Origin of the sequence: Massilia sp. Root418, from assembly GCF_001425265.1 — a bacterium.
GTDB lineage: Bacteria > Pseudomonadota > Gammaproteobacteria > Burkholderiales > Burkholderiaceae_D > Rugamonas.
The window spans coordinates 1,077,948-1,128,468 of the sequence record NZ_LMEC01000011.1; the positions used below are offsets into that span (position 1 = coordinate 1,077,948).

37 protein-coding genes, 2 tRNA genes and 2 pseudogenes are annotated in these 50,521 nt (G+C 65.9%); 30 read left to right on the plus strand and 11 right to left on the minus strand.

What is annotated here, in order from left to right; all coding sequences use genetic code 11:
* Nucleotides 1–154: 154 nt before the first annotated feature.
* The 7 genes from ASC94_RS12315 (at nucleotide 155) to rlmD (ending at nucleotide 8,024) form a co-directional block, all read left to right on the plus strand.
* Nucleotides 155–763 carry a toll/interleukin-1 receptor domain-containing protein gene (locus ASC94_RS12315; RefSeq protein ID WP_056395068.1) on the plus strand — a complete coding sequence of 203 codons (609 nt, stop codon included), beginning with the start codon at nucleotides 155–157 and terminating at the stop codon, nucleotides 761–763.
* 8 nt (nucleotides 764–771) lie between these two features.
* Entirely contained in the window at nucleotides 772–2,742 is a 1,971-nt protein-coding gene (locus ASC94_RS12320; RefSeq protein WP_056394852.1) for a KGGVGR-motif variant AAA ATPase, read from the plus strand.
* Nucleotides 2,743–2,840: 98 nt separating this feature from the next.
* A complete protein-coding gene (surE, locus tag ASC94_RS12325; RefSeq protein ID WP_056394854.1) occupies nucleotides 2,841–3,578 on the plus strand; it encodes a 5'/3'-nucleotidase SurE in 738 nt (245 codons plus the stop codon).
* Nucleotides 3,575–4,492 carry a protein-L-isoaspartate(D-aspartate) O-methyltransferase gene (locus ASC94_RS12330; RefSeq protein ID WP_056394856.1) on the plus strand — a complete coding sequence of 306 codons (918 nt, stop codon included), beginning with the start codon at nucleotides 3,575–3,577 and terminating at the stop codon, nucleotides 4,490–4,492. The genes surE and ASC94_RS12330 overlap by 4 nt, the downstream gene beginning before the upstream one ends.
* Before the next feature lie 32 nt (nucleotides 4,493–4,524).
* Complete coding sequence (locus tag ASC94_RS12335; protein WP_056394858.1) at nucleotides 4,525–5,487, plus strand: peptidoglycan DD-metalloendopeptidase family protein; 963 nt, start codon at nucleotides 4,525–4,527, stop codon at nucleotides 5,485–5,487.
* 6 nt (nucleotides 5,488–5,493) lie between these two features.
* Nucleotides 5,494–6,513 carry an RNA polymerase sigma factor RpoS gene (gene rpoS, locus ASC94_RS12340; RefSeq protein WP_056394860.1) on the plus strand — a complete coding sequence of 340 codons (1,020 nt, stop codon included), beginning with the start codon at nucleotides 5,494–5,496 and terminating at the stop codon, nucleotides 6,511–6,513.
* Between the two features lie 77 nt (nucleotides 6,514–6,590).
* Nucleotides 6,591–8,024 (plus strand): 23S rRNA (uracil(1939)-C(5))-methyltransferase RlmD, encoded by a 1,434-nt coding sequence (gene rlmD, locus ASC94_RS12345; protein ID WP_082616436.1) that lies wholly within the window; start codon nucleotides 6,591–6,593, stop codon nucleotides 8,022–8,024.
* Between the two features lie 82 nt (nucleotides 8,025–8,106).
* Here the strand turns inward: rlmD and ASC94_RS12350 are convergent, their stop codons facing one another.
* Nucleotides 8,107–10,797, minus strand: a complete 2,691-nt coding sequence (locus ASC94_RS12350; protein WP_056394862.1) for a TonB-dependent siderophore receptor — start codon at nucleotides 10,795–10,797, stop codon at nucleotides 8,107–8,109.
* 167 nt (nucleotides 10,798–10,964) lie between these two features.
* Between ASC94_RS12350 and ASC94_RS12355 the strand changes: the two genes are divergently transcribed.
* Both ASC94_RS12355 and pbpC read left to right on the plus strand, forming a co-directional pair.
* Nucleotides 10,965–16,736, plus strand: coding sequence for an MG2 domain-containing protein (locus ASC94_RS12355; RefSeq protein WP_056394864.1), 5,772 nt, complete (start codon nucleotides 10,965–10,967; stop codon nucleotides 16,734–16,736).
* Between the two features lie 2 nt (nucleotides 16,737–16,738).
* On the plus strand, nucleotides 16,739–18,904 hold the full coding sequence (pbpC, locus tag ASC94_RS12360; protein ID WP_373888107.1) for a penicillin-binding protein 1C: 2,166 nt from the start codon (nucleotides 16,739–16,741) through the stop codon (nucleotides 18,902–18,904).
* A 16-nt stretch (nucleotides 18,905–18,920) separates the two neighbouring features.
* On the opposite strand, the gene ASC94_RS12365 is transcribed toward pbpC, so the two are convergent.
* Nucleotides 18,921–19,892 carry an Rpn family recombination-promoting nuclease/putative transposase gene (locus tag ASC94_RS12365; protein WP_056394868.1) on the minus strand — a complete coding sequence of 324 codons (972 nt, stop codon included), beginning with the start codon at nucleotides 19,890–19,892 and terminating at the stop codon, nucleotides 18,921–18,923.
* Nucleotides 19,893–20,001: 109 nt separating this feature from the next.
* Entirely contained in the window at nucleotides 20,002–20,685 is a 684-nt protein-coding gene (locus ASC94_RS12370; RefSeq protein ID WP_056394869.1) for a Bax inhibitor-1/YccA family protein, read from the minus strand.
* Between the two features lie 218 nt (nucleotides 20,686–20,903).
* On the opposite strand from ASC94_RS12370, the gene ndk reads away from it, so the two are divergent.
* From ndk to ASC94_RS12450, 16 genes are all read left to right on the plus strand, one after another.
* Nucleotides 20,904–21,329 (plus strand): nucleoside-diphosphate kinase, encoded by a 426-nt coding sequence (gene ndk / locus ASC94_RS12375; RefSeq protein ID WP_056394871.1) that lies wholly within the window; start codon nucleotides 20,904–20,906, stop codon nucleotides 21,327–21,329.
* Nucleotides 21,330–21,443: 114 nt separating this feature from the next.
* Nucleotides 21,444–22,616, plus strand: a complete 1,173-nt coding sequence (rlmN, locus tag ASC94_RS12380) for a 23S rRNA (adenine(2503)-C(2))-methyltransferase RlmN (protein ID WP_056394873.1) — start codon at nucleotides 21,444–21,446, stop codon at nucleotides 22,614–22,616.
* Nucleotides 22,616–23,440 (plus strand): type IV pilus biogenesis/stability protein PilW, encoded by an 825-nt coding sequence (pilW, locus tag ASC94_RS12385; protein ID WP_056394875.1) that lies wholly within the window; start codon nucleotides 22,616–22,618, stop codon nucleotides 23,438–23,440. The genes rlmN and pilW overlap by 1 nt, the downstream gene beginning before the upstream one ends.
* Before the next feature lie 13 nt (nucleotides 23,441–23,453).
* On the plus strand, nucleotides 23,454–24,503 hold the full coding sequence (locus ASC94_RS12390) for a helix-turn-helix domain-containing protein (protein WP_056394878.1): 1,050 nt from the start codon (nucleotides 23,454–23,456) through the stop codon (nucleotides 24,501–24,503).
* A gap of 35 nt (nucleotides 24,504–24,538) precedes the next feature.
* Nucleotides 24,539–25,798 (plus strand): flavodoxin-dependent (E)-4-hydroxy-3-methylbut-2-enyl-diphosphate synthase, encoded by a 1,260-nt coding sequence (ispG, locus tag ASC94_RS12395; protein ID WP_056395072.1) that lies wholly within the window; start codon nucleotides 24,539–24,541, stop codon nucleotides 25,796–25,798.
* Nucleotides 25,791–27,149 (plus strand): histidine--tRNA ligase, encoded by a 1,359-nt coding sequence (hisS, locus tag ASC94_RS12400; protein WP_056394880.1) that lies wholly within the window; start codon nucleotides 25,791–25,793, stop codon nucleotides 27,147–27,149. The genes ispG and hisS overlap by 8 nt, the downstream gene beginning before the upstream one ends.
* A 37-nt stretch (nucleotides 27,150–27,186) precedes the next feature.
* The gene (locus ASC94_RS12405; RefSeq protein ID WP_056394882.1) at nucleotides 27,187–27,843 is read left to right on the plus strand and encodes a tetratricopeptide repeat protein; all 657 of its coding nucleotides are present in this window, start codon (nucleotides 27,187–27,189) and stop codon (nucleotides 27,841–27,843) included.
* A 123-nt stretch (nucleotides 27,844–27,966) separates the two neighbouring features.
* Entirely contained in the window at nucleotides 27,967–29,124 is a 1,158-nt protein-coding gene (gene bamB / locus ASC94_RS12410; RefSeq protein WP_056394883.1) for an outer membrane protein assembly factor BamB, read from the plus strand.
* Nucleotides 29,125–29,128: 4 nt separating this feature from the next.
* Nucleotides 29,129–30,472, plus strand: coding sequence for a ribosome biogenesis GTPase Der (der, locus tag ASC94_RS12415; RefSeq protein ID WP_056394884.1), 1,344 nt, complete (start codon nucleotides 29,129–29,131; stop codon nucleotides 30,470–30,472).
* 184 nt (nucleotides 30,473–30,656) lie between these two features.
* Nucleotides 30,657–30,893: an RNA chaperone Hfq gene (gene hfq, locus ASC94_RS12420; protein ID WP_008450615.1), complete on the plus strand. Its 237-nt coding sequence runs from the start codon at nucleotides 30,657–30,659 to the stop codon at nucleotides 30,891–30,893.
* 44 nt (nucleotides 30,894–30,937) lie between these two features.
* Nucleotides 30,938–32,119 carry a GTPase HflX gene (hflX, locus tag ASC94_RS12425; protein ID WP_056394886.1) on the plus strand — a complete coding sequence of 394 codons (1,182 nt, stop codon included), beginning with the start codon at nucleotides 30,938–30,940 and terminating at the stop codon, nucleotides 32,117–32,119.
* 1 nt (nucleotide 32,120) lies between these two features.
* Nucleotides 32,121–33,416, plus strand: coding sequence for an FtsH protease activity modulator HflK (gene hflK / locus ASC94_RS12430; protein ID WP_056394888.1), 1,296 nt, complete (start codon nucleotides 32,121–32,123; stop codon nucleotides 33,414–33,416).
* Nucleotides 33,416–34,297 (plus strand): protease modulator HflC, encoded by an 882-nt coding sequence (gene hflC, locus ASC94_RS12435; protein ID WP_056394890.1) that lies wholly within the window; start codon nucleotides 33,416–33,418, stop codon nucleotides 34,295–34,297. The genes hflK and hflC overlap by 1 nt, the downstream gene beginning before the upstream one ends.
* A 281-nt stretch (nucleotides 34,298–34,578) precedes the next feature.
* The gene (locus ASC94_RS12440) at nucleotides 34,579–35,739 is read left to right on the plus strand and encodes an ATP phosphoribosyltransferase regulatory subunit (RefSeq protein ID WP_056394892.1); all 1,161 of its coding nucleotides are present in this window, start codon (nucleotides 34,579–34,581) and stop codon (nucleotides 35,737–35,739) included.
* 4 nt (nucleotides 35,740–35,743) lie between these two features.
* Nucleotides 35,744–37,057 carry an adenylosuccinate synthase gene (locus ASC94_RS12445; protein ID WP_056394894.1) on the plus strand — a complete coding sequence of 438 codons (1,314 nt, stop codon included), beginning with the start codon at nucleotides 35,744–35,746 and terminating at the stop codon, nucleotides 37,055–37,057.
* 14 nt (nucleotides 37,058–37,071) lie between these two features.
* On the plus strand, nucleotides 37,072–37,617 hold the full coding sequence (locus tag ASC94_RS12450) for a phosphoribosyltransferase (protein WP_056394896.1): 546 nt from the start codon (nucleotides 37,072–37,074) through the stop codon (nucleotides 37,615–37,617).
* Between the two features lie 244 nt (nucleotides 37,618–37,861).
* On the opposite strand, the gene ASC94_RS12455 is transcribed toward ASC94_RS12450, so the two are convergent.
* From ASC94_RS12455 to ASC94_RS12470, 4 genes are all read right to left on the minus strand, one after another.
* A complete protein-coding gene (locus ASC94_RS12455) occupies nucleotides 37,862–40,981 on the minus strand; it encodes an efflux RND transporter permease subunit (RefSeq protein WP_056394897.1) in 3,120 nt (1,039 codons plus the stop codon).
* An 18-nt stretch (nucleotides 40,982–40,999) separates the two neighbouring features.
* Nucleotides 41,000–42,274, minus strand: coding sequence for an efflux RND transporter periplasmic adaptor subunit (locus ASC94_RS12460; protein WP_056394899.1), 1,275 nt, complete (start codon nucleotides 42,272–42,274; stop codon nucleotides 41,000–41,002).
* 6 nt (nucleotides 42,275–42,280) lie between these two features.
* Entirely contained in the window at nucleotides 42,281–43,747 is a 1,467-nt protein-coding gene (locus ASC94_RS32525) for a TolC family protein (RefSeq protein ID WP_056394901.1), read from the minus strand.
* Between the two features lie 67 nt (nucleotides 43,748–43,814).
* The gene (locus tag ASC94_RS12470; RefSeq protein WP_056394903.1) at nucleotides 43,815–44,195 is read right to left on the minus strand and encodes a DUF2946 family protein; all 381 of its coding nucleotides are present in this window, start codon (nucleotides 44,193–44,195) and stop codon (nucleotides 43,815–43,817) included.
* 76 nt (nucleotides 44,196–44,271) lie between these two features.
* Between ASC94_RS12470 and ASC94_RS12475 the strand changes: the two genes are divergently transcribed.
* Nucleotides 44,272–44,868 carry a MarC family protein gene (locus ASC94_RS12475; protein WP_056394905.1) on the plus strand — a complete coding sequence of 199 codons (597 nt, stop codon included), beginning with the start codon at nucleotides 44,272–44,274 and terminating at the stop codon, nucleotides 44,866–44,868.
* Between the two features lie 134 nt (nucleotides 44,869–45,002).
* Here ASC94_RS12475 and uvrB read toward each other — a convergent pair whose 3' ends face one another.
* Nucleotides 45,003–47,075 (minus strand): excinuclease ABC subunit UvrB, encoded by a 2,073-nt coding sequence (gene uvrB, locus ASC94_RS12480; RefSeq protein ID WP_056394907.1) that lies wholly within the window; start codon nucleotides 47,073–47,075, stop codon nucleotides 45,003–45,005.
* 110 nt (nucleotides 47,076–47,185) lie between these two features.
* Between uvrB and ASC94_RS12485 the strand changes: the two genes are divergently transcribed.
* The 3 genes from ASC94_RS12485 (at nucleotide 47,186) to ASC94_RS12495 (ending at nucleotide 48,706) form a co-directional block, all read left to right on the plus strand.
* Nucleotides 47,186–48,388 (plus strand): amino acid aminotransferase, encoded by a 1,203-nt coding sequence (locus ASC94_RS12485; RefSeq protein ID WP_056394909.1) that lies wholly within the window; start codon nucleotides 47,186–47,188, stop codon nucleotides 48,386–48,388.
* A gap of 42 nt (nucleotides 48,389–48,430) precedes the next feature.
* Nucleotides 48,431–48,506: transfer RNA gene (locus tag ASC94_RS12490), tRNA-Asn, on the plus strand.
* Nucleotides 48,507–48,630: 124 nt separating this feature from the next.
* Nucleotides 48,631–48,706 (plus strand) — tRNA-Asn (locus ASC94_RS12495).
* A 151-nt stretch (nucleotides 48,707–48,857) separates the two neighbouring features.
* On the opposite strand, the gene ASC94_RS31785 is transcribed toward ASC94_RS12495, so the two are convergent.
* From ASC94_RS31785 to ASC94_RS12505, 3 genes and pseudogenes are all read right to left on the minus strand, one after another.
* A complete protein-coding gene (locus tag ASC94_RS31785) occupies nucleotides 48,858–48,953 on the minus strand; it encodes an integrase core domain-containing protein (RefSeq protein WP_229417250.1) in 96 nt (31 codons plus the stop codon).
* A gap of 97 nt (nucleotides 48,954–49,050) precedes the next feature.
* Nucleotides 49,051–49,437 (minus strand): annotated as a pseudogene (locus ASC94_RS33660) (transposase); the annotation flags it as partial.
* A gap of 358 nt (nucleotides 49,438–49,795) precedes the next feature.
* Nucleotides 49,796–50,110, minus strand: coding sequence for a DUF1153 domain-containing protein (locus ASC94_RS12505; RefSeq protein WP_056394911.1), 315 nt, complete (start codon nucleotides 50,108–50,110; stop codon nucleotides 49,796–49,798).
* 74 nt (nucleotides 50,111–50,184) lie between these two features.
* Here ASC94_RS12505 and ASC94_RS12510 point away from each other — a divergent pair.
* A pseudogene (locus ASC94_RS12510) lies at nucleotides 50,185–50,521 on the plus strand (DUF2345 domain-containing protein); the annotation flags it as partial.

The following is a 50,521-nucleotide window of genomic DNA, read 5'->3' on the forward strand; positions in this document are numbered from 1 at the left end:
ATGTGGTTGTGGTTATGAATAGTACGGTCGTTTTATTTTACGGGGATTCCTGATGGCTGTCGCGTTTTCTCTGCGGCCCTCCGGTTTGCGTTTTCGCAAAGCGCGGGACGGCCAGAACGCTACAGTGGATTCAATGAGCAAGCAGGAGGCTGCCATGTCGACTATCCGCTACGGCTGTTTCTTCAGTTATGCGCACGGGCGCCACCCCCACATGATCCGGTTCAAGAATGACCTGGCCGAGGCGCTCAAGTGCTACCTGGAACCGCACTTTGACAATGAAAGCGAACTGTTCATCGACACCGAACAACTCGGCGGCGGTGACGACCTGAACCGGCGCATCGCCACCGCGCTGTGCGAAAGCGTGTGCATGATCGTCATCTATACGCCCAAATACGAGGCGCACGGCTACACGCGGCGCGAGTTCGCCGCCATGCAACAGATCGAAAACGAACGCCGCCTGTGGTATCCGCTGCCCAGCCACCTGATCATCCCGGTCATCATGACGCGCCATCCATTCAGCCTGCCGCCGCAGATCACCGACCCCGGCATGTATGTGGACTTTTCGCGCTACACCCTGGCCAGCGGCGACCTGAAGACCAATCCGGACTTCCTGCCGGACATCGAGAAAATCGTCCAGCGCATCGCGGCCCATTACCATTATTTGAAATCTAGCATCCCGCCTGAGCACGACTGCAGCCGTTTCGTGCTGCCGCCCATCCCCGAGGAGTGGCGCGCCACTCCGCCGCCCCACTTTCCCCGCTAAGGTGAACCATGGAACTCCCGCACCTGCTGCCGCCGCTGGCCACGCCCGGCGAAGTCATTACCTTCCACTCGCACAAGGGCGGCGCCGGCCGCAGCATGGCGGTGGCCAATCTTGCCACCCTGCTGGCCGGACGCTGCCAGGCCACGGTGCCGGTGCTGATGGTGGACTGGGACCTCGAAGCGCCCGGCTTGCACCAGTATTTCGCGCAGGCGCCGGACGGGCCGGGCCTGCTGGACCTGTTTACCGCCTGCCGCGAGCTGCTGCAGCGCCGCAGCCGCCGCAGTGCCGTGCTGGACGCTGCGGCCCAGGCCCGGCAGGTGCTCGATGCGGTCGGCTGGGAGCGCTACGTGGTGCGGGTGGACCAGAGCCGCCCGCTGTACCTGATGCGCGCCGGCCGGCTCGACGCCGGCTATGCCGAGCGGGTGGCCGCGTTTAACTGGGAAGCGCTGTTCCACTTGTGCCCGGCGCTGTTCCGCTGCTTTGGCGAGATGCTGGCGCGCCAGTTCCGCCATGTGCTGGTGGATGCGCGCAGCGGGCGCACCGACAGCAGCGGCATCTGCACCACCTTGCTGCCCACCCGGCTGGTGCTGCTGTTCGAAGCCAACCGCCAGAGTTTGGAAGGCTTGCAGGCGCTGGTGCAGCGCGTGACCACCTACCGCCGCAGCCACGAGGACGAGCAGCGGCCGCTGCTGGTCTATCCCTTGCCCACCCGTACCGACATGGAATGCAGCGCGCAGCGCGCCCTGTGCCGGCGCGGCGACCCGGCCAGCGGCCTGCCGGGCTACCAGCCCGTGTTCGAGCAGGCGCTGCGCGAAGCCTACGGCTTGCAGCAGCTGTCGCTGGAAAGCTATTTCGACGAGGTGCAGCTGCCGCAGTCGCGCAACCTGGCGCGCGGCGAGCGGCTGGCGGTGCGCGGCGAGCCGCTGGCCGACCGCTTTTCCGTCACGCGCTCCTACGAAGCGCTGCTGGGCTGGCTGGCAGGCGGCCATCCGCCCTGGCAGTCGCGGCGCGAAATCCCGCTGCTGGCGGCGGTGGCGCAGTCGCGCGCTGCGGTGGCGGCCGGCAGCGCCTACAGCATGATGCTGGCGCGCGACCTGGTCCGGCTGGGTCTGCTGTACGCGGACGAGGGCCGCTGCGCCGCCGCCGTGCTGGCCTTCCGCGAGAGCCTGGAGCTGCACGTGAAGGTGGTGGGCGAGGAACACCTGGAAACCGCGGCCGTGAAGGCGCAGCTGGCGCGCACGCTGTTGCAGGAGGGCGAGCTGGACCAGGCACGCATGCTGCTGCGCTGCGTGGTCGAGACGCGCACGCGGCTGCAGGGAGCCGAGCATCCGGACGTGCTGGAAGCCTGTTCGGCCCAGGCCGGCGCGCTGGCGCGGCAAGGCTATGTCGAGGCGGCGCTGGACCGTCAGGAAGAGGTGCTGCAGATCCAGATGCGGCTGCTGGGACCGGCGCATCTGCTCACCCTGGCCAGCCTGGAGGCGCGGGCCGGCATGCATTACCTGTCCGGCGAACTGGAGCTGGCCCGGCAGGCGCAGGAGCAGGTGCTGGCAGTGCGCGCGCGGCTGCTGGGCGCCGAGCATGCGGAGACGCTGCGCGTGTCCGCAGCGCTGGGGCAGACCTTGTTGCGGATGGAGGAGGCCGGGCAGCAGGAACGCGGCGGGATGCAGGGCGCGCCCTATGCCGTGCCGGCCATGCCGGCGGTGGCGGCGGTGGCCGCAGGGGCGGCGGGGGCGGGCGGGCTGGCCGCCGGCGCGCGCCATCCCGCGCACGCGGGCGGCCAGCTGGGTCCGCTCGGGCCGCTGGTGCAGCCGGGCGGGGCGGGCCAGCGCAACGCCCAGGAGCAGCCCGGCCACTACGCGGTGCCGGTGCCCGGTGTCGAGCAGGAGGTGCAAGCGTATTACGAGGAACCCTACGCGCTGCAGCGTGCCGACGCGCCGCGCGAGCAGCAGCCCGAAATATCGCCGGAGCCGCGCGCCTAGCGATCGGGCACAGCGGCCGTCGCCGCCGGCCACTAAATTTGGCCGGGGCGGCCGCCGCCATGTGCTAGCGGGCCATTGCTTCGGGTAAAATCCCAGCCATGCGTATCCTAATTAGTAATGACGATGGCTATCTGGCGCCCGGCATCAACGCCCTGGCGGATGCGCTCGCGCCCATAGCCGACATCGTGGTGGTGGCGCCCGAAGGCAACCGCTCCGGCGCGTCCAATTCCTTGTCGCTGGACCGGCCGCTATCGGTGCAGAAGGCGGCCAACGGTTTCTATTTTGTCAATGGTACGCCCACCGATTGCGTCCACATCGCCCTCACCGGCATGCTGGCCGACAAGCCCGACCTGGTGGTGTCCGGAATTAACAACGGCCCCAATATGGGCGACGACACCCTGTATTCCGGCACCGTGGCGGCCGCCACCGAGGGCTATCTGTTCGGTGTGCCCGCCATCGCGTTCTCGCAGGGCGCCTACGGCTGGGAGCACATCGACGACGCTGCCAAGGTGGCGCGCGACATCGTGCAGCGCTACGCGGACCTGCTGGCCACACCTTATTTGCTGAACGTCAACATTCCCAATCTGCCTTACGCGGCCATGGGCAAGCTGACGGCCACCCGGCTGGGCCGGCGCCATCAGGCCGAGCCGGTGATCCGCTCGCAAGACCCGCGCGGCCGTGAAATTTTCTGGATCGGCCCGCCCGGCGCCTGCAAGGACGCCGGCGAGGGCACCGATTTCCACGCGGTGGCGCACGGCCAGGTGTCGCTGACGCCGCTGCAGGTGGATCTGACGCACCGTACCCAACTCGAGACGCTGGCAAAGGGCCTGGCATGACCGACAAACACCGCACCTTCCCGCTGCCGCTGTCGTCCGTGGTGGACAAAGCGCAGAAAAAGCAGACTGTGTTCTCGCCCGTGGCCACGCCGCAGACGGCCACGCAGAATGCCGCCCGCAACGCCGCACTGGGCGGCACGCATCCGGGCGTGCGGGTGGGGGCGGCGCCGGGCACGGCGGTGCGGCCCGGCAGCGCGCCGACGGCCATGCCGTCGCGCTCGCACACCTATGCCATGGAGCGCGCGCAGGCCGCGCCGGCCGCCGCGCCGCGCCAGAATCCGCTGGTGTCGGACGCGGTGCGGCGCGCCATGGTGGCGCGCGTAGCCAGGCAGGGCGTGAAGGACCCGGTGGTGCTGGGCGCGCTGGAAGCGGTGCCGCGCCATCTGTTCATGGACGAGGCGCTGGCCTCGCAAGCCTATATCGACGCCTCGCTGCCGATCGGCCACCACCAGACCATTTCCCAGCCCTACATCGTGGCGCGCATGATCGAGGTGATGCGCAACGGCGGCCAGCTCAAGCGCGTGCTGGAAATCGGCACCGGCTGCGGCTACCAGGCGGCGGTGCTGTCCTGCCTGGCGCAGGAGGTGTTTTCCATCGAGCGCATCAAGCCGCTGCACGAGCTGGCCAAGGCCAATTTGCGGCCCCTGCGGCTAGCGAATCTACGCTTGCATTACGGAGATGGTATGCTAGGGCTGCCTCAGGCGGCCCCGTTCGACGGCATTATCCTGGCCGCCGCCGGCCTGGAAGTGCCGCAAGCGCTGCTTGAACAGCTCGCCATCGGCGGCCGCCTGGTCGCCCCGGTGGGCGCCCGCGCCCAGCACCTGGAGCTGGTGACGCGGCTGGGCAAGGCCGAATGGACCAGCCAGACGCTGGAAGACTGCCATTTCGTGCCCCTGCGCCCCGGAACCGTGTAAGGTCCGGCTGAAGAAGACAAACTAAGATGAGTATGACGAATAAGAGTTCCCTGTTACTGCTGAGCATTACCTTGTGCGTGCTGAGCGCCTGTACCACCGTGCCGAACCAGGCGCCCGTGATCGACCGTACCACCCCGGTGGTCACGCCGCACCCCGCGCGGCCGCCGTCGCCCAGCGAAGACGCGCAAAAAGAGCGCGAAGAGCGCGGCCTGTACACTGTGAAAAAGGGCGACACCCTGATCCGCATCGCGCTGGAGCATGGCCAGAACTACCGCGACCTGGTGACCTGGAACAATCTGGCCAACCCCAACGACATCAAGGTCGACCAGGTGCTGCGCGTGCAGCCGCCCGAATCGGTGGGCGGCGTGCAGACAGTGGCCGTGCCGCAGCCGGGCACCACCGAAGTCAAGCCGGAGCCGGTGCCCAAGAAGACCGGCCCGCGCGGCGAGAAGAAACCGTGGAGCGAGGCCGCGCTGGCCGAACTGCAGCGCGGCGACGAGGGCAGCGCCGTGGCGGCCGCAGGCAAGCTGGCGCCGGCGCGCAGCGAGCGTCCCGCAGCGGCGGCGCCCGCTGCAGCGGCTGCCACGGCGGCTGCCGCGCCCGGCGTGCAACTGAGCGCGGAAGACCGTGAGCTGAGCTGGGCCTGGCCGTCCGAAGGCCGCGTCATCGCCACCTTCGACGAAGGCAAGAACAAGGGCATCGACATCGCGGGGAAGGCCGGGCAACAAGTGCTGGCCGCCGGCGCAGGAAAAGTGATGTATGCCGGTAGCGGCATCCGTGGATATGGTAATCTCGTTATTGTGAAGCACAGTAATAGCCTGCTGTCGGCCTACGCGCACAACCGCACCATCCTGGTGAAGGAGGGGCAGAGCGTGAACAAGGGCCAGATGATTGCAGAAATGGGGGATTCGGACACGGACGCCGTCAAGCTGCACTTTGAAATCAGGCAGCAGGGCAAGCCGGTCGATCCATCGAAGTTCTTGCCTAACCGCTAGCTACCCATGACACACTCGCCGCACGACCGCCTGGATGACGATGCCCTGCCGGACGATTTTCCGGACGAGCAAATCGACGATGCAGCCGTGGAAAGTGATGGCGATGCGGCCGACGGCGACGCCGCCGCGCCGGAAGTGGGCGCGGTGCTGGAGAGCGTCGACGAACTGAAAAAGGTGCTGGCCGCCGAGCTGTCCACCGACACCACCCAGCACTACCTGAACCAGATCGGCACCCGGCCGCTGCTCACCGCGCCGCAGGAGGTGCACTACGCCACCCTGGCCAAGGCAGGCGACTTCTCGGCCCGCCAGACCATGATCGAGCACAACCTGCGGCTGGTGGTGTCCATCGCCAAGCACTACATCAACCGCGGCGTGGTCCTGCTCGACATGATCGAGGAGGGCAACATCGGCCTGATGCGCGCCATCGACAAGTTCGAGCCCGAGCGCGGCTTCCGCTTCTCCACCTACGCCACCTGGTGGATACGCCAGAGCATCGAGCGCGCCATCATGAACCAGGCGCGCACGGTGCGCCTGCCGGTGCACATGGTGCGGGAACTGAACCAGATCCTGCGCGGCAAATACCACCTGGAAGCGCAGCACCACAACGGCAAGGACGCCACCGCCGAGGACATCGCGGAACTGGTGGGGCGGCCGGTGGAGGAGGTGCAGGACATCCTGGCCCTGTCCGAGCACGCCACCTCGCTCGACGCGCCGCTCGACAACGATCCGCAATCCTCGCTGATGGACATGCTGCCCGGCGACAGCGAGGACGCGCCGGACGCGCGCGCCGAACACCACGAAATGACGGTGCTGGTGCGCGACTGGCTCACCAAGCTGCCGGACAAGCAGCGCATCGTCATCATGCGCCGCTTCGGGCTGGACAACGACGATCCGGCCACCCTGGAAACGCTGGCCGAGGAGATGGGCGTCACGCGCGAGCGGGTGCGCCAGATCCAGCAGGAAGCGCTGGTCAAGCTGAAACGCGCCATGGCCGCGCGCGGCGTGGTGCGCGACTCGCTGCTCTGATATCATAACGCCCTTCCGACAGGCTGCCGGCCACGTGCCCGGCGGCCTTGTTTCGCTTCCCCATCATCTTGAACGTTATGCAAGACACTATCATCGACATCAAATCGCTCGACATGGACGCCCGTGGCGTCGGCCACATTGAAAACGAAGACGGTACGCCGGGCAAGGTGGTATTCGTGGAAGGCGCGCTGCCGGGCGAGCGCGTGACCTTCGAGACGTTCAAGAAAAAGAAGAACTGGGAAGCGGCTCACCTGGTCGAGATCCGCAAGGAATCGTCCATGCGCGTCAAGCCCAAGTGCGTGCACTTCGACTATTGCGGCGGCTGCTCCATGCAGCACCTGGAGCCGGGCGCGCAGGTGGCCATCAAGCAGCGCACGCTGGAGGACAACCTGTGGCACCTGTCCAAGGTCAAGGCCGGCAACGTGATGCGCCCGATGTACGGCCCCACCTGGGGCTACCGCTACCGCGCGCGCCTGTCGGTGCGCTTCGTGGCCAAGAAGGGCACCGTGCTGGTGGGCTTCCACGAGAAGAAGTCCTCCTATGTGGCCGACATCCAGAGCTGCCAGATCCTGCCGCCGCACGTGTCGGACATGATGCTGCCGCTGCGCGCGCTGATCGGCTCCCTGAGCATCTTCGACAAGGTGCCGCAGATCGAACTGGCCATCGGCGAAGACCTCACCGTGCTGGTGCTGCGCAATATGGAGCCGCTCACCGCCGGCGACGAAACCAAAGTGAAGGCCTTTGCCGACCAGTACAACATCCAGTGGTGGCTGCAGCCGAAAGGCCCGGACACCGCTTATCCCTTCTACCCGCTGGACAAGCAGCTGCATTACCTGCTGCCCGAGTTCAACGTGCGCATGCCGTTCAAGCCGGTCGACTTCACCCAGGTGAACCACCACATCAACCGCGTGCTGGTGTCCAAGGCGCTGCGCCTGCTGGAAGTGCAGCCGCAGGACCGCGTGGCCGACCTGTTCTGCGGCCTGGGTAACTTCACCTTGCCGCTGGCCACGCAGGCGCGCGAAGTGGTGGGCATCGAAGGCAGCACCGCGCTCACCGAGCGCGCGCTGTCGAACGCGGTGGTGAACGGCGTGTCGCAAAAGACCAGCTTCATGACGCGTAACCTGTTCGAAGTGAGCAAGGAAGACCTGATCGCGCTGGGCAAGTTCGACCGCATGCTGATCGACCCGCCGCGCGACGGCGCGCTGGCCCTGTCGCTGGCGCTGGCTGAACTGAAGAAGACCAATCCGGAGCTGCTGCCCAAGCGCATCGTCTACGTCTCGTGCAGCCCGTCCACCCTGGCGCGCGACGCCGGCGTGCTGGTGCACCTGTGCGGCTACGTGCTGAACAAGGCCGGCGTGGTGAACATGTTCCCCCACACCTCGCACGTGGAATCGATGGCCGTGTTCGACCTGGACATCGACGCCCTGGTGACCCAGCTGGCCGACGGCCGCGACATGCCGGCCGCCGTGGAGCCCGAGGGCGCCGTCAACCCCCTCGGCGCCGCCGCGTAAGCCATTCGCTCGCGTGCGGGGCGAGAACCGTAGGGCGGGTTAGCGGGCACCGCGTAACCCGCCGGCGCCGCCCGGGTCCGCATCAGGACCCGAAGTGGTAATTCAGCTCCACCCAGCCCGCCCGTCCCGCCGGGCTATAGCTGCCCACCGGGTAGTTCGGCCAGCCGCCCGTCGTATCGTGCTTGATCTTGTCCAGCACATTGTTGACGATCACCGACAGCGTGGTGCGCTTGTTCAGGCGGTAGACAGTGCTGAAGTTCACCAGCGCGGTAGGCGTCAGATAGGCTTCCTGCGCGCCGTTGGGCAGCTTGCCGTAGCGGTTCACCGACACCGTATTGGTCCACTCCGCAATGCTCCACGCCAGGCTGGCGTTCAACTTGTCCGGCCAGTCCGTATTGTCCCGCGAGTGCAGCTCGTCCTGCACCTCATCCCCCGCGAACTGCTTGTAGCGCTTGGTGAGCGTCTTCGCGTAGCTGCCGCGCAGCACGAAGTCGCCGAAGCGCGTGCCGCGCAGCGCGTAGCGCGCGGTCAGGTCGAAGCCGCTGGTGCTCTGGTGCGCCGCATTGATCGGGTTGACCGTGATCTCCCTGATCTCGCCCGGCTTGTTCAGCGCCGTCAGCGGATAGCGCTTGATGCGGTTGATGGTGTCCACGCAGCTGGGCGAGTTGATGTCCGCGCCGCCCAGGCGGCACGCCGCCTCGTCGCGCAGCAGCTTGCCGGCGCTCAGATTGGTCACCAGGTCGTCGATCTTCACGTTCCAGTAATCGGCCGACGCATCGAAGCTGGCGCTGGGCGACCACACCAGGCCCACGCCCCATGATTTGCCCTTCTCGGAACTGAGGTCCTTGCTGCCCAGCTGCACGTAGTCCGCGCCCGGCGACACGTTGGCATAGTCGCAGGTCTCGATCGTCTGGCCGGCCTGCGCGCAGCGGTAGTAGTCGGTGGTGGACGAGTAGTAGCCGGTGCCGCGCGACTTGTAGATATAGTTCATGTCCGGCGCGCGGAAGCTGGTGGCGTAATTGCCGCGCACCAGGAGCTCGCTGGCAGGGCGTATTTCCAGGCCGCCGTTGTAGGTGAACTTGCCCTCGTTGCGGCCGGCGAAGGTGTAGCGGTCGTAGCGGCCGGCCAGCGTGGACGTGACCTGCTTGAGCAGCGGGATGCTCGCCTCGGCGCCCAGCGCGTAGCGCGTGCGCGTGCCGCCGTTCGGGTCCGAGCGGGTGGCGGTGTTGAACACGCCCGCGTTGATGCCTGCGTCCGGCGTATTCGTGTAGCCCTGCCGGCCCGCCTCGGCCACGGTGGCGATCTTGAGCGCGCCGGCCGGCAGCTGCAGCAGCTCGCCGTTAGTGGTGAAGCTCAGCGTGTTGGTCCACGATTCGTCGTCGCTGTGCGAGCTGCCAACGATGCTGTCGAATTCCGCCGGCGTCAGGCGCCTGGCCAGGCGGGCGGGGTCGGGCGCGTAAATCGGCACGCCGGCTGCGTCCGTGCCCAGCTTGGGGCCGAGGAAGAAGCTGTCGATGTTCGCCAACGTGCGCGGCACGTGGTTCTTGCTCTGGTAGAGCGAGGCGTTGTAGGCGGCTTCGTAATCCCACTGCGTGCCGGGCAGGCGGCCTTTCAGGCCCAGCGTGGCGGCGACAGCCGTGTCTTCCCAGGTGCGGTTGAAGCGCGCCGCGCCGCCGTACTCCTCGGGCGCGATGAACTTGCTCCAGGCCTCGTAGGCGCCGGTGTTCTTGTTGGCGAAGTAGGACACCCCGGTGGAGTTGGCGGTCCACGACGGACCGCGCGTGTTGTTCTCGCTCTCGTTACGGCCCAGCAGCACGTCGGCGAACAGCGTGGTGTCGTCCGACAGCGCGTAGGTGGCGCCGCCGAAGGCGTTCTTGCTGACGTTCTTGGTCTGCACCGTCCAGTGGGTCGGGCCCACTTTCGGGCTGGCGCAGTAGCTGCCTTTCTTCACGGTGTACTTGACGGTGCTGCCGTCGAACAGGTCGCCCAGCGCGGCGCAGGCGTCGCCCAGGCTGAGGTAGTTGCCGGTCTTGACGTCCTTGCGCGCCAGGACCGTGGACGGCGTGCCGCCCTTGCTGGCCATGAAGTCGCGCTGGCTGCTCCAGAGCGGATCGCGCTCGCTCAGCTCCAGGCTGAACACCGTATTGAGCTTCCCGCCGCCGCTGCCGCCGCTGAACTGCACGCGCCTGTCGCCGCCGCCGCCGCGCTCCGTGGTACCGGCTTTCAGGTTGACGTCGAAGCCCTCGCTTTGCTTTTTCAGCACCACGTTGATCACGCCCGCGATCGCGTCCGAGCCGTAGATGGCGGACGCGCCGCCGTTCAGGATCTCGATGCGCTCGACGATGGAAGAGGGGATGTTGGCCAGGTTGGTGAAGTTCACCGTGCCTTCGTAGGCGATGGGGAAGTCCGCCAGGCGGCGGCCGTTGAGCAGCACCAGCGTGTGGTTGGGGCCGAGGCCGCGCAGGCTGAGCGCGTTGGCGGACGGCGTGAAGGTGTTGCCGAAGTCGGCGCCTTGCACGAAGCCGCTGTTCTGCACCTGGTTGCTCAGGGCATCGAACACGTTCTTGTAGCCTTGCCGCGTGATGTCCTCGCCGGTGATGACGGTGACGGCGGAGGGTCCTTCCAGGCTGGCGCGCGGGATACGCGAGCCAGTCACGATCACGGCGGCCGGTTCAGCCGCTGTGGTTTGCGCGTTCGCCTGCCAGGACGTACTGCACAGCGCTGCCAGCAGGCAGGCTGTCAGCGGTTTCAATTTGCATGGGGTAGTGGTCATTGAGTTCTCTTTTTTTGAAAGAGTTGGCACCATAGCAAGCACAGCCTCATGCCGGGAACGAATAGATTCACGCTTTCATATGCGTTTTATGTCAGATGGCCTGAAGGGAGATTGACAATTATTGTTCTATTTGCAACACTGGCATCTGTGTCCACCCGGGAGTCTCTATGCGTGCCTTGTCGACCTTTGCGGTACTTTGCCTGCTGCCTTTTGCGGCCCACGCGCAGACGGCAGTGGAAGCGTTTTCGCCGCAGGATGCGGTCAAGGGCGTGCGCCAGGTGAAGGTGCGTTTCAGTGCGCAGATGGTGCCGTTTGGCGACCTGCGCCTGGCCGACCCCTTCGATGCAGATTGCGGCGGCGACCAGGCGGCGGCAGGCAAGGGCCGCTGGGTCGACGGCCGCAACTGGGTGTACGACTTCGAGCGCGACCTGCCGGCCGGCGTGGCATGCCGCTTCACGCTCAAGTCCGGGCTGGCGGACGTCGCGGGCAAGCCGCTGGCCGGCGAGCGCAGCTACAGCTTCAATACCGGCGGACCGTCCGTGGCCGCGTCCATGCCGCGCGACGGCGCCGGCTACATCGACGAGAACCAGACTTTCCTGCTCAGCCTGGACGCGGTGCCGCGCGAAGGCGACATCGCGCGGCATGCCTACTGCACGGCCGACGGCATCAACGAAAAAATTCCGGTGCGCCTGCTGGAAGGCAAGGAGCGCCAGCAGGTGCTGGACGCGCGCAAGGACTACGTCCAGCGCCACCTGCACCTGTTCTGGGCGGCGCGCGGCGTCGTATGGCACTCCGCCACGGCTGTCAAGAGCAAGCGCGCCGAGCAGATGCCGGTAAGTGTCTTGCAGTGCCAGCGCAGCCTGCCGCAGAACGCAAGGGTCACGCTGGTCTGGGGCGCCGCCATCGCTGCGCCGAACGGCATCGCCAACCAGCACGACCAGGTACTGGCCTTTAAAACTCGTCCGGATTTCACTGCCGCCTTCAGCTGCGAGCGGCCGTCGGCCAAGGGCCAGTGCATCCCGTTCCAGCCGGTGCGCGTGAACTTCAGCGCGCCGGTGCGCATAGCGGATGCGCGCGCCGTGGCGCTCACGGGGCCGGGCGGCAAGCGCTGGGCGCCGCAGTTCGCGAAAGAGGAAGCCAAGGCTGAATACGTGAGCGGCGTGACCATTCCGGGACCGTTCCCCGAGAAGGCCCGGCTGCGCCTGGTGCTGCCGGACGGGCTGAAGGATGACGCCGGCCGCAGCCTGCTGAACCAGGCGCGCTTTCCGCTGGCCGTGCAGACTGGCGACATGCCGCCGCTGGTCAAGTTCCCGGCGCGCTTCGGCATTATCGAGGCGCGCGGCGACAAACTGCTGCCGGTCACGGTGCGCAACGTGGAGGCGGGCATTGCGGCGCGCATGGCCGGTGCTGCCGGCGCCATGCTGCGCGTGGATGGCCCGCAAGGCCAGCAGGACCAGCAGGACCGGCAGGTGATCGACTGGCTACGCCGTCTCAGCGGCAAGAACCGCAACACCGGCTGGGTGCCCGGCGAGTTGTGGGGGCTGAAGGAGTCCGTGTTCGCCGAACCGAAAGGCAGGCCGCAGCCGAAGACCGAGCGCTTCACGCTGCCCAAGCCGGGCGGCGGCAAGGCATTCGAGGTGATCGGTATCCCATTGCGCAAGCCGGGCTTCTACGTGGTGGAGCTGGCCAGTCCCAAGCTCGGGCTGGCGCTGCAGGGCAAGCCTAGCCTGGCCTACGTCAGCGCGGGCGCGCTGGTCACCAATATGGTGGCGCACTTCAAGCGCGGCGCCGAGTCCTCGCTGGTGTGGGTCACCTCGCTCGACAAGGGGCAACCGGTGCCCAACGCCCAGGTGGCGGTGCGGGCCTGCACCGGCAAGCTGCTGTGGCAGGGCAGGACCGACGCCATGGGCGTGGCCAGCATCAGCGAAGAGCTGTTCCACGACGGCTGCCCCTACAACGAGGGCTACTTCGTCAGCGCCCGCAGCGGTGCCGACATGACCTTCACCCTGTCCAACTGGGCCGAAGGCATCGAGCCCTGGCGCTTCAACGTGCCCACCGAGGATCTGCGCGCCGACAAGACCATCGCCAGCACCGTGTTCGACCGCACCCTGCTGCGCGCCGGCGAAACGGTCCACATGAAGCACTTCCTGCGCCGCCGCAGCTCGGACGGCATCGCCTACGCCGCGCCGCAGGGCAAGGACGGCAAGCTGGTGATCCTGCACCAGGGCAGCGACCAGAAATATGAGCTGCCGCTGGCCTGGGCCAACGGCGGCGTGGCCGAGAGCAGCTGGACCATTCCGGCGGACGCAAAGCAGGGCACGTACCAGGTCATGTTCGACGGCCGCGTGGGCGGCAGCTTCCGCGTCGAGCAGTTCCGCGTTCCCACCATGAAGGCGCTGCTGCAGGGGCCTTCCGCGCCGGTGGTGCAGGCGGCGCAGGTGGCGCTAGACGTGCAGCTCAGCTACCTGTCCGGCGGCGGGGCGGCGGGCGCGCAGGTCAGGCTGCGCACGACGAGCCAGGCCCGCAGCGTGCACTTTGAGGAGTACGACGATTTCAGCTTCGCCGCCGGCGACGTGAAGGCCGGCAAAGTGGCTGGCGCGCCGGCCTTCGACGAGGATGAAGGGGAGTTCGAAAGCATGGAGGGCGAGGCCGGTGCGGACGGTGCGCCCCTGCCGGATGGGCCGGTGCGCACCCAAAACCTCACGCTGGACCGGGCCGGCGGCGCGCGGGTGGTGGTGGACAAGCTGCCCGCGCTGGAACAGCCGGCCACCCTGCTGGCCGAGATGTCCTACCAGGACGCCAACGGCGAAACGCTGACCTCGTCCACCGGCGTGCCGCTGTGGCCATCGGGTGTGGTCATCGGCATCAAGCCGGACAGCTGGGTGCTGAGCAAGACTGCGGTCAAGTTCCAGGTGGCCGTGCTGGACACGCAGGGCAAACCCGTGGCCGGCGCGCCGGTGGAAGTGGATTTCTTCCAGCGCCTGAGCTATTCGCACCGCCGGCGGCTGATCGGCGGCTTCTACGCCTATGAGAACAACAGCGAGATCAAGGCGCTCGGCAAGGCCTGCGAAGGCAAGACCGACGCCAAGGGCTTGCTGATCTGCGAGGTGGCGGCGCCCGAGGCGGGCAACCTGATCCTGCGTGCGCAAACGCAGGACGGCCAGCAGCGCGTGGCTGTCACCAACCGCGAAACCTGGGTGGCCGACGGCGACAACTGGTGGTTCAAGGCCAGCGACGACGACCGCATCGACCTGCTGCCCGAGCGCAAGCGTTACGAGCCGGGCGAGACCGCCACCTTCCAGCTGCGCATGCCCTTCCGCGAGGCGACCGCGCTCATCACCGTGGAGCGCGAAGGTATCCTGGACACCTATGTGCGGCCACTGTCCGGGGCCGCGCCGGTGTTCAGCATTCCGGTCAAGCCGAACTACGCGCCGAACATGTTCGTGTCGGCGCTGGTGGTGCGCGGCCGCGTGGCCGGCGTGCAGCCGACCGCGCTGGTGGACCTCGGCAAGCCGGCCTACAAGATGGGCGTGGCGCAGCTGCGCGTCGGCTGGGCCGCGCACGAGCTGAAAGTGGCGGTGAAGACCGACCGCGAGGTGTACAAGGTGCGCGAGAAGGCGCAAGTGAAGGTCAAGGTCACGCGGGCGGACGGCTCGGCAGTGCCGGCTGGCGCCGAGGTGGCGCTGGCCGCGGTCGATGTCGGTCTGCTGGAGCTGATGCCCAACGCCAGCTGGGATCTGCTGGAGGCCATGATGCAGCAGCGCGGCTTGCAGGTGGAAACCGCGACAGCGCAGATGCAGGTGGTGGGCAAGCGGCACTTCGGTCGCAAGGCGGTGCCGCACGGCGGCGGCGGCGGCAAGGGCGGTGGCCGCGAGCTGTTCGACACGCTGCTGTTCTGGAAGGCGCGGGTGAAGCTGGACGCCAACGGCGAGGCCAGCGTGCAGGTGCCGGTCAACGATTCGTTGACGGCGTTCCGCATCGTTGCCGTCGCCAGCGCCAACGCGGACTTGTTCGGCACCGGCCGCGCCGAGATCCGCAGCGCGCAGGACCTGATGCTGCTCTCCGGCCTGCCCGCCGTGGTGCGTGAAGGAGACAAATTCCGCGCCGGTTTCACGCTGCGCAATGCCAGCGCGCGCGACCTGAAGGTGGAACTGGGTGCGCAGGTGTCCGGCAAGGTCTTGCCGCGCCAGAGGGTCGCCATCGCGGCCGGCATGGCGCAGGAAGTGGGCTGGGACTACCAAGTACCGGTTGGCGTCACCGAGCTGGCGTGGGACGTGACGGCGCGGATCGACGGAACGCCCGCCGCCGGAGAGGGGGAGGGGGAGGGCGGGGCGCCTTCCGCGCCCGGCGCGGCGGGGGCCTCGTCCGATCGCCTGCGCCTGAAGCAGGCGGTCAAGGCCGCCGTGCCGGTGCGCACCCTGCAAGCGACCCTGCTGCAGCTCGACAAACCGCAATCGATGCAGGTACAGATGCCGGCCGACGCACTGCCGGGACGCGGCGGCGTGCAGACCCTGTTCGCCTCCCGCCTCGGCAGCGAACTGCCCGGCGTGCGCGACTACATGCAGGCCTATCCCTACACCTGCTTCGAGCAGAATACCTCGCGCGCCATCGCCTTGCGCGACGGCGAGCGCTGGCAGAAGCTGGCCGCCCAGCTGCCCGCCTACCTGGACAGCGACGGCCTGCTGAAGTATTTCCCCATCATGGAGCAGGGCAGCGACACGCTGACGGCCTACGTGCTGTCGGCCGTTCAGGAAGCCGGCTTCCCGATTCCGCCGGAGCTGAAAGCGCGCATGGAAGACGCGCTGCTGAACTTCGTGCAGGGCCGCATCACGCGCGGCTCGCCGCTGGCCACGGCCGATCTGGCGGTGCGCAAGCTGGCCGCGCTGGAAGCGCTGTCGCGCGTCGGCCGCGTCGGCGCCGGCGACCTGGAATCGTTCTCGCCGGAGCCCAATCTGTGGCCGACGTCGGCGGTCATCGACTGGTACCTGATCCATCAGCGGGTTGCGCAACTGCCCGAGCGCGACAAGCGGCTGGCGCAGGCGCAGCAGATCCTGCGTTCGCGCCTGAACCTTCAGGGCACCACCATGGGCTTCTCCACCGAGCGCAATGATGACTGGTGGTGGCTGATGGTGTCCGGCGACGTCAACGCCAACCGCCTGCTGCTGGCCATGACCGATAACCCCGGCTGGCAGCCCGACATCGGCCGCCTGGCGCGCGGCGCGCTGGGACGCCAGCACAAGGGGCATTGGAACACTACGGTCGCCAATGCCTGGGGCGTGCTGGCCCTGGACAAGTTCTCGGACAAGTTCGAGCGCGAGCCGGTAATGGGCAGCAGCACCGCCTCCATCGGCAACGCCAGCAAGAGCGTGGCGCTGGACGCGGCGGGCGCCAGCGGCAGCGCGCTGCTGCCCTGGCCGCGCGGCGCCTCCGAGCTCTCGCTCAGGCACGCCGGCAGCGGCAAGCCCTGGGTGACGGTGCAAAGCCTGGCGGCCGTTCCGCTCAAGGCGCCGATCACGTCCGGCTACAAGATCGTCAAGACCATCACCCCGGTGGAGCAGGCGGTGAAAGGCGCCTGGACGCGCGGCGACGTGTACCGCGTGCGCCTGGACCTCGAAGCGCAGGCCGACATGACCTGGGTGGTGGTGGACGACCCCATCCCGGCCAGCGCGTCCGTGCTGGGCACGGGCCTGGGCAAGGACTCGCAGTTGCTGACGGCCGGCGAGAAAGGCAAAGGCTGGGTATGGCCAGCTTTCCAGGAGCGCACCTTCGAGGCGTTCCGCTCGTATTACGAGTATGTGCCGAAAGGGAAATGGAGCGTCGAGTACACGGTGCGCCTGAACAATGCCGGCCAGTTCCAGCTGCCGCCCACGCGGGTGGAAGCCATGTACAGCCCGGAAGCCTTTGCCGAGCTGCCCAACGCCGCAGTGAGCGTGAAGTGAACATGGCGCGGCCGGGGACCATCCACGTGCCGGCGCCGCTGCGGCGGGGCCCGCCGGTCCTGGGGGCGGCCGTCCTGGCCTGGGCCTGGGCATGCATGGGCACCCCGGCCATCGCAGCGCCTACGCTGGCCGAGGTGCAGGCATCCTACCGGGCCTCCGACGCCACGCTGCTGGACCGGAACGGCGTCGCGATCCAGTCGCTGCGCGTGGATCTGGCCGCGCGGCGCCTGCCGTGGGTGAAGCTGGACGATATGTCGCCCGCACTGGGCGCGGCCGTCATACAGGCCGAGGACCAGCACTTCATGCAGCACGACGGTGTCGACCTGGGCGCGCTTGGCAAGGCGGCGTGGGACAACCTGTTCCGCCGCAGGCCGCGCGGCGCCTCCACCATCACCATGCAGCTCGCGGCGCAGCTCGACCCGGCCTTGCAGCCCGCCGCCGCAGGCCGCAGCTGGGCGCAGAAGTGGGACCAGGTCAAGGCTGCCAGGGAGCTGGACCAGGCTTGGACCAAGCCGCAGATCATGGAAGCCTACCTGAACCTGGTGAGCTTTCGCGGCGAGTTGCAAGGCATAGGCGCCGCAGCGCGCGGCCTGTTCGGCAAGGCGCCGTCCGGGTTGAACGTGGCGGAATCGGCCGTGCTGGCCAGCCTGCTGCGCGCGCCGTCGGCTGCGCCCAAGCTGGTGGCGCGCCGCGCCTGCGCCCTGGCGAAGCAACTGCAGGCGCGCGCTTCCTGCGCCGGCGTGGAAGCCACCGCTGCCCGTGCCTTCGCGCGCTCGGCCGCCATGGCCGTGCTGGCGCCCGCGCCGCAGGCGGCCAGGCAGTTGCTCACGGCGCCGTCGCAGCAGGTCCGCAGCACGCTGGACGCGGGCCTGCAGCGCTACGCGCAGGCGGCCCTGCGGCAGCAGATCATGTCGCTGCGCGAGCGCAATGTGAAGGATGGTGCCCTGGTGGTGCTGGACAACGCCAGCGGCGAGGTGCTGGCTTATGTCGGCAACGCCGGCGGCAGCGAAGTCGACGGCGTGGCCGCGCTGCGCCAGGCCGGCTCCACGCTCAAGCCCTTCCTGTACGAGCTGGCGCTGGAGCGCAGGCAGCTCACCGCCGCCTCGCTGCTGGACGACACGGCGGTCGACATCTCCACCGCGTCCGGCTTGTACATCCCGCAGAACTACGACAAGGAATTCAAGGGCTACGTCAGCGCCCGCACCAGCCTGGCCAGCTCGCTCAACGTGCCCGCCGTGCGCGCGCTGATGCTGGTGGGCCTGGACCGTTTCCATGGCCGCCTGCGCGAGCTTGGCATGGACAGCCTGACGGAGCCGGCCGACTACTACGGCTATTCGCTGGCGCTGGGTTCAGCCGACGTGAGCCTGCTGGAGCTGGCCAACGCGTACCGCACGCTGGCCAGCGGCGGCCTGCAGGGCACGGCCAGCCTGTTGCCGCGTGCGGCGGAAAGGCGGCGCCGCGTGCTCGATCCGCGCGCCGCCTTCATCATCGGCGACATCCTGTCGGACCGTGCCGCGCGCAGCGTCACTTTCGGCCTGAAGAATGAACTGGCCACCACCTTCTGGGCGGCGGTCAAGACCGGCACCAGCAAGGACATGCGCGACAACTGGTGCCTGGGCTACAGCGAGCGCTACACGGTGGGCGTGTGGGTGGGCAATTTCGACGGCAGTTCCATGTGGGACGTGTCCGGCGTCACCGGCGCCGCACCGGTCTGGCGCGACGTGATGGACTATCTGCACCAGCACGTCCCCAGCCGCGCGCCGGCCGCGCCGGCCGGCGTGCTGCGGCGCGACGTGACCTGGCAGCCGGCCTTTGAACCGCCGCGCGCAGAATGGTTCATCTCCGGCACGGAAAGCGCCGAAGTGGCCCTGCTGCAGGACGCCCGCCGCGCGCCGCGCATCCTGTACCCGGCGGACGCCAGCATCATTGCCATCGACCCCGACATCCCGGACGCCCGCCAGCGGGTCTTCTTCCTGGCCCAGGCCGGGCAGGGCCTGCAGTGGCAATTGGACGGCACGCCGCTCGGGCCCGCCACCGGCAATTATGCCTGGCGCCCCGAGCCCGGCCGGCACGAACTGGCCCTGCTGGACGCCGCCGGGAACGCCGTCGCCATCACCCGTTTCCAGGTGCGCGGCACTGCGAGCGCGGCGCAGAGCGATCAGCTGTAAGGCGGGCGAAGCGCCGCTAGCTGGTCCGGAATACGTCTGCGGGTGAGGCGCCGTCCACCAGTCTGTCACACCAGTCCTGAAGTTGATCGGGAGCCGCGATACTGATCCGGGTGGCAATGTCTTGCGGGATGCAACCCAGCCCGCGCTCAACCAGGCGGTGTGCCATACGCTGCAGCCCTTGCTGCAGCCCTTGCTGTAGCCCCCGCTTTATGCCTTCCTGGATTGCTTCGTATTCGTACAATTCTTCAAAGGTTGCGAATTTTCGGTTATGCATGGCACGCACCTCCTTGACCGTTCCTGTAATGTTAATCGCGTCCAGTTCCCGCTGCAAATGAGCTCGCAGCCAGTGCTCTACTGTCTCCGCCATGACAGGATTGTCCTGCTTTTCCAGCCAGCGGGAAATATAGTCCAGCAAGGGCGACATTTCCCTTACGCTCGCCATGCGTGCCACCCTGAACAGCGCTGCCACAACGTTGGGCGGAGGTCCGTGTGCCTTGGCGGCATAGGCGCTCAGGTTGATCAAGCGGTACCGAAGCGTGGGCTGGTGGCCCCGTAGTCCACGCAGCACGCGCGGCGCCAGATCGGCCAATTCGCTCGACACGTTCCAGGGCTCGTCGCCGCTGTATATCACCAATGGCAATACGGCTGGCAGATTGCTGGCCGGCGCCAGCGTCCCTTCTTTCAGTAACTCCTGGTGCAGTAGGCCCGCGTAGACTTGCATCCGCAAGGCCATCCAACGGTCCGGCTGGCTCTGGAACTCAAGCAGTACGTAGAGATCGTCGGCTGGCGCCCCGGTCCGCACCCGCCACACCATGTCGTCATGACGCTGATGTCCGGTATCGCTGGTGTAGCTGGCGTTGCGCCGCGTGCAGTTTTGCGTGCTCAGGCGCTTGGCCCAAGGAAAAGGGAGGAAACCGGCCAACAATTCGCGCACCAGTTCAGCAAAGGCGAATAGCCGCTTGTAGCTGGTGTCATGGTCGGTGTGCATGCCCCATTTTAGCCAGCTGACTTCTGGTTGCGGCCGCTGTCCGGCGCCGGTTTGCGCGGGCGCAAAAAAAGCCGGCGCGAGGCCGGCTTTTCAGGGGAGGGGAGAACGCTTAGTCGCGGTCGCCGCCGGCGATGCCGAGCAGGCTCAGCAGGCTGGTGAAGATGTTGTACACGTCCAGGTACAGGGCCAGGGTGGCGCTCACGTAGTTGGTTTCGCCGCCGTTGATGATCTGCTGCACGTCATACAGGATGTATGCGGAGAAGATCGCGATCACCATCACCGACAGCGCGATGTGCAGCGCCGGCATCTGGAAGTAGATGTTGGCCAAGCCAGCCACCAGCACCACGATCACGCCCGCGAACAGCCACTTGCCCATGGCGGAAAAGTCGCGCTTGGACACGGTGGCAATGCTGGCCAGCGTGGCGAACACGGTGGCCGTGCCGCCGAAGGCCAGCATGATCAGCGAGCCGCCGTTGGAGAAGCCCAGGGTGCGCGTGAGCAGCGGCGTCAGCATCAGGCCCATGAAGAAGGTGAAGCCCAGCAACAGGCCCACGCCCAGGCCGCTGTGCTTGTTTTTCTCAATGCCCCAGATAAAGCCGTAAGCCACCGCCATGAAGACGAAGAAGCCGATAAAGCCGCGCGGCACCGGCACGTGCATCATCACGCCGAAGAAGGCGCCCAGCACGGTCGGTATCATGGACAGGGCCAGCAGCCAGTATGTGTTGCGCAGCACGTTATGACGTACCGCAACGCTACTGCCGCCAAGGTCGTAGGTTTTTTGCATGTTGATCATATGAAGCCTCCAAAGGATAGGTGCGGAGCACCGCTTGCTAAAAGGATAGCATGCTCTGCGTGAAAGGGCCAAAAACAGGCTTAAACGCTGCTTAAACCGGGCTTAAAATCAGCCCCTGCCACCGAATCTCGGTCCGGCATGGGGTTCTATGGTAAAATCAAGGGTTGATTGAATCATCAATTTCGTTTTAAACCTTTCTTTTTATTGGAGTTTTTTACATGGCAATCGAACGCACCCTGTCGATCATCAAACCAGACGCAGTCGCTAAAAACGTTATCGGCCAGATCTACAGCCGTTTTGAAGGCGCTGGCCTGAAGATCGTCGCTGCGCGTATGGCTCAACTGTCGCGCGCTGAAGCCGAAGGCTTCTACGCCGTGCACGCTGCCCGTCCATTCTTCAAGGATCTGGTTGACTTCATGATCTCCGGTCCAGTCATGGTTCAGGTTCTGGAAGGCGAAAACGCCATCGCCAAGCACCGCGACCTGATGGGCGCTACCGATCCTAAGAAAGCTGAACCAGGCACCATCCGCGCCGACTTCGCTGACTCCATCGACGCCAATGCCGTTCACGGCTCTGACGCCGCTGAAACCGCTGCTGTGGAAATCGCTTACTACTTCCCAGCACTGAACGTTTACTCCCGTTAATCTTCGCCTCGGCGAAGCACGGTAGTACGTTGATTTGAGCTGTACCTGTTGCCCCGGCCTCGTCCGGGGCGCAGCCTTTTTTGAAATGATTTGAGTACCGAAGTGAGCACAACAATGGAAACCACCCTCACCAATCTTCTGGATTTCGATCCGGAACAGCTGATCGCCTACTGTGCGGAGTTGGGTGAGAAGCCGTTTCGTGCCAAGCAGCTGCAGCGCTGGATCCACCAGTTCGGCGCGTCGGACTTCGATTCGATGACCGACCTGGCCAAGTCGCTGCGCGACAAGCTGAAAACCCGCGCCCATATCTCGGCGCCGGCCATCATCAGCGACCATACTTCCACCGACGGCACCCGCAAATGGCTGGTCGACGTCGGCAACGGCAACGCCGTGGAAACCGTGTTCATCCCGGAAGAAAACCGCGGCACGCTGTGCATTTCCACCCAGGCCGGCTGCGCCGTGAACTGCCGCTTCTGCTCCACCGGCAAGCAAGGCTTTTCGCGCAACCTGACGGTGGGCGAGATCATCGGCCAGCTGTGGATGGCCGAGTTCGAACTGCGCCGCACCAAGGGCATCGAACCCGGACCGAAGGGCGAGCGCCAGATCACCAACGTGGTGATGATGGGCATGGGCGAGCCCCTGCTGAACTTCGAGCCGACCGCCACCGCCCTGAAACTGATGCTGGACGATAACGCCTACGGCCTGTCACGCCGCCGCGTCACCCTGTCCACCTCGGGCGTGGTGCCCATGATGGACAAGCTGTCCCAGGTGGTGCCGGTGGCGCTGGCCGTGTCGCTGCACGCCTCGAACGATCCGCTGCGCGACGGCCTGGTACCGCTGAACAAGAAATACCCGCTGTCCGAGCTGATGGCCGCGTGCAAGCGCTACCTGGAATTCGCGCCGCGCGACTTCATCACCTTTGAGTACTGCATGCTGGACGGCTTCAACGACAGCGACGAGAACGCGCGCGAGCTGGTGGCCCTGGTCAAGCACCGCGAGTTCGGCGTCAACTGCAAGTTCAACCTGATCCCGTTCAACCCATTCCCGGAGTCTGGCCTGTTCCGCTCCAAGAACGAGCGCATCAAGCAGTTCGCGCAGATCCTGATGGATGCCGGCATCGTGACCACCATCCGCAAGACGCGCGGCGACGACATCGACGCCGCCTGCGGCCAGCTGGCCGGCGAAGTGCAAGACCGCACCAAGGTGCAGGAGCGCATGGGTAAAATGGCCGAATACCAGAAGAAATTCGGCGCCGATTTCGGCAAGATCGTGGAAATTCGTTCCTGATGACCGTGCTAGCCCACCGCTGCCTGTTGCGCCTTGCCGCCTTCGGCCTGGCCGGGCTGCTGTGCGGCTGCGCGTCCACCTCGGCGCCTGCGCCGGGCCAGAGCGGCAAGGCCGAGCTGGCCACGGCGTCGGACCAGACGGCGGCGCAAAAGCGCGCCGAAATCCGCATGCAGCTGGCCATCGGCTACTACCAGCAGGGCCAGTACGCGGTGGCGCTGGACGAAATCAAGAAGGCGCTGGCGGCCGACCCCGAGCTGGCCGACGCCTACGGCATGCGCGCCCTGACCTATATGGCCATGGACGAGCGCGAGCTGGCCGAGGACAATTTCGTGCGCGCCCTGAAGCTGGCGCCGCACAACCCGGAAGTGAACAACAACTACGGCTCCTTCCTGTGCCGCCATGGCCGCGTTGCCGAATCGTTCAAGTATTTCGACGCCGCGCTGGCGGTGCGCAGCTACCAGTCGCCGGCCGATGCGTACAACAACGCGGGCAGTTGCGCGCTGAAGCTGAAAGATTACGACACGGCAGAGAAGTATCTGCTGCCGGCATTGAAGATTGCGCCGGATGTACCGGCCACCAGCGCCAACCTGGCGCGCATCTACTACGAGCGGCGCGACTATGTGCGCGCCGGTTTTTTCATTACCCGGCTGGGCAAGCTGGCCAAGATGGACAGCCTGTCGGCTGACGTGCTGTGGCTTGCAATCAGGGTGCAGCATCGGCTCGGCGACACGGGTGCGGAATCGGCCTGGGTGACGCAATTGCGCCGCCACCATTCCGGCTCGCCGGAGTATGCTGCCTATCAACGTGGGGCGTTTGATGAGTGAGACAGGTATACCTATGAATTCAGAGCGGGCGGATCAGCCTGAGAAGCACAACCAGCAGGGCACGCCCGGTGCGCAGCTGAAAGCCCAGCGCGAGGCGATGGGCCTGACGGTGGACCAGATTGCAGACCAGCTGAAGCTGGCCCCGCGCCAGGTGGCGGCGCTGGAAGCGGGCGACTACGCCGCGCTGCCCAACATGGCGGTGACGCGCGGTTTCGTGCGTGCCTACGCCAAAGTGGTCAAGCTGGACGCCGCGCCGCTGGTGGCCATGATAGAAGTGAACCCGGCCGCAGGCCATGAGGCCACGCAGCCGGTGCGCCGCGAGAAAATCTCGGCCACCTTCTCGGAGTCGCGCTTCCCCTCGCTGACCGAGCGTTCGTCCAAGCCGGCCGGCTGGCTGGTGGGCGCCGCCGTGGTGGCGGTGGTGGTGGCCGTGGCTGGTGCCTACCAGGCCGGCCTGCTGCCGAATGTATTGAAAGCGGTGAAGGACGGCACGCCGGCCGCCAGCGCGCCGGTTGCCGAAGCGCCTGCGGCCAGCACGACCGCGCTGGAAACCGTGACCAGGCCGGGCGCCGATACCGCGCCCCTGATTTCGCCGAACGTGCCGCTGGTGTCGGTGCCGCCGGCCGATGCCGCTGGCGGCGCCAGCGCCGGTGTCAACCAGGTAGTGCCTGGCGCCGCGCCTACCGCTGCCGCTCCAGCCCAGGCGCCCGGTACGGCCCCTGCGGCCGCCCCCGGGGCCGCGACGACGCCTGCAGTCGCACCTGCTGCGGCACCTGCAGCCACACCTGCCGCCACCGCAGCAGCAGCAGCGCCGGCGGCTGCCGGCGCGGCCACGCTGGTGCTGAAATTCACGGACGACTCGTGGGTGGAAATCCGCCGTCCCGGCAAGCCCTCGCTGATCGCGCGCCTGGTCAAGGGCGGCAGCACCGAGCAGTTCGAGATCAACGACGCGGCGCTGCTGATCGTGGGCAAGCCCGGCCACGTGCAGGCGACCCTGCGCGGCCAGCCGCTGGCCTTGCCGGAAGTGCCGGGCGGCACCATCGCCCGCGTGAACATCAAGTAAATAACTGTCAATATCCGAACAAGATGGACGTCCCGATGTCGAACACCGCAATCCCTTCCGGCCCGCAAGCGCGCCGGGGCAGCCGCAGCGTGCTGGTGGCCCATGGCGACCGCAAGATCTGGGTCGGCGGCGACGCGCCCGTGGTGGTGCAGTCGATGACCAATACCGACACGGCCGACGCCGTGGCGACCGCGATCCAGATCAAGGACCTGGCGCGCGCCGGCTCCGAACTGGTGCGCCTGACCGTGGACCGCCCCGAGGCGGCCGCCGCCGTGCCCTACATCCGCGACCAGCTGGACAAGATGGGCATCGACGTGCCGCTGGTGGGCGACTTCCATTACAACGGCCACACCCTGCTGACCGACTACCCGGACTGCGCCCAGGCGCTGTCCAAGTACCGCATCAATCCCGGCAACGTGGGCAAGGGCGCCAAGCGCGACACGCAGTTCGCGCAAATGATCGAAGTGGCCGTCAAGTACGACAAGCCGGTGCGCATCGGCGTGAACTGGGGCAGCCTGGACCAGGCGCTGCTGGCGCGCATCATGGACGAGAACGCCGCCCGTGAAAACCCGTGGTCGGCGCAAGCGGTCATGTACGAAGCGCTGATCACCTCCGCCATCGAGAACGCGGTGCGCGCCGAAGAGCTGGGCATGGGCCGCGACAAGATCATCCTGTCCTGCAAGGTCTCCGGCGTGCAGGACCTGATCGCCGTGTACCGCGAGCTGGGCAAGCGCTGCGACTATCCGCTGCACCTCGGCCTGACCGAAGCCGGCATGGGCAGCAAGGGCATCGTGGCGTCCACCGCCGCGCTGTCGGTGCTGCTGCAGGAAGGCATCGGCGACACCATCCGCATTTCGCTGACCCCGGAACCGGGCGGCGACCGTACCAAGGAAGTGGTGGTGGGCCAGGAGATCCTGCAGACCATGGGCTTGCGCAAGTTCACCCCGATGGTGATCGCCTGCCCGGGCTGCGGCCGCACCACCTCCACCACCTTCCAGGAGCTGGCGGACGACATCCAGACCTATCTGCGCGACTCGATGCCGGAATGGAAGAAAGAATACCCGGGCGTGGAAGCGATGAACGTGGCCGTGATGGGCTGCATCGTGAACGGTCCCGGCGAATCGAAACACGCCAACATCGGCATCAGCCTGCCCGGCACCGGCGAATCGCCGGCCGCGCCGGTGTTTGTCGACGGCCAGAAATTCGCCACCCTGCGTGGCGAGAACATCGTCCAGGAATTCCAGGCCATCGTGCTGGATTACGTTAAAAAGAACTACGGCAAAGCATATGTCTGACAATAAAAAAGCTGAAAAAATCACCGCTGTTAAAGGTATGAACGACCTGCTGCCGCAGGACGCCCACTTGTGGGAACTGTTCGAGAACACCGCGCAGTCCGTGGTGCAGAGCTACGGCTTCCAGCAGATCCGCACTCCCATCGTCGAGAACACCAGCCTGTTCGCGCGCGCCATCGGCGCCGTCACCGACATCGTCGAGAAGGAAATGTATTCCTTCACCGATTCGATGAACGGCGACGCGCTGACCCTGCGCCCCGAAGGCACGGCCGGCGTGGTGCGTTCCGTGATCGAGAACAACCTGGTCTACGAAGGTCCGAAACGCCTGTGGTACAAGGGCCAGATGTTCCGCCACGAGAAGCCGCAGCGCGGCCGCTACCGCCAGTTCCACCAGTTCGGCTGTGAAGCCGTGGGCTTCACCGGCCCGGACGTGGACGCGGAAATGATCATGCTGTGCCGCCGCCTGTGGGACGACCTGGGCCTGGAAAACATCCGCCTGGAACTGAACTCCATCGGCGACGCGGCCGAGCGCGCGGCGCACCGCGTGGACCTGATCGCCTACCTGGAGTCGCACAGCGAGCAGCTGGACGCGGAAGCCCAGCGCCGCCTGCACAGCAACCCGCTGCGCATCCTGGACACCAAGAATCCCGCCATGCAGGAGCTGGTGAACAACGCGCCCAAGCTGCTGGACTACCTGGGCGAGGCCTCGCTGGCGCACTTCAACGGCGTGCAGAAGATCCTGAACCACAACAACATCCCGTTTACCATCAACACCCGTTTGGTGCGCGGCCTGGACTACTACAACCGCACCGTGTTCGAGTGGGTGACGGACGAACTGGGCACGCAGGGCACGGTGTGCGCCGGCGGCCGCTACGACCCGCTGATCGAAACCTTCGGCGGCAAGCCCACCCCGGCGGTCGGCTTCGCCATGGGCATCGAGCGCCTGGTGGAACTGATGAAGGTGGCCGGCGAACCGGCCGAGCCTAACCAGTGCGACGTGTACATGGTGCACCAGGGCGAGGAAGCGCAGATGCAATCGTTCGTGCTGGCCGAGCGCCTGCGCGACGCCGGCCTGGACGTGGTGCTGCACTGCGCCGCGCTGAGCGGCCCCGGCTCCTTCAAGAGCCAGATGAAGAAGGCCGACGGCAGCGGCGCGTCTTTCGCCGTCATCATCGGCGAATCGGAAGTGGCCAGCGCCACCGCCAACGTGAAAGCCCTGCGCGGCGAAGAGGGCGAGCACCAGCAAGCCGTGGTGCCGTTCGACAGCGTGGTGGATTACATCGTGGACCACATCACGGGCGATGGCGAGGAGCACCACCATTTCCACGTGCATGACGAAAACTGCAAACATTAATTGCGCAATTGATTAACCCCTTAACCAGAGCAATCTCATGGCATACGATCTCGAAGAACAAGAACAACTAGCTAACTTCAAGGCCTGGTGGGCCAAGTACGGCAACCTGACCTCGTGGGTACTGATCGCAGGCCTGGCGGCTTACTCCGGCTGGAACGGCTGGCAGTACTACCAGCGCACCCAGGCCGCGTCGGCCTCGGCCCTGTACGACGAGGTGCAGACCGCCATCGCCGCCAAGGACGCGGCCAAGGTGCAGCGCGCCACGGCCGACATGCAGAGCAAGTTCGCCAGCACCTCCTACGCCACCATGACCGCGCTGGCGGCCGCCAAGCAGGCCTTCGAAGCGAACGACCTGAAGACCGCCAAGGCGCAGCTGAACTGGGCCATCGAGCACGGCAACGAAGAATACAAGGCCATCGCGCGCGTGCGCCTGGCCGGCGTGCTGCTGGATGAGAAGGCCTACGACGAAGCGCTGAAAGTGCTGGCGGTGGAAATGCCGAAGCAGTTCGCCGGCTCCGTGGCCGACCGCAAGGGCGACGTGCTGGCTGCGCAGAACAAGCTGGCCGAAGCGCGCACCGCCTACCTGGCCGCGCTGAACGCCACCGACAAGAAGAATCCGGGCCGCCAGCTGATCCAGCTCAAGCTCGAAGCCATCGGCGGCACCGCGCCGGCCGAGCCTAAGGCCGCCGCGTAAAGAAGAGAATCGGGGGCGGTAGGGCGGGTTAGCGCACGGCGCGTAACCCGCCGGCGCCGCCGCAATGCATGCATGGCGGGTGACGCGCAAGCGCTAACCCGCCCTACGGGTTTAAGGACATTTATGCGTATTGCCGGAAAAGTAGTTGGAGTTAGCCTGCTGGCCCTGGCCGCAGGTTGCAGCACCCTGGACAAGATCAATCCGTTCGCGGATGAACCGAAGGACAAGCCGGCCGCGCTGGTGGAGCTGAAAAATCCCATGGCGGTGAAGACCCCGTGGAAGTACTCGCTGGGCAAGTCCGGCGCGTACAACTTCTCGCCGGCGGCAGCGGCCGGCAGCGTGTTCGTGGCCGACGCGGACGGCGGCGTGGCGCGCCTGGACGCGGCCAGCGGCGCGCAGCAGTGGCGCGTGAAAGCGGGCAGCGACCTGACCGCCGGCGTGGGCGTGAGCCCGAACGGCGAAATCGTCGTGGTCGGTGGCGTGAAGGGCAACATCATCGCCTTCGACGGCAGCGGCAAGCAGTTGTGGAAGGCGCAAGCCTCCAGCGAAGTGCTGTCCTCGCCGGTGGCGGCGGACGATGTGGTGGTGGTGCGCTCGGTGGACAACCGCATCACGGCCTTCGAAGCCAAGACCGGCGCCAAGCGCTGGTCGGTGCTGCGCACCACGCCGGCGCTGACCCTGCGCAACGCGCCCGGCATGGTCATCAACGGCAGCAATGTGTACGTCGGCCAGCCCGGCGGCAAGCTGCTGGCGCTGACCCTGGCCACCGGCGTGCCGCGCTTTGAAGTGTCGGTGGGCGAGCCGAAAGGCGCCACCGAACTGGAGCGCGTGGCCGACGTGGCCGGCACCCCGGTGGTGTTCGAGAAAGACATCTGCGCCGTGACCTACCAGGGCCGCGTGGGCTGCTTCGACCTGGCCACCGGCCAGGCGCGCTGGACCAAGGAAGTGTCTTCCGACGTCGGCGTGGCGGTGGACCAGCGCTTTGTGTTCACGGCAGACGAGAAGGGCGCCGTGGCGGCCTTCTCGCGCGAAGGCGGGCAGAGCGCCTGGAAGAACGACAAGCTGGCATTCCGCCGCCTGTCCACGCCGGCCTCCTTCGGCCGCAGCGTGGCCGTGGGCGACATGCAGGGCTACATCCATTTCCTGTCGCGCGAAGATGGCGCACTAATAGGTCGGGTCAGCACCGACGGCTCGGCGATCAAGTCGTCGCCGGTCATCGCTGGCTCGAATTTGATTTTCCAAACCCAATCAGGGACAGTGACCGCGTTCGCGGTCGAGTAATACAATGAAGCCGGTAATAGCACTCGTAGGTCGCCCGAACGTCGGGAAATCGACCTTATTCAATCGTCTGACCCGCTCGCGCGACGCGCTGGTGGCGGACTTGCCAGGCCTGACGCGGGATCGCCACTATGGCGAAGGCCGCATCGGCGAACGTCCCTTCCTGGTGGTGGACACCGGCGGTTTCGAACCGGTGGCCAAGGAAGGCATCATGTACCAGATGGCGCTGCAGACCAAGCAGGCCGTGGCCGAAGCGGACATCGTGGTGTTCCTGGTCGACGGCCGCCAGGGCCTGACGCCGCACGACAAGACCATCACGGACTTCCTGCGCAAGACCGGCCGCCCCGTGCTGCTGGTGGTGAACAAGTCCGAAGGCATGCGCTACACCGCCGTGGTGTCCGACTTCTACGAGCTGGGCATGGGCGATCCTTACGTGATCTCCGCCGCGCACGGCGACGGCGTGCACGACCTGGTGCAGGAAGCGCTGGACAAGGCGTTCGAGCAGCGTCCGGAAGATGCCGAGGAACTGGAGCCGGCCCAGCGCGGCGTGAAGATCGCCTTGGTGGGCCGCCCCAACGTGGGCAAGTCCACCCTGATCAACACCCTGCTGGGCGAAGAGCGCGTGATCGCCTTCGACATGCCGGGCACCACGCGCGATTCGATCGAGATCCCGTTCGAGCGCGACGGCAAGCAGTACACCCTGATCGACACGGCCGGCATCCGCCGCCGCGGCCGCGTGTTCGAAGCCATCGAAAAATTCTCGGTGGTCAAGACGCTGCAGTCGATCTCTGAAGCGAACGTCGTGATCCTGATGCTGGACGCCCAGCAGGACATCTCCGAGCAGGACGCCCACATTGCCGGCTTCGTGCTGGAAACCGGCCGCGCGCTGGTGGTGGCCGTCAACAAGTGGGACGGCCTGCAGTCGGACGACCGCGACGAGATCAAGATCGACCTGGACCGCAAGCTGGACTTCCTGTCCTTCGCCAAGATGCACTTCATCTCGGCGCTCAAGGCGTCCGGCATCGGCCCGCTGATGAAGTCGGTGGACCAGGCATATGCCGCCGCCATGGCCGACATGTCCACGCCGAAGCTGACCCGCGCGCTGCAGGAAGCGGTGGAGAAGCAGGAACCGAAGCGCAAGGGCTCGATCCGTCCGAAGATGCGTTATGCGCACCAGGGCGGCATGAACCCGCCTGTCATCGTCATCCACGGCAATGCCCTGGACGCGGTGTCCGACCCGTACAAGCGCTACCTGGAAAAGCATTTCCGCGATACCTTCAACCTGGTTGGCACGCCGCTGCGGATTGAATTGCGCACCGGTAAAAACCCGTTCGACAAGCGCGAAAAATAATCGGGGCTGATTCGCGGCTTATTGCTGATTCGTTGACATTTCTGCACGGTACGCCCTGCACGAATGTCAAAAACAGGTTACAGTAGCTTCAAGGCATCATTCTCCAGGCAGAGATTGATGCTTGGCACTTGAAATACAGCGAGTCGCCTCCAATTCTTACACAACAACATAAAACGGAGCTGTTATGAGCAACAAAGGGCAACTGTTACAAGACCCATTCCTGAACGCGCTGCGCAAGGAACACGTTCCTGTCTCGATCTACCTGGTCAACGGCATCAAGCTGCAGGGACATATCGAATCGTTCGACCAGTACGTGGTATTGCTGCGCAATACCGTGACCCAGATGGTGTACAAGCACGCCATTTCGACCGTGGTGCCGGCCCGTGCCGTGAACCTGAACATTGAATCCGAAGCGGAATAATCATTGAGCTTTGATTTTCGCCTCCCACCTTGCCTGGCGGTCGCATGCGCGCAGCTTTAGTCGGGGTCGACTTCGGTCAGGGCGATTTTGCCGCCAGCGTCGAGGAACTGATGCTGCTCGCGCGTTCAGCGGGAGCAGACCCGGTGACCACGATTACCGGCAAACGCTCCAGTCCGGACGCAGCATATTTCGTCGGCAGCGGCAAGGCCGACGAGATCGGCTTTGCCGTCCAGGATCTCAAGCTTGAGATCGTCATTTTCAACCATGCCCTGTCTCCCGCGCAGCAGCGCAACCTGGAAAAGCGCCTGCAGGTCCGCGTACTGGACCGCACCAGCCTGATCCTGGACATCTTCGCGCAGCGCGCGCAGAGCCACGAGGGCAAGCTGCAGGTCGAACTGGCCCAGCTGCAGCACCTGGCCACGCGCCTGATACGCGGCTGGACCCACCTGGAACGCCAGAAGGGCGGTATCGGCCTGCGCGGCCCGGGTGAAACGCAGCTGGAGACCGACCGCCGCCTGATCGGCGAGCGCGTCAAGGCCTTGCGCGCGCGCCTGGCCAAGCTGCGCAAGCAGCACGAAACCCAGCGCCGCTCGCGCGGGCGCAGCCAGACGTTTTCCGTGTCCCTGGTCGGCTACACCAATGCAGGCAAGTCCACCCTGTTCAACGCGATGACCAAGGCCGGCGTGTACGTCGCCGACCAGTTGTTCGCCACCCTGGACACCACCTCGCGCCGCGTCTACATGGGCGAGGAAGTGGGCAATGTGGTGATCTCCGACACGGTAGGTTTCGTTCGGGAACTGCCGCACCAGCTGGTGGCGGCCTTCCGCGCCACGCTGGAAGAAACCATCCACGCCGACCTGCTGCTGCACGTGGTCGATGCCGCCAGCCCGGTGCGCATGGAGCAGATCGAGCAGGTCAACCTGGTGCTGCGCGAGATCGGCGCCGACCATATTCCCCAGATCCTGGTCTGGAACAAGATCGACGCGGCCGGCCTGGAGCCGACGGTCGAGCGTGATGAATATGATAAAATTTCCCGCGTTTTCACCAGTGCGCGCACCGGCGCGGGCCTGGACCTGCTGCGCGGCGCGATCACCGAAGCGGCCAAGGCCGCACCCGGCAAGGCTTATCTGTACCAGGCGCCCGAGGAAGACTTGAGTCCGCATGACGATGATGACGGCTCCGGCTCCGAGGACCATTCCACTTTCACCCAAGTTGGATCACATTAGTATGCCTTTCTCCTCCTTAAAAAAAAGAATAGGCTTGAAGCTGAACTTGAACGATCCCCGCTGGGGCTCGGAAAACAAGGATGGCAACAAGCAGGCCCAAGAAGGCAAGAAACCCGGTGAAGGTCCGCCGGACCTGGACCAGCTGTGGCGCGACTTCAACCAGCGCCTGAACGGCCTGTTCGGGCAAAAGCGCAATAACAACGGCAGCGGCGGCGGTGGCGGCAGCAGTGGCGGCGACATGCGCGGCGCCGGCTTCACCATCGGCGCGGTCGGCGCGATCGCCGCGCTGGTGTGGCTGGCCAGCGGCGCCTTCATCGTGCAGGAAGGCCAGACCGGGGTGGTGTTCACCTTCGGCAAGGTCTCGCACGTCACGCCGGCCGGCTTGAACTGGCGCTGGCCGTATCCCTTCCAGAGCGACGTCACCGTCAACGTGTCGCAGGTGCGCACGGTGGAAGTGGGCTACCGCAACAACGTGAAGAACAAGCAGCTGCGCGAATCGCTGATGCTGACCGACGATGAAAACATCATCGACATCCAGTTCGCGGTGCAGTACACGCTGAAAAACCCGGTGTCCTGGATCACCAGCAACACCAATCCCGAAGAAACCGTGATGCAGGTGGCCGAGACGGCCATCCGCGAAATTGTCGGCCGCAGCAAGATGGACTTCGTGCTGTATGAGGGCCGCGAGAAGGTGGCTTACGAAACCCAGCAGCTGATGCAGCAGATCCTGGACCGCTACGCCTCCGGCGCGCAGATCACCAACGTGACCATGCAGGGCGTGCAACCGCCCGAGCAGGTGCAGGCCGCCTTCGACGATGCCGTCAAGGCCGGGCAGGACCGCGAGCGCCTGAAGAACGAAGGCCAGGCTTACGCCAACAAGGTCATTCCCGAGTCGCGCGGCGCCGCGTCGCGCCTGACCCAGGACGCCGAGGCTTACCGTTCGCAGGTGGTGGAGAACGCCGAGGGTAACGCGGCCCGCTTCAAGTCGGTGCAGGCCGAGTACGCGAAGGCGCCCGGCGTCACGCGCGACCGCATGTACCTGGACACCATGCAGCAGATCTTCACCAGCACCAGCAAGGTGATGATCGACTCCCGCGCCGGCAACAACCTGCTGTATTTGCCGCTCGATAAACTGATCGCCCAGGCCGCCGCCAGCGACGCGGCCGCGAAAGCGAACGCCACGCCGCCGCCGCCCACCGCCGTGATGCTGCCATCCGATGGCTTGCCGCCGGTGGAAATCAGCCGCCCGCGCGACAGCCGTTCGCGCGAGTCCTCACGTGATCGGGAGAGCCGTTAATGAATCGCATAGTAACTACCCTGATCGGCGGCTTTGTCGCGCTGATGCTGCTGTCCTCGACCGTGTTCGTGGTCGACCAGCGCAAGTACGCCATCGTCTTCGCGCTCGGTGAAGTCAAGCAGGTGATCAGCGAACCGGGCCTGCACTTCAAGCTGCCGCCGCCGTTCCAGAACGTGCTGTATCTGGAAAAGCGCATCATGACCATCGATTCGCCGGACGCCGACCGCTTCATCACGGCCGAGAAGATGAACATCCTGGTGGACGCCTTCGTCAAGTGGCGCATCGTCGAGCCGCGCCTGTACTTCGTCTCCTTCGGCGGCGACGAGAGCCGCGCGCGCGACCGCATGTCGCAGATCGTCAAGGCGGCGCTGAACGACGAGATCACCAAGCGCACCGTGCGCGAAGTGATCTCCGGCCAGCGCGGCAAGGTCATGGAAGCGATCCGCACTAAGGTCATCGTGGAAGCCAAGCAGATCGGCGTCGAGATCATCGACGTGCGCCTCAAGCGCGTGGACTACGTGGAGCAGATCAACAACTCCGTGTACGAACGCATGAAGGCCGAGCGCGTGCGCGTGGCCAACGAGTTGCGCTCCACCGGTACCGCCGACTCGGAGAAGATCCGCGCCGACGCCGACCGCCAGCGCACCGTGATCCTGGCCGAAGCCTACCGCGCCGCCGAAACCATCAAGGGCGAGGGCGACGCCAAGGCCAGTCAGATCTACGCCGACGCCTTCGGCCGCAATCCGGAGTTCTACAAGTTCTACCGCAGCCTGAGCGCCTACCGCGAATCGTTCAAGAACCGCAGCGACGTGCTGGTGGTCGACCCGAACTCGGAGTTCTTCAAGTACTTCAAGGGCGCCGGCAGCGACAGCAAGAAGTGAAGAGGCGTAGGGCGGGTTAGGCGCGCAGCGCCGTAACCCGCCATGCCGGCACCGCCGGCGGCTCCGGCGGCTCCGGCGGGTTACGCGCTCCGCGCTAACCCGCCCTACAGTATTACCGGCCGCTACGATGTTCCCGGCTGTAATTCCCCCTCCCGACCAGCTTTTATTTCCATCCGTCCGCGTTTTCGCGTAAAATATGCGGTTCGGCCCTCCGATTGCCGTGTGCGTACCCGCCGGGGCGCATGATCGATATCTCAACAACACCGTTTCCGGTTTTCTCCATGCCGAATTGGCTATTGCCCGAACATATTGCGGACGTTTTGCCGTCCGAAGCGCGCAAGATTGAAGAATTGCGCCGCCTGATGCTGGATAACTTCCGCCTGTACGGCTACGAACTCGTAATGCCGCCACTGCTGGAGTACGTCGAGTCCCTGATGACCGGCGCCGGCCAGGATACCGAGCTGCGCACCTTCAAGCTGGTCGACCAGATTTCCGGCCGCATGCTGGGCCTGCGCGCCGACATGACCACGCAAGTGGCCCGTATCGACGCCCACCTGCTCAACCGCGCCTCCGTCACCCGCCTGTGCTACGCCGGCAGCGTGCTGCATACCCGTCCGTCGGGCCTGCACACCACGCGCGAGCCGCTGCAGATCGGCGCCGAGATCTATGGCCACGCCGGCCTGGAAGCGGACGCCGAGATCCAGGAACTGGCGCTGGCCTCCCTGGCGCTGGCCGGTTTCACCGACGTGCGCCTGGATTTGTCCCACGTGGGCGTGCTGCGCGCCATCCTGGCCGAGGACGCGAACGCGGCCAAGGACGAGGCGGCGCTGTACCTGCTGCTGCGTGCCAAGGACGTGCCGGGCCTGGAAGCGCAGACCGCCGCCTACGCGCCGGCCGTGCGCGCCGCGCTGCTGGCCCTGCCGAACCTGTACGGCGACGTGGACGTGCTCAAGCGCGCCCGCGACGTGCTGCCGGACCTGCCCGGCATCAGCAAGGCGCTGGCCGAACTGGCGGCATTGGCCGCGTCGGCCATCGGCCGTGCCGATGTGGCGGTCGACCTGGCCGACCTGCGCGGCTACCAGTACGAAAGCGGCGCCATGTTCGCCGTCTACGTGCCGGGCCTGCCGAACGCGGTGCTGCGCGGCGGCCGTTACGATCACGTCGGCGAAGCCTTTGGCCGGGCCCGTCCCGCCACCGGCTTCTCGATGGATTTGCGCGAACTGGCGCGCCTGCTGCCCACGGCCGAGCGCAAGCACTCGATCCGCGCGCCGTGGGGCAATGCGCCTGAACTGAAAGACAAGATTGCCGAGCTGCGCCAGGCAGGCGAAGTCGTGATCCAGAGCCTGCCGGGTCACAGCAATGAACAGGACGAGTTCGAGTGCGACCGCGCGCTGGTGCTCGACGATAGTGGTAGCAACTGGATTCTTAAAAACTTAGGTTAGTGTGATGTCGAAAAAAAATATGGCAAAGAACGTGGTTGTCATCGGCACCCAATGGGGCGATGAAGGCAAAGGTAAAATCGTTGATTGGCTGACCGATCACGCCCAAGGCGTGGTGCGTTTCCAGGGCGGCCACAACGCCGGCCACACGCTGGTCATCGGCGGCGTGAAAACCGCGCTGCAGCTGATCCCGTCGGGCATCATGCGTCCAGGCGTGGCCTGCTACATCGGCAACGGTGTGGTGGTGTCGGTGCCGGACGTGCTGCGCGAGATCGACAAGCTGGAAGCGGTCGGCGTGGAAGTGGCTTCGCGCCTGAAGATCTCCGAGGCGTGCCCGGTTATCTTCCCTTACCACAGCGCGCTGGACGCGGCCCGCGAAGCGGCCCGCGGCGCCGCCAAGATCGGCACCACCGGCAAGGGCATCGGCCCGGCCTATGAAGACAAGGTGGCGCGCCGCGCCATCCGCATCGCCGACCTGCTGAACGAAGACCGCCTGGCCGAGAAGCTGCGCGAAAACCTGGACTACCACAACTTCGTGCTGGAAAACTACCTGAAGGCACCGAAGGTCGACTACCAGAAGACCCTGGACGACGCGCTGGCCTACGTGCCGCGCCTGCGCCCGATGGTGACCGACGTGTCGAGCGCGCTGTACGCCGCGCACAAGGCCGGCGGCAACCTGCTGTTCGAAGGCGCGCAAGGCTCGCTGCTGGACGTGGACCACGGCACCTATCCGTTCGTCACTTCGTCGAACTGCGTGGCCGGCAACGCCGCTGCCGGCGCCGGCGTGGGACCGGGCATGCTGCACTACATCCTGGGCATCACCAAGGCCTACACCACCCGCGTCGGCTCCGGCCCGTTCCCTTCGGAACTGCCTACCGATGCCGGCGTTGGCCACCACCTGTCGTCGGTCGGCCACGAGTTCGGCACCGTCACGGGCCGCGCCCGCCGCTGCGGCTGGTTCGACGCCGCGCTGCTGCGCCGCTCGGTCCAGATCAACGGCGTGTCCGGCATGTGCATCACCAAGCTGGACGTCATGGACGGCCTGGAAACCATCAAAATCTGCACCAGCTACACGCTGGACGGCCGCACCGTGGACATCTTCCCGGTCGGCGCAGAGGACGCAGGCCGCTGCCAGCCCATCTATGAAGAGATGCCTGGCTGGAGCGAAAGCACTGTCGGCGCTAAATCGCTGGCCGCGCTGCCTGCAAACGCGCGCGCTTACATCAAGCGCATCGAAGAACTGGTTGGCGTGCCAGTGGATATGGTATCGACCGGCCCTGACCGCGAAGAGACCATCGTACTGCGCCATCCGTACGAGTAAGAAGGATAGAACTAATGAGCACCCCTCAATCCGATGACAAGCACCTGTGGGTGTCCTGGGATGAATACCACCGCCTGATCGAGCGCCTGGCGCTCAAGGTGCATGAATCGGGCTGGAAGTTCGACATGGTCCTGTGCCTGGCGCGCGGCGGCGTGCGTCCCGGCGACGTGTTCTCGCGTATTTTCGACGTGCCGCTGGCGATCCTGTCGACCAGCTCCTACCGCGCCGACAAGGGTACCGTGCAGGGCGACCTGGACATCGCCAAGTACATGACGATGACCAAAGGTCCGCTGTCGGGCCGCATCCTGCTGGTGGACGACCTGGCCGATTCGGGCGTCACCCTGATCAAGGTCATGGAGCACCTGAAGCAGAACTTCGAAGGCGTGACCGAAGTGAAGTCGGCCGTGATCTGGACCAAGGGCAGCTCGGCGTTCCGTCCGGACTACCAGATGGAAGAACTGCCGCACAACCCGTGGATCCACCAGCCGTTCGAAGACTACGACGGCATCCGCCCGCACCAGCTGGCGGCGTGGATTAAAAAGGGCGAAGCGTCGAAGTAAGCAGCGTCCCTGCGCAAAGAAGCGGCCTGCATGCAGGCCGCTTTTTTTTGCGCCGCGTGTTGGCGGGTTACGCGGCGCGCCGCTAACCCGCGCTACGGTCCGCGCCCCGTCAATATCGGCGGGTTACGCGGCGCGCCGCTAACCCGCCCTACGGTCCGCGTCCCGTCAATATCGGCGGGTTACGCGGCATGCCGCTAACCCGCCCTACGGTYCGCGTCCCGTCAATATCGGCGGGTTACGCGGGTTAGCGCGCAGCGCGTAACCCGCCGTGCGCGAGCCGGTACAGCATCGGCAGCACCAGCATGGTCAGCACGGTGGACGACAGGATGCCGCCGATGACGACGGTGGCCAGCGGCCGCTGCACCTCGGCGCCGGTGCCGGTAGCCAGCGCCATCGGCACGAAGCCCAGTGCTGCCACCAGCGCCGTCATCAGCACCGGCCGCAGGCGGCCCAGCGCGCCTTCCCGGATCGCCTCATCCACCGTGCGGCCCTGCCCGCGCAGGCTGCGGATGAAGGAAATCAGCACCAGGCCGTTGAGCACCGCCACCCCGGACAGCGCGATAAACCCCACCGCCGCCGAAACCGACAGCGGCAACCCGCGCAGCGCCAGCGCGGCAATGCCGCCGGTGAGCGCGAACGGAATCCCGCTAAACACCAGCAACCCGTCCCGCAAATTGCCGAACATGGCAAACAGCAGCGCAAGCACCAGCAGCAGCGCCGCCGGCACCACCAGCTTGAGGCGCTGCACGGCAGACTGCAGCTGCTCGAACTGTCCGCCCCAGGTGATCCAGTAGGCCGGCGGCAGTTGCACCTGCCGGCGTATGGCCTGTTCGGCTTCCGCCACGAAGGAACCGATGTCGCGCCCGCGCACGTTGGCGCTGACCACCACGCGCCGCTTGCCCTGTTCGCGGCTGACCTGGTTCGGCCCCGGCGCAATCTCCAGCGACGCCACTTCGCCCAGCGCAATGAAGCCCTTGCCCGGCAGCGCAATCGGCAGCCGCCGGATGGCATCAAGGTCGCTGCGCATGGACTCCGGCAGCCGCACCACCAGGTCGAAGCGGCGGTCGCCCTGGAACACGTCGCCGGCCTGCTGGCCGCCCACGGCCACCGCCACGGTCTCCTGCACGTCGGCCGCGTTCACCCCATAGCGGGCCAGCCTGGCGCGGTCGACCGCCACCGTCAGCACCGGCAGGCCGCTGGTCTGTTCCACCTTCACTTCGCTGGCGCCGGGCACTTTTTCCAAGGTGGCGGCGATCTTCGCTGCGGTACCGTTCAGCACCGCCATGTCATCGCCAAACACCTTCACGGCCACGTCGCTGCGCACGCCTGAAATCAGCTCGTTGAAGCGCAGCTGGATGGGCTGGGAGAACTCGTAGCTGTTGCCGGGCACCTGCGCCACGCTGGCGCGGATGGCCGCCTCCAGCTGCTCGCGCGTCTTGCGCGGCCTGGGCCACTGGTCGCGCGGCTTGAACATGATGAAGCCGTCCGCACTGTTGGGCGGCATTGGATCGGACGCCACTTCCGCCGTGCCGATGCGCGCGAACACGCGCTCGATCTCGGGGAACTCCTTCATCAGCTTGCGTTCCAGCTGCTGCTGCATGGCCACCGACTGCGTCAGGCTGGTGCCGGGAATGCGCAGGGTCTGCAGCGCGATGTCGCCTTCGTCCAGGCTGGGCACGAACTCGCTGCCCATGCGCGAGGCCAGCAGCGCCGACAGCAGCACCGCCACCGCCGCGAAGGCCAGCACCACCGGCTTGTTGGCCAGGGCCAGGTCCAGCAGCGGCGCGTACCAGCGCGCGGCCGTACGCATCACGGCGTTCTCTTTTTCACTGACGCGCTCGCCGATGAACAGCGCCACGGCGGCCGGTACAAAGGTCATCGACAGCACCATGGCCCCGAACAGCGCGATCACCACGGTGAGCGCCATCGGGTGGAACATGCGGCCCTCCACGCCGCTGAAGGCGAAAATGGGCAGGTACACGGCCATGATGATGAGCTGCCCGAACAGCAGCGGCCGGCGCGATTCGCGCGCGGCGGCGAACACTTCGTCCGTGCGCTCGCTGCGCGTGAGCGGGCGCCCCAGCGCGGCCTGCGCGTGCGCCAGCCGCCGCACGCAGTTTTCCACGATGACCACCGCACCGTCGACAATGATGCCGAAGTCCAGCGCGCCAAGGCTGAGCAGGTTGGCGCTCACCTTGTACGACACCATCCCGGTAAAGGTGAACAGCATGGAGAGCGGGATCACCATGGCGGTGATCAGCGCGGCGCGCAGGTTGCCGAGGAAGGCGAACAGCACTGCCACCACCAGCACCGCGCCTTCCAGCAGGTTGGTGCGCACGGTGGCGATGGCCCTGTCGACCAGCGTGGTGCGGTCATACACGGTGACCGCGTGCACGCCCGCGGGCAGGCTGCGGTTGATCTCCGCCATGCGCTGGTCCACCGCACGCGCCACCGTGCGGCTGTTCTGGCCGATCAGCATGAACACCGTGCCCAGCACCACTTCACGGCCATTCTCGGTGGCGGCGCCGGTGCGCAGCTCGCGCCCTTCGATCACGTCGCCGATATCGCGCACGCGCACGGGAATGCCGTCCGCACTGGTGAGCACCACGTTGGCGATGTCGTCCAGCGTGGCCAGCTGGCCGGGCGCGCGCACCAGAAGCTGCTCGCCGTTGCGTTCAATGTAGCCGGCGCCGGTGTTGCCGTTGTTGCGCTCCAGCGCGGCCACCACGTCGCGCACGGTCAGGCCGTAGGAGGCCAGCTTGTCCGGATTGGGCGCCACCTGGTATTCGCGGGCGTAGCCACCGATCGAATTGATCTCGGTCACGCCCGGCACGGTGCGCAGCTGCGGCTTGATGATCCAGTCCTGGATGTCGCGCAGGTCGGTCGGCGTGTAGGGCGTGCCGTCGGGCTTCTTTGCGCCTTCTGTTGTCTCCACCGTCCACAGGTAGATTTCGCCCAGGCCGGTGGAGATGGGGCCCAGGGCGGGGTAGGCGTCCCTGGGCAGGCGCGCGCGCGCTTCCTGCAGGCGCTCGCTCACCAGCTGGCGCGCGAAATAGATGTCGGTGCCGTCCTTGAATGTGACAGTGATCTGCGACAGGCCGTAACGAGACAGGGAGCGGGTCTGGTCCAGCTGCGGCAGCCCGGCCATAGCCGTTTCCAGCGGCAGTGAGATGCGCTGTTCGGTTTCCAGCGGCGAGTGGCCCGGGGCTGCCGTGTTGATCTGCACCTGGACGTTGGTTATGTCCGGCACCGCGTCCACCGGCAGGCGCTGGTAGTTGTAGACGCCCAGCGCGGCCATGCCCAGCACCAGCAGCATCACCAGCCAGCGCTGCGCGATGGCGGCGCGTATCAGTCGTTCAAACATGATGATTGGCCTTTCGCGTCAGTGGGCGTGTTCGTTGTCGGACTTGCCCAGTTCGGCCTTGATGGCGAAGCTGCCGTCCGCCGCGTATTGCGCGCCTGGCTTCAGGCCGGACAGCACTTCCACCAGCTTGCCGTCGCCGCGGCCCAGCGCCACTGTTTGTGCGGCGAAGCCGGCCGGCGTACGCACGAAGATGGCCGGTTTTCCTTCCAGCGTCTGCACGGCGCTGCTTTGCACCGCCACGGCTGCCGTGACGGCGTTGGCCGCGTCGGCGGCCGGCGGGAAAACGCGCACGTTGACGAACAGGCCGGGGCGCCAGGCGGTGCCGGGGTTCTTCAGGCGGATGCGCGCGGTGGCCGCGCGAGTTTGTTCGCCCAGCAGGGCGCCTACGTAGGCAACCGTGCCGATCGCGCTGGCGCCGGACGATACCGATGTCACCGAGGCCTGCTGTCCCACGCGCACCGCGTCGAGGTGTGGCGCCGTAACCGCGAACTCGGCCCACACGCTGGACAGGTCAGACAGGGTGAAGATGTTGGCGTCCTCCTTCACCGCTTCGCCTGCGGCGATATGCTTTTCCAGCACCGTGCCGTCGAACGGCGCGCGTACTTCGTAGCGGTTCAGCGGGCCGGCGCCGGAGTGCGGCGCGGACCCGGAGGCGGCGCCCAGCGCGTCGAGTTTCTGCTGCGCGTTGCGCACGGCGATGCCCGCTTCATTGGCTTGCTGCTGCGCCTGCAGGTAGTCCTGCTCGGCCGAGATGCGCTCTTCCCACAGCTTGCGCTCGCGCGCCAGCAGCGTTTGCGCCAGCGACTGGCGCTGGCGCGCCGACAGCAGCTCGCTGCGCAGTTCGGACAACTCGCGGCTGGACAGGACGGCCAGCACCTGGCCCTTTTTGACTTGCTGGCCCAGTTCGGCGTTCACGCTTTCAACCATGCCGGCCAGGCGCGGCACCACGTGGGCGGTGCGGTCGCCGTCGTAGCGGATTTCGCCGGACAGCGCGATGGCGGGCACGATGGGCGCCGGTCCCGCCACCGCCAGCGTAATGCCTGCGGTCTTGATCTGTTCCGCACTGAAGGTGGCTTGCAGGGGCTCGTCCGCGTGTTCCGGCTGCCCGGCCTTGCCATGGGCGTCTTCCTTGCCGTGCGCACCGCCATGCTCGTCTTTCTCGTCTTGCTCGCTATGTGCAGCTTCGTGCATCGCGCCGTTTTGCGCGCGCGGCATTATGATGAGCGCTGCGAGCGCCGCGCCGCACAGCACAATGGCTGCGATGGCGATGGTTTGTTTTTTGGTCAGTTTCATGGCGGTTCAGTGTTCGTTAGCCGGCGCGGTGTGGCCGAGAATGCGTTCGATGGCGGCAGCTGCGCGGTGCCCGTCCGACAGCGTCGTCAGGTACTGCGCGCGCGCCTGCAGCAGCGTGCGCTGCGCGTCGAGCACGTCGAGGAAGTTGTGTTTGCCGAATTCGAAGCCCTTGCGGACGGCCTCGCTGGCCTGCTGTGCGGCGGGGAGGATCTCGTTGCGCAGCAGGTCCAGCGCCTGCCGCGCGGCGCGCAGCGCCTGCACCGACTGCGCCAGCTCGGACTCCAGCCGCATGGCGGCGCCAGCCAGTTCGGCATCGGCCTTGTCGGCCTGGCGTTGCGCCGCCAGCACGTTGCCCTGGTTGCGGTCGAATAGCGGCAGCGGCAACGACAAGCCGATCAGGGTCTGGCTGCGCGACGGGTCCGACATGCGCTTGCTGCCCACGCTTACCGTCAGGTCCGGCGCGCGGTTCGCCAGCTCCAGCCGCGCCACAGCCTTGCGGCGCTCCAGCTCCAGCCTCGCTGGCATCAGGGCGGGCGACTGCGCGCGCCAGCTTGCCATCGCCTCGGCCGACGGCGGCTCCGGCAGCATGCCGATATCGCCTTCTACGCGCTCAAAACCGCCCGGCGCCCCGGCGCCGTCGTAGCCGCCGTAGCCGCCGTAGCCGCCAGAGCTGCCGGAGCTGCCAGAGCTGCCAGAGCTGCCGGAGCTGCCAGAGCTGCCGGAGCTGCCAGAGCTGCCAGAGCTGCCAGAGCCACCCGCGCCGCCAGAGTCGTCAGCGCCGGCCGGGCTGGCCGTGTGCTCTACGCGTGCCGCGCCGCTAGCGGCCGGCTGCCGCCAATAGGCCGCCAGCCGCTCGCGCGCCGAGGCCAGTGCCGCCACCGCGTTGGATTGCTCCAGCCGTACGTTGGCTTCAGCCAGCCTGGCCTTGGTCTCATCGACCGGTGACACTTTGCCTGCGGCCACGCGCTTGCTGGCGGCCTGTGTGGCGCGCTGCGCCAGGTCGCTGCCGTCTTGCGCCAGGCGCAGGCGTTCCTGCGCCACCAGCACGTCATAGAAGGCCGTCACCACGGCCGCATGCAACTCCATGCGCTGCGCTTCCAGGACGGCGCCGGCCGCGTCGCGGCCGCGCTGCGCCGCGGCCATGCGGGCCGCGCGCTTGCCGCCCAGTTCCAGCGGCTGGCTGAGCTGCCAGGTTTTCTCGCCGTCGGCTTCGCCGCTACTGCCGGCACTAGTGCCACTGCGCCCCAGACGCTCAAATACCAGCGTGGGATTGGGCCGCGCGGACGCCTGCATGACCAGGCCGTCCTGCGACTCGGCCTCATGGCGTGCCGCTGCCAGCACGGGGTTAGCTTGCGCAGCCAGCGCCAGGGCGGCACGCAAGGTGAGAGCCGGTTGCGGCTCCGTTTTTTGTGCGGCCGCATGCATGGGCGCGACGAGCGTCGCCATGGCTAGCGGCCAAAGGAATTTGACCATCGAATTCTCCGGTATCGGGAAAAGAAATTCGACGGGACTTCAGTGAGGTAGAGGGAGTCCCGCCGCGCTAGGCAGCGGGATGCCAATCGGGCTTTTTCGGCCCGTCGGCGATGTGCGAGGTGAAACGGAAATCGGAGGGGGGAGGGTAGCTTAAACCGGCGGCGTCCGGCGGCGGTGCCATCCCGGAAAGCAGCGACGCCTGAACCGCGTGGTGGCATACCGCGCAATCCGCGTGCACCTTGGCTTTGCCGGGCAGCTTGCCGTGGCCATCGCCGCCATCGCCATCGTCATCGCCGTCAAGCGTTCCCGCTTGTGCGTTGTGCTGGTGCGCGTGGTGGCCGAAATGCTGCGTCTTTTCCTGTTCATGGCCGCAGTAAGCCGCAGCCGCGGACCAGACATACTGGACCGGCAGCATGGCAAGCAGCAGGATCAGAAACAATTTACGCATCGTGCAATTCTAGCAGCATTCGCCGCCGTGCCCCGGCCGTGTAGTAAACTCCCGCTGCCTATCCCGAAAGCCATTCATGACCCAGAACTTTTTCCAGACCTTCATCCTGCTCCTGCTGGTGACCGACCCCTTCGGCAATGTGCCGTTGTTCGCCACCGCGCTCAATGCCGTACCGCCCGCGCGCCGTCCGCGCATCGTGGTCCGCGAATGCATGATCGCTTTCGTGGTGCTGCTGATCTTCATGTTCTTCGGCCGCCACTTCCTGGAGGCGCTGCAATTGTCCGAAGCGTCGCTGCGCATTGCCGGCAGCGTGATCCTGCTGCTGATCGCCATCCGCATGATCTTCCCGCATCCGGACGGTGTGCTGGGGCGTAATGAGGGCGGCGAGCCGTTCATTGTGCCGCTCGCGATCCCGGCGCTGGCCGGCCCGTCGGCACTGGCCACGGTGCTGCTGTTCTCGCGCGAGAGCACCGGAGAAGTGCTGATCCACGTGGCCGCGCTGGCAGCGGTGGTGGTGGTGTGGCTGGCTGTGTTCCTCGGCGCCGAGCGCCTGCAAAAGGTGCTCGGCCCGCAAGTGATGACGGCGTTTGAACGCCTTATGGGGCTGATCCTGGCCGCGATGTCGATCGAGATGCTGCTGGGGGGGATCCGGGAGTTTGCGAAGACGCTGTGACGCACGGCGGGTTACGCGCTGCGCGCTAACCCGCCCTACGGACGCCGTGGCCGCGTAGGGCCGCGTGGGGGCCTCGTTTGGCCATGTTGGGCTGCGTAGGGCGGGTTAGCGCGGCAGCGCGTAACCCGCCGTATTTACGCCACGTTGTCCGCGCCGGGAGCGCCGAACAGCTGCTGTTTGAGCACATGCAGCTGGTCGCGCACCTGCGCGGCCTTTTCGAACTCCAGGTTCTTGGCGTGGTCCAGCATGGCCTTCTCCAGGCGCTTGATCTCCTTGCTGACCTGCTTCTCGCTCATGGACTCGTACTTGGCTGCTTCCTGCGCCACTTCCAGCTGTTCGCGCGCATCCTGCGGGCTGTAGACGCCGTCGATCATGTCCCGGATCACCTTGTGCACGCCGCGCGGCACGATGCCGTTGGCGGCGTTGAAGGCGATCTGCTTGGCGCGGCGGCGCTCGGTCTCGCCGATGGCGCGCTCCATCGAGTCGGTCATGCGGTCCGCGTACAGCAGCGCCACGCCGTTCAGGTTGCGCGCCGCGCGGCCGATGGTCTGGATCAGCGAGCGCTCCGAACGCAGGAAACCTTCCTTGTCCGCATCCAGGATGGCCACCAGCGACACCTCGGGCAAGTCCAGGCCCTCGCGCAGCAGGTTGATCCCGACCAGCACGTCGAAGGTGCCGATGCGCAGGTCGCGCAGGATTTCCACCCGCTCCACCGTCTCGATATCGCTGTGCAGGTAGCGCACCTTGATGCCGTGGTCGCCCAGGTATTCGGTGAGCTGCTCGGCCATGCGCTTGGTCAGCGTGGTGACCAGCACGCGCTCGTTCTTGGCGATGCGGTCCTGGATCTCCGACATCAGGTCGTCCACCTGGGTGCGGGCCGGACGCACAATCACCAGCGGGTCCACCAAGCCGGTCGGCCGTACCACCTGTTCCACCACCTGGTCGGCATGGCTGTTCTCGTAGTCGGCCGGGGTGGCCGAGACGAACACCGTCTGCCGCATCTTCGATTCGAATTCCTCGAACTTCAGCGGACGGTTGTCCAGCGCGGACGGCAGGCGGAAGCCGTAGTCCACCAGGTTGGTCTTGCGCGAACGGTCGCCGTTGTACATGGCCGAGAGCTGGCCGATCAGCACGTGCGACTCGTCCAGGAACATCAGCGCGTCCGGCGGCAGGTAGTCCACCAGGGTAGGCGGCGGCTGGCCGGGCAGGGCGCCGCTCAGGTGCCGCGAGTAGTTCTCGATGCCCTTGGTGAAGCCGATTTCCGCCATCATCTCCAGGTCGAAGCGGGTGCGCTGTTCCAGGCGCTGCTCTTCAATCAGCTTGGTCTCCTTGCGGAAGAATTCCAGTCGCTCGCGTAGCTCGTCCTTGATAGTCTCGATGGCGCGCAGCACGGTGGAGCGCGGCGTCACGTAATGCGAGCCGGGGTAGACGGTGAAGCGCGGAATCTTCTGGCGCACGCGCCCGGTCAGCGGGTCGAACAGCTGGATCGATTCCAGCTCGTCGTCAAACATCTCCAGGCGCACCGCCAGTTCGGCGTGTTCGGCCGGGAAGATGTCGATGGTGTCGCCGCGCACGCGGAAGGTGCCGCGCCCGAAGTCCACTTCGTTGCGGGTGTACTGCATCTGGATCAGGCGCGCGATGATGTCGCGCTGGGCCACGCGGTCCTTCTGGCGCAGCGTCAAAATCATCTGGTGGTATTCGTTTGGGTTACCGATACCGTAAATGGCCGACACCGTGGCCACGATGACCACGTCGCGCCGTTCCATCAGCGACTTGGTGCACGACAGGCGCATCTGCTCGATGTGCTCATTGATGGACGAGTCCTTTTCAATGAACAGGTCGCGCTGCGGCACGTAGGCTTCCGGCTGGTAGTAATCGTAGTAGGACACGAAGTACTCGACCGCGTTCTCCGGGAAGAACTCGCGGAACTCGCTGTAGAGCTGCGCGGCCAGCGTCTTGTTGGGCGCGAACACGATGGCGGGACGACCCATGCGGGCGATCACGTTGGCCATGGTGTAGGTCTTGCCGGAACCGGTCACGCCGAGCAGGGTCTGGAAGAACAAACCGTCGTTGATACCCTCGCACAAACTGTCGATCGCGGTGGGCTGGTCGCCTGCCGGCGGGAAAGGCTGGTGCAGCTTGAAAGGCGAATCCGGGAAGGTGACAACGGTGGGTGCTGCAGAATTATTAGGTTGCGAATCAGCCATGGGGTCAGACCTTTGATAGAATATGCGATTGTTGGCGCTTAAAACCGGATTTTGTTCGGGCGCTGACACGTATCCGCTGCGAACCGCTTCTAATCGAATCCAATCTTATCATGACGAACCCTTCCGTTTTCAGCGCCATCGAGATGGCCCCGCGCGACCCGATCCTCGGCATTACCGAGGCCTTCAATGCCGACACCAACCCGGCCAAGATCAATCTTGGCGTAGGCGTCTATTATGACAACAACGGCAAGGTTCCGCTGCTGTCGTGCGTGCAGAAGGCGGAAGCGGCACTGATCGCCCAGCCCACCCCGCGCACCTATCTGCCGATCGAAGGCCTGGCCGCTTACGACAAGGCAGTGCAAGAGCTGGTATTTGGCGCCGACAGCGCCGTAATTCAAGAGAAACGTGCAGTGACCGTGCAAGCCATCGGCGGCACCGGCGCGCTGAAAATCGGCGCCGACTTCCTGCAGCGCTTCGCGCCGGGCGCCCAGGTCTACATCAGCGACCCGAGCTGGGAAAACCACCGCGCGCTGTTTGAAAGCGCCGGTTTCAAGGTCAACAACTACACCTACTATGACGCCGGCACCCACGGCGTGAACTTCGCCGGCATGCTGGCCGACATCAAGGCCATGCCGGCCGGCTCCATCGTGCTGCTGCACGCCTGCTGCCACAACCCGACCGGCGCCGACCTGACCTCGGCCCAGTGGGACGAGATTATCGCCGTCGTAGCCGCCAACGGCCTGGTGCCGTTCCTGGACATGGCTTACCAGGGCTTCGGCTCCGGCATCGCCGAAGATGGCGCCGTGGTGCGACGCTTTGCAGCCACCGGCGGTCCGCTGCTGGTGTCGAATTCGTTCTCCAAGTCGTTCTCGCTGTACGGCGAGCGCGTGGGCGCGCTGAGCGTGGTAGCCGCATCGGCCGACGAAGCCGCGCGCCTGATGTCGCAGCTCAAGCGCGTGGTACGCACCAACTACTCCAACCCGCCCGTACACGGCGGCAAAGTGGTGGCCACCGTGCTGACCACGCTGGAACTGCGCCAGCTGTGGGAAGACGAGCTGGCCGCCATGCGCGTGCGCATCAAGGAAATGCGTGATGCTTTCGTCAAGAAGCTGAAGGAAAAGGCGCCCGCGCACGACTTCGAATTCGTGCGCGAGCAGGTGGGCATGTTCTCCTACTCGGGCCTGACCAAGGCGCAAGTGGACGCGCTGCGCGCCGAATCGATCTACGCCGTGGACACCGGCCGCATTTGCGTGGCCGCGCTGAACTCGACCAATATCGACAAGGTGGTTGACGCCATCGCCAAAGTCCTCTAAAATCTTGTTTCTTCGAGCTAAGCACCAGTTTGGCTCGATTGATCCCTGATAGCTCAGTCGGTAGAGCGACGGACTGTTAATCCGCAGGTCCCTGGTTCGAGTCCAGGTCGGGGAGCCAGAATTCTGAAAAGCCCAGTGAGCAATCACTGGGCTTTTTTCTTTTTCACTTGAAATGCCAATCGGCACGGTTGCCATGCGGCACTTGTCGGATCGGACCGGCGCGGCTATAATCTTGCCTCTAATCCCTGATAGCTCAGTCGGTAGAGCGACGGACTGTTAATCCGCAGGTCCCTGGTTCGAGTCCAGGTCGGGGAGCCAGAATTTTTAGTTGTTAGAATCAAGGGGTTACATGCTTCGGTGTGTAGCCCCTTTTTTCATTTCTGGAGACTATGCTGGGGACGGGGGGGGGCTGAGTCCGCTGGTTCTATGTAGGCGAGGGGATGTAATGACCCAGCAGAATCTGCTCAGGTTACGCGGCTAATGCAAAAGCTGCCGCAGGGGTTTGCATYCGAAGCGCTTGGTGCGGACGCTTGTGGTTGTAAAACTGAATCCAGTCGCCGATCACGCGGCTGGCGTGCTGCAAAGTCTCGAAGCGGTGCCGGTGCGTTTTGCATCCGAAGCGCTTGGTGCKGACGCTTGTGGTTGTAAAACTGAATCCAGTCGCCGATCACGCGGCTGGCGTGCTGCAAAGTCTCGAAGCGGTGCCGGTGCGTGCACTGCTCCTTCAATGTACGGATGACACGCTCTACCATCCCGTTCTGCTGCGGGCAGTGTGGCGTGATGAATTCCTGACTCAGGCCGTAACCACGCACCAAGGCCGTGAAGCTGYGGCTGGTGAACACCAGGCCATTGTCGCTGCGCAGCAGGAATGGCGCCGGCACGCGGCCCAGCGTGCCAAAACGSGCAATCAGAGCATGCTCMAGGGCGCTTGACGCTGTGCRGGCCTTGCCGCTGCGCGACAGATGCCAGCCCAACAGCTCGCGGGTGTGGCAGTCGATCACCAAGGCTAAGGTCGCCCAGCCATCCTTGCCGGCCCAGATTCGGCACATGTCGRTGGACCAGCGTTCATTGGGCGCCTGTGCCACTGACGGCAAGGCCTGGATGCGCGGGCCTGGATGCGCGGCCGAAAGCCGATAGCCCGCTTACGCACCTGCCAGCCCTTTAGCTGGAAAATGCGCTGCACGGTATTCTTGTTCATGCCCAGCAGSTGCGCCWCCGTGCGATAGCCGAAGGACGGCGATTCCTCGATCATGGCTTTGATGGGCTCGKCCAGCTCGGGCTTCACCTTCGGCGCCGCCTTGGTCGGCTTGTAGTAGGCGGTGCGGCGCGGCACCTCCAGCCATTTGCACAGCTTGCTTGTCGAGACGTGCAGTCCATCGGCTTTGAGTCCCWGGCGGATCGTCTCGATCACTTCTCGTCCTCGCCCAACAGGGACYKCAGCTTTTTTCGRACCCGCARCTCCAGCATCGCCTCSCCGTAGGCCTCCTGCAATTCCTTGATCTGGCGCTCGTACTGTTCACGCACGTCGAGCGGGTTGGCCCGCAGCGCGTTCTCCATGCCGCGCTTGCACTCGTCAACCCAGGCTTCAATCTCCGACGGCGCCAAATCATAGGCACGGCTTGCTTCCGCGACCGTCGTTTTGCCCTGGATGATTTCCAGCACCAGCGCGCTCTTGCGCTTGGCCGTCCAGCGTTTTACCTCTTCGTCCATTTTCGTACTCACTGTCAAGCGCAAGCCGGCTCGCGCGAAGCCGACAGCGCAAGCCGGTGGGAAAATTCGGCGCCCCGCTGGTGCTGATGGACGCCCCGGCCAGCATCAATTGGGCCACGCCCGCCTCCACCGTCCTCTTCGCGGGCAAGCAGCTGCAATGGACTTCGCAGGGCGATTTGCACCTGGCGGCGGCACACACCGTATCGTCGGTGGCGGGCAACGCGGCCAGCTTCTTCAGCCACGCCGGCGGCATCCAGGCCTTCGCCGGCAACGGCCCCGTATCCCTGCAGGCGCACACCGCGAGCTGGAGATCCTGGCCGACAAGGAGATCACCGTCATCTCCGTCAACGACAGCATCGAAATCAAGGCCAGCAAAAAGATCGTGCTGCAGGCCGGCCAATCCAGCATCACGCTCGACGGCGG

What these genes read in the sequence shown, in the direction of transcription:
- ASC94_RS12315 (WP_056395068.1), top strand. Translation starts at nt 155, where the DNA reads ATGTCGACTATCCGCTACGGCTGTTTCTTCAGTTATGCGCACGGGCGC.
- ASC94_RS12320 (WP_056394852.1), top strand. Translation starts at nt 772, where the DNA reads ATGGAACTCCCGCACCTGCTGCCGCCGCTGGCCACGCCCGGCGAAGTC.
- surE (WP_056394854.1), top strand. Translation starts at nt 2,841, where the DNA reads ATGCGTATCCTAATTAGTAATGACGATGGCTATCTGGCGCCCGGCATC.
- ASC94_RS12330 (WP_056394856.1), top strand. Translation starts at nt 3,575, where the DNA reads ATGACCGACAAACACCGCACCTTCCCGCTGCCGCTGTCGTCCGTGGTG.
- ASC94_RS12335 (WP_056394858.1), top strand. Translation starts at nt 4,525, where the DNA reads ATGACGAATAAGAGTTCCCTGTTACTGCTGAGCATTACCTTGTGCGTG.
- rpoS (WP_056394860.1), top strand. Translation starts at nt 5,494, where the DNA reads ATGACACACTCGCCGCACGACCGCCTGGATGACGATGCCCTGCCGGAC.
- rlmD (WP_082616436.1), top strand. Translation starts at nt 6,591, where the DNA reads ATGCAAGACACTATCATCGACATCAAATCGCTCGACATGGACGCCCGT.
- ASC94_RS12350 (WP_056394862.1), bottom strand. Translation starts at nt 10,797, where the DNA reads ATGACCACTACCCCATGCAAATTGAAACCGCTGACAGCCTGCCTGCTG.
- ASC94_RS12355 (WP_056394864.1), top strand. Translation starts at nt 10,965, where the DNA reads ATGCGTGCCTTGTCGACCTTTGCGGTACTTTGCCTGCTGCCTTTTGCG.
- pbpC (WP_373888107.1), top strand. Translation starts at nt 16,739, where the DNA reads ATGGCGCGGCCGGGGACCATCCACGTGCCGGCGCCGCTGCGGCGGGGC.
- ASC94_RS12365 (WP_056394868.1), bottom strand. Translation starts at nt 19,892, where the DNA reads ATGCACACCGACCATGACACCAGCTACAAGCGGCTATTCGCCTTTGCT.
- ASC94_RS12370 (WP_056394869.1), bottom strand. Translation starts at nt 20,685, where the DNA reads ATGATCAACATGCAAAAAACCTACGACCTTGGCGGCAGTAGCGTTGCG.
- ndk (WP_056394871.1), top strand. Translation starts at nt 20,904, where the DNA reads ATGGCAATCGAACGCACCCTGTCGATCATCAAACCAGACGCAGTCGCT.
- rlmN (WP_056394873.1), top strand. Translation starts at nt 21,444, where the DNA reads ATGGAAACCACCCTCACCAATCTTCTGGATTTCGATCCGGAACAGCTG.
- pilW (WP_056394875.1), top strand. Translation starts at nt 22,616, where the DNA reads ATGACCGTGCTAGCCCACCGCTGCCTGTTGCGCCTTGCCGCCTTCGGC.
- ASC94_RS12390 (WP_056394878.1), top strand. Translation starts at nt 23,454, where the DNA reads ATGAATTCAGAGCGGGCGGATCAGCCTGAGAAGCACAACCAGCAGGGC.
- ispG (WP_056395072.1), top strand. Translation starts at nt 24,539, where the DNA reads ATGTCGAACACCGCAATCCCTTCCGGCCCGCAAGCGCGCCGGGGCAGC.
- hisS (WP_056394880.1), top strand. Translation starts at nt 25,791, where the DNA reads ATGTCTGACAATAAAAAAGCTGAAAAAATCACCGCTGTTAAAGGTATG.
- ASC94_RS12405 (WP_056394882.1), top strand. Translation starts at nt 27,187, where the DNA reads ATGGCATACGATCTCGAAGAACAAGAACAACTAGCTAACTTCAAGGCC.
- bamB (WP_056394883.1), top strand. Translation starts at nt 27,967, where the DNA reads ATGCGTATTGCCGGAAAAGTAGTTGGAGTTAGCCTGCTGGCCCTGGCC.
- der (WP_056394884.1), top strand. Translation starts at nt 29,129, where the DNA reads ATGAAGCCGGTAATAGCACTCGTAGGTCGCCCGAACGTCGGGAAATCG.
- hfq (WP_008450615.1), top strand. Translation starts at nt 30,657, where the DNA reads ATGAGCAACAAAGGGCAACTGTTACAAGACCCATTCCTGAACGCGCTG.
- hflX (WP_056394886.1), top strand. Translation starts at nt 30,938, where the DNA reads ATGCGCGCAGCTTTAGTCGGGGTCGACTTCGGTCAGGGCGATTTTGCC.
- hflK (WP_056394888.1), top strand. Translation starts at nt 32,121, where the DNA reads ATGCCTTTCTCCTCCTTAAAAAAAAGAATAGGCTTGAAGCTGAACTTG.
- hflC (WP_056394890.1), top strand. Translation starts at nt 33,416, where the DNA reads ATGAATCGCATAGTAACTACCCTGATCGGCGGCTTTGTCGCGCTGATG.
- ASC94_RS12440 (WP_056394892.1), top strand. Translation starts at nt 34,579, where the DNA reads ATGCCGAATTGGCTATTGCCCGAACATATTGCGGACGTTTTGCCGTCC.
- ASC94_RS12445 (WP_056394894.1), top strand. Translation starts at nt 35,744, where the DNA reads ATGTCGAAAAAAAATATGGCAAAGAACGTGGTTGTCATCGGCACCCAA.
- ASC94_RS12450 (WP_056394896.1), top strand. Translation starts at nt 37,072, where the DNA reads ATGAGCACCCCTCAATCCGATGACAAGCACCTGTGGGTGTCCTGGGAT.
- ASC94_RS12455 (WP_056394897.1), bottom strand. Translation starts at nt 40,981, where the DNA reads ATGTTTGAACGACTGATACGCGCCGCCATCGCGCAGCGCTGGCTGGTG.
- ASC94_RS12460 (WP_056394899.1), bottom strand. Translation starts at nt 42,274, where the DNA reads ATGAAACTGACCAAAAAACAAACCATCGCCATCGCAGCCATTGTGCTG.
- ASC94_RS32525 (WP_056394901.1), bottom strand. Translation starts at nt 43,747, where the DNA reads ATGGTCAAATTCCTTTGGCCGCTAGCCATGGCGACGCTCGTCGCGCCC.
- ASC94_RS12470 (WP_056394903.1), bottom strand. Translation starts at nt 44,195, where the DNA reads ATGCGTAAATTGTTTCTGATCCTGCTGCTTGCCATGCTGCCGGTCCAG.
- ASC94_RS12475 (WP_056394905.1), top strand. Translation starts at nt 44,272, where the DNA reads ATGACCCAGAACTTTTTCCAGACCTTCATCCTGCTCCTGCTGGTGACC.
- uvrB (WP_056394907.1), bottom strand. Translation starts at nt 47,075, where the DNA reads ATGGCTGATTCGCAACCTAATAATTCTGCAGCACCCACCGTTGTCACC.
- ASC94_RS12485 (WP_056394909.1), top strand. Translation starts at nt 47,186, where the DNA reads ATGACGAACCCTTCCGTTTTCAGCGCCATCGAGATGGCCCCGCGCGAC.